Origin of the sequence: Frateuria sp. GZRR35, from assembly GCF_051900415.1 — a bacterium.
Lineage (GTDB): Bacteria > Pseudomonadota > Gammaproteobacteria > Xanthomonadales > Rhodanobacteraceae > Frateuria_A.
Genome location: NZ_JBHZGL010000005.1, coordinates 222873 through 265645, shown reverse-complemented (window position 1 = coordinate 265645; position 42773 = coordinate 222873). Strand labels below are relative to the sequence as shown.

28 protein-coding genes and 1 rRNA gene (1 of these 29 only partly in view) are annotated in these 42773 nt (G+C 68.1%); 17 read left to right on the top strand and 12 right to left on the bottom strand.

From position 1 onward, the window contains the following. The 3 genes from rrf to ACFWZ3_RS08660 all read left to right on the top strand — a co-directional run. Positions 1-102, top strand: a 5S ribosomal RNA gene (gene rrf, locus ACFWZ3_RS08670); the annotation flags it as partial. A gap of 506 nt (positions 103-608) precedes the next feature. Continuing rightward, positions 609-1292, top strand: coding sequence for a rhomboid family intramembrane serine protease (locus ACFWZ3_RS08665; RefSeq protein WP_439707334.1), 684 nt, complete (start codon positions 609-611; stop codon positions 1290-1292). Between the two features lie 10 nt (positions 1293-1302). Continuing rightward, entirely contained in the window at positions 1303-1626 is a 324-nt protein-coding gene (locus ACFWZ3_RS08660; protein ID WP_439707333.1) for a DUF1820 family protein, read from the top strand. A gap of 51 nt (positions 1627-1677) precedes the next feature. On the opposite strand, the gene ACFWZ3_RS08655 is transcribed toward ACFWZ3_RS08660, so the two are convergent. Next, on the bottom strand, positions 1678-2400 hold the full coding sequence (locus ACFWZ3_RS08655) for a glutamine amidotransferase (RefSeq protein WP_439707332.1): 723 nt from the start codon (positions 2398-2400) through the stop codon (positions 1678-1680). Next, positions 2397-4241, bottom strand: a complete 1845-nt coding sequence (locus tag ACFWZ3_RS08650; protein ID WP_439707331.1) for a GspE/PulE family protein — start codon at positions 4239-4241, stop codon at positions 2397-2399. The genes ACFWZ3_RS08655 and ACFWZ3_RS08650 overlap by 4 nt, the downstream gene beginning before the upstream one ends. 98 nt (positions 4242-4339) lie before the next feature. Between ACFWZ3_RS08650 and glyQ the strand changes: the two genes are divergently transcribed. Next, a complete protein-coding gene (gene glyQ / locus ACFWZ3_RS08645; RefSeq protein ID WP_439707330.1) occupies positions 4340-5251 on the top strand; it encodes a glycine--tRNA ligase subunit alpha in 912 nt (303 codons plus the stop codon). Further along, a complete protein-coding gene (gene glyS / locus ACFWZ3_RS08640; protein ID WP_439707329.1) occupies positions 5248-7392 on the top strand; it encodes a glycine--tRNA ligase subunit beta in 2145 nt (714 codons plus the stop codon). The genes glyQ and glyS overlap by 4 nt, the downstream gene beginning before the upstream one ends. A 91-nt stretch (positions 7393-7483) precedes the next feature. On the opposite strand, the gene ACFWZ3_RS08635 is transcribed toward glyS, so the two are convergent. Next, positions 7484-8047 carry a helix-turn-helix domain-containing protein gene (locus tag ACFWZ3_RS08635; protein WP_439707328.1) on the bottom strand — a complete coding sequence of 188 codons (564 nt, stop codon included), beginning with the start codon at positions 8045-8047 and terminating at the stop codon, positions 7484-7486. A gap of 292 nt (positions 8048-8339) precedes the next feature. Between ACFWZ3_RS08635 and ACFWZ3_RS08630 the strand changes: the two genes are divergently transcribed. Then, on the top strand, positions 8340-9194 hold the full coding sequence (locus ACFWZ3_RS08630; RefSeq protein ID WP_439707327.1) for a DUF1481 domain-containing protein: 855 nt from the start codon (positions 8340-8342) through the stop codon (positions 9192-9194). Positions 9195-9283: 89 nt separating this feature from the next. Here the strand turns inward: ACFWZ3_RS08630 and ACFWZ3_RS08625 are convergent, their stop codons facing one another. The 5 genes from ACFWZ3_RS08625 to mnmG all read right to left on the bottom strand — a co-directional run bounded on the left by ACFWZ3_RS08625 (position 9284) and on the right by mnmG (position 17711). Next, positions 9284-11347, bottom strand: a complete 2064-nt coding sequence (locus ACFWZ3_RS08625; protein WP_439707326.1) for an autotransporter domain-containing protein — start codon at positions 11345-11347, stop codon at positions 9284-9286. Between the two features lie 39 nt (positions 11348-11386). Beyond that, entirely contained in the window at positions 11387-12412 is a 1026-nt protein-coding gene (locus tag ACFWZ3_RS08620) for an acyltransferase family protein (RefSeq protein ID WP_439707325.1), read from the bottom strand. 39 nt (positions 12413-12451) lie between these two features. After that, positions 12452-14767 (bottom strand): Tex family protein, encoded by a 2316-nt coding sequence (locus ACFWZ3_RS08615; RefSeq protein ID WP_439707324.1) that lies wholly within the window; start codon positions 14765-14767, stop codon positions 12452-12454. Between the two features lie 121 nt (positions 14768-14888). Next, the gene (locus ACFWZ3_RS08610) at positions 14889-15641 is read right to left on the bottom strand and encodes an RDD family protein (protein ID WP_439707323.1); all 753 of its coding nucleotides are present in this window, start codon (positions 15639-15641) and stop codon (positions 14889-14891) included. 198 nt (positions 15642-15839) lie between these two features. After that, positions 15840-17711: a tRNA uridine-5-carboxymethylaminomethyl(34) synthesis enzyme MnmG gene (gene mnmG, locus ACFWZ3_RS08605; protein WP_439707322.1), complete on the bottom strand. Its 1872-nt coding sequence runs from the start codon at positions 17709-17711 to the stop codon at positions 15840-15842. Between the two features lie 574 nt (positions 17712-18285). Here mnmG and ACFWZ3_RS08600 point away from each other — a divergent pair. Then, positions 18286-18471, top strand: a complete 186-nt coding sequence (locus ACFWZ3_RS08600; protein ID WP_209615088.1) for a hypothetical protein — start codon at positions 18286-18288, stop codon at positions 18469-18471. A gap of 92 nt (positions 18472-18563) precedes the next feature. On the opposite strand, the gene pepN is transcribed toward ACFWZ3_RS08600, so the two are convergent. Further along, entirely contained in the window at positions 18564-21194 is a 2631-nt protein-coding gene (gene pepN / locus ACFWZ3_RS08595; RefSeq protein ID WP_439707321.1) for an aminopeptidase N, read from the bottom strand. Positions 21195-21257: 63 nt separating this feature from the next. Between pepN and ACFWZ3_RS08590 the strand changes: the two genes are divergently transcribed. Beyond that, entirely contained in the window at positions 21258-22253 is a 996-nt protein-coding gene (locus ACFWZ3_RS08590) for an aldose 1-epimerase (RefSeq protein WP_439707320.1), read from the top strand. Beyond that, positions 22250-23197: a pyridoxal-phosphate dependent enzyme gene (locus ACFWZ3_RS08585; RefSeq protein ID WP_439707319.1), complete on the top strand. Its 948-nt coding sequence runs from the start codon at positions 22250-22252 to the stop codon at positions 23195-23197. Before ACFWZ3_RS08590 ends, ACFWZ3_RS08585 begins: the two co-directional genes overlap by 4 nt. Positions 23198-23285: 88 nt before the next feature. Here ACFWZ3_RS08585 and ACFWZ3_RS08580 read toward each other — a convergent pair whose 3' ends face one another. Continuing rightward, positions 23286-24179 carry a DMT family transporter gene (locus ACFWZ3_RS08580; protein WP_439707318.1) on the bottom strand — a complete coding sequence of 298 codons (894 nt, stop codon included), beginning with the start codon at positions 24177-24179 and terminating at the stop codon, positions 23286-23288. Positions 24180-24259: 80 nt separating this feature from the next. Here ACFWZ3_RS08580 and ACFWZ3_RS08575 point away from each other — a divergent pair, with 80 nt between their 5' ends. Continuing rightward, positions 24260-24814, top strand: a complete 555-nt coding sequence (locus tag ACFWZ3_RS08575) for a DNA-3-methyladenine glycosylase I (RefSeq protein ID WP_439707317.1) — start codon at positions 24260-24262, stop codon at positions 24812-24814. A 52-nt stretch (positions 24815-24866) separates the two neighbouring features. Then, on the top strand, positions 24867-25385 hold the full coding sequence (locus ACFWZ3_RS08570) for a GNAT family N-acetyltransferase (protein WP_439707316.1): 519 nt from the start codon (positions 24867-24869) through the stop codon (positions 25383-25385). Positions 25386-25415: 30 nt separating this feature from the next. On the opposite strand, the gene ACFWZ3_RS08565 is transcribed toward ACFWZ3_RS08570, so the two are convergent. Next, complete coding sequence (locus ACFWZ3_RS08565) at positions 25416-25736, bottom strand: DUF6916 family protein (RefSeq protein ID WP_439707315.1); 321 nt, start codon at positions 25734-25736, stop codon at positions 25416-25418. 58 nt (positions 25737-25794) lie between these two features. Next, entirely contained in the window at positions 25795-26361 is a 567-nt protein-coding gene (locus ACFWZ3_RS08560) for a phage tail protein (RefSeq protein WP_439707314.1), read from the bottom strand. A gap of 393 nt (positions 26362-26754) precedes the next feature. Here ACFWZ3_RS08560 and ACFWZ3_RS08555 point away from each other — a divergent pair, with 393 nt between their 5' ends. The 6 genes in view from ACFWZ3_RS08555 to ACFWZ3_RS08530 are tightly spaced (at most 59 nt apart) and all read left to right on the top strand, a layout consistent with a single transcriptional unit that may run on beyond the window. Continuing rightward, a complete protein-coding gene (locus tag ACFWZ3_RS08555) occupies positions 26755-27612 on the top strand; it encodes a sulfotransferase family protein (protein ID WP_439707313.1) in 858 nt (285 codons plus the stop codon). 34 nt (positions 27613-27646) lie between these two features. After that, complete coding sequence (locus ACFWZ3_RS08550; RefSeq protein ID WP_439707312.1) at positions 27647-37108, top strand: Ig-like domain-containing protein; 9462 nt, start codon at positions 27647-27649, stop codon at positions 37106-37108. A gap of 53 nt (positions 37109-37161) precedes the next feature. After that, positions 37162-38661: a TolC family protein gene (locus ACFWZ3_RS08545; protein ID WP_439707311.1), complete on the top strand. Its 1500-nt coding sequence runs from the start codon at positions 37162-37164 to the stop codon at positions 38659-38661. A 59-nt stretch (positions 38662-38720) separates the two neighbouring features. Next, the gene (locus ACFWZ3_RS08540; RefSeq protein ID WP_439707310.1) at positions 38721-39494 is read left to right on the top strand and encodes an efflux RND transporter periplasmic adaptor subunit; all 774 of its coding nucleotides are present in this window, start codon (positions 38721-38723) and stop codon (positions 39492-39494) included. 54 nt (positions 39495-39548) lie between these two features. Then, positions 39549-40880 (top strand): efflux RND transporter periplasmic adaptor subunit, encoded by a 1332-nt coding sequence (locus ACFWZ3_RS08535; RefSeq protein WP_439707309.1) that lies wholly within the window; start codon positions 39549-39551, stop codon positions 40878-40880. A gap of 5 nt (positions 40881-40885) precedes the next feature. Beyond that, positions 40886-42773, top strand: the 5' portion of a protein-coding gene (locus tag ACFWZ3_RS08530; RefSeq protein WP_439707308.1) for an HlyD family efflux transporter periplasmic adaptor subunit. 236 nt of this gene lie beyond the right edge of the window; 1888 of the gene's 2124 nt are visible here — the first part of the coding sequence; its start codon is at positions 40886-40888; its stop codon lies beyond the right edge, outside the window.

Below are 42773 nucleotides of genomic sequence, written 5' to 3'. Positions count from 1 at the left end.
AGCGCTGTGGTCCCACCCGATCCCATCCCGAACTCGGAAGTGAAACGCAGCCGCGCCGATGGTAGTGTGGCTTGTCCATGCAAGAGTAGGTCACCGCCAGGGGCTTTATCCAAAAACCCTCACCGATGTCGGTGGGGGTTTTTCTTTGCGCGTGCGTCGCAGCCTGGGGTACGCCCGTGCTGGCGGTCCGGCGCCGCGATCCCGCGTGGGACGTAACCGCGCTTCCGGCGGCCGCGCGCATGAGCCGATCCACGCTTCGCTGGACCGAATCGATCCCGATGCCATGGCCGTGCGCCCGCGCTTAGGGCACGAAGCGAGCTCGCATATCACGCGGGTCACACCACGCGCGTTACCGTCTCGAAAGCGGCAGGGTGAGGGTTTTGCCTTGCTCCCCGCAGCGCTGCCATGGCGGTCGCGCACAGGTGCGCTCCTACAGGGAACTTTGACCGCGCCTCGTTGCGACACGTGATCGGTGGGGCGCGGGACCTGATCTCCCAATTGCACATGCGTGCACCCATCACGCTTCTTCGGAATAAACGGGCCCAGTATTCCCGCTGTGCCTCTATGATGCGTGGAAGACACGACGCCGCGCCGAGGGAGACGCCGCCTTGTTCGTCCATGTGGAAACCCGACGGCGCTCAGCCACGCAGTGGGCGACGCTGTTGCTCGTGCTTGTGTGCGTGGCCAGCTTCGTGGCTTTGGCGTTGATGCCGCCACAGCAGCGGATCTCGTTTCTCCTCGAATGGGGCACCATTCCCGCCAACATCTTCGATGCTCACGAGGCGCTCTGGCGGCAGTTGGGCGACACCGCGCTGTTGCGCCTCTTCACGGCGCTCTTCATCCACGTGGCCTGGATCCATCTGCTGAGCAACCTGCTCTTCCTGGTGATCTTCGGCCTGCCGGCGGAGCGGACGCTGGGCTCGGCGCGTTTTCTGTCGCTGTTCGTTGCCGGTGGCATCGTGGCGAACCTGGTTGGTGCCCTGACACTCGCCGGCGTCCGGCTGCCGATCATCGGTTGCAGCGGAGCCGTGTCGGCGGTGTTGGGCGCGTATGCGGCACTGTTCCCGCGGGCCCGGCTCGGCCTGGTGTTGCCGCTGGGCCTGTTCCTCGAATTCGTGCGCGTACCGGCGTACCTGCTGATCGGCATCTGGGTGCTGCTGCAGTTGCTCTTCAGCTACGCCGGGCCGAGCTATGGCGCGGTGGTGTGGTGGACGCACATCGCCGGCTTCCTGTTCGGCATGTTGTTCGCGCTGTTCTCGCGCGATGCGATCGCACGCCGCCTGCGCGGATAAACTGCGGGCCATGCGCGCGAAGAAGCTCTACAAAGTCACCTTCCTGCACCTGGGCAAGTGCTACGAGCTGTACGCACGGCACGTGGATACCAGTCCGCTATGGGGCTTCACCGAAATCGGCGAGCTCGTGTTCGAACCAGCCGGTTCGGGGCTGCTGGTCGATCCCACCGAGGAGCGTCTTCGCGAAGAGTTTGCCGACACCCGCGTGCTTCATCTGCCGATGCAGTCGGTTGTCCGCATCGAGGAAGTCGAGCGCAAAGGTGCGCTGGTGATCCGCGAGGCCAGCGACGGGCAGAAGGTCACGCCCTTTCCGCTGCCGCCCAAACCCCGCTAACCCTTTCACAGCCGGCGCGTACGTTACAGCGGATGCCGGCCCCCGGCCTGATTACGCTGCGCTCAGCCCATGACGCAAGCCGAACCCTCGCATGAGGCTACGCGCGATCGGCGTGGCGGCTACTTCGCGCCAGACCTGACGGGGATCGCTGCCTTCGCGCTGCATCGCAGCGTGCTTGCGCCGGATATAGGCACGCATCACATCCGCATTGAACTCGGGGTGGAACTGGGTGCTGACCGCGTTGGGGCCGTAGCGGAGCAGGTGGTGCGGATCACGCGCCGAGCGGGCAAGCACGGTCGCTCCCGATGGTGGCTCCAGCACGCTTTGCTCGTGCGTGGTGTGAGCGCGGAAGCTTGCGGGCAGCCGCTCCGTGAGCGGATCGCGGCCGGCGGCTGGCGTCAGCTCGATCGGCAAGGTGCCGATTTCCCGCCCGCCGGGCAGGTAGTCCACGCGGCCGCCAAGCGCATGCGCCATCAACTGATGGCCGTAACAGACGCCGAACAATGGCAGATGGGCATCCATGGCATCGCGGATCCAGCCCGCGGTGCGCTCGCTCCACGCGGCACGTTCGGTGACCATCGTCGCGGAACCGGTGATCAGTGCGCCAGCGACATCCTTCGCCGAAGGCAGGTTCTCGCCGGCGGCGACGTCCACGACCTGTACGCGTACCGGCGACAGCGCCGCGCACAGGCGAAACCAGTGGGGAAAGTCGCCGTGGCGCGCACGGATGGGATCCGGCGCGCGGCCGGTACGGATGATCAGGATGGGCTTCATGCGGACGTCTGGGTGGCCAAAGGCTGGGACGGGTTCTCGTTTTCGATGGGCGGCAGGACGGTAAGCACTTCCTGCACCGTGGTCACGCCCTTGGCCACCTGTGCGGCGGCCGAAATGCGCAGGGGCTGCATGCCTTCGGCCAGTGCGGCTTCGCCCAGCCTGGCCAGATCAAGCTGGGCCGAGACCAGACCGCGCAGGCGCGGACTGATCCTGAGCATCTCGTAGACGCCCGTGCGGCCCATGAACCCGGTATTGCGGCACTCCAGGCAGCCGACCGGCTCGAACACCTTCTCCGGCAACGGCAGCGACCAGCCATGGGTCAGCGCCGTCCACGCGTGCGGATCCTGCGGCGCCTCGCGCTTGCAGTGCGGGCACAGCGTGCGCACCAGGCGCTGGGCGACCACGCCGGTGAGCGTGGACTGGATCAGGTAATGCGGCACGCCCAGGTCGAGCAGGCGGGTCACCGCGCTGGGCGCGTCATTGGTGTGCAGGGTGGAGAGCACCAAGTGACCGGTCAGCGAGGCCTGCACCGCCATCTGCGCGGTTTCCAGATCGCGGATCTCGCCGATCATGATGATGTCCGGGTCCTGGCGCAGCAGCGTGCGCACGCCGGCGGCGAAGTCCAGCTCGATCGAGGCCTGCACCTGCATCTGGTTGAGCTCGGGGCTGACCATCTCGATCGGGTCTTCCACCGTGCAGACGTTGAGCTCCGGCCGCGCCAGGTGCTTGAGCGTCGAGTACAGCGTGGTGGTCTTGCCCGAGCCGGTCGGACCGGTCACCAGCACGATGCCGTGCGGTCGCTCGACCAGCGAGCGCCAGATGGCGTCTTCCTCCGGCGAGAAGCCCAGCTGCGAGAAATCCTTGGCCACGATGTCCGGGTCGAAGATACGCATGACCACCTTCTCGCCGAAGGCGGTGGGCATGGTCGAGATACGCAGTTCCACCTCGCGTCCGGCGGAGGAGCGGGTCTTGATGCGGCCGTCCTGCGGGCGGCGCTTCTCGGCGACATCCATCCGCGCGAGGATCTTGATGCGCGCGGTCACCGCGGTCATCACCGGCGGCGGCAGTTCGAACACCTTGTGCATGATGCCGTCGATGCGAAAGCGCATCTGGCCCGCGTCGCGGCGCGGTTCGAGGTGAATGTCCGAGGCGCGCTGCTCGAACGCGTACTGCAGCAGCCAGTCGACGATGTGCACGACGTGGCGGTCGTCCGCTCCGACCTCGCCGGTCTTGCCCAGCTCCACCAACTGCTCGAAGTTGAGGATGGCCGCTGCGCTGTCGTAGCCCGATCCCTTGGCGTCCTGCGCCATCTGGATCGAGCGTTGTACGCCATAGAGCTCGGCCAGGTAGCGATTGATGTCCAGCGGGCTGGCCACCACCCGGCGCACGTCCCGGCGCAGCATCTGTGCCAGGTCACCCGCCCAGGCCGCGTCGAACGGCTCGCTGGTGGCAAAGGTCACTTCCGCCGGTGTAGCTGCCACCGGCAGGATGCGATGGCGTGTGGCGTAGGCATGGCTGACCACCTGGGTCACCGCTGCCACGTTGATCTTCATCGGGTCGATCTTGAGGTAAGGCAGCGCCGCCTGGCCGGCCAGCCATTCGGTCAGGCTCTCGAGCCCCAGGGGACGACCGGGATCACGCTGGTTGGGCAGCTTGGCGTTGGCGATCAGCACCAGCGGGTGCAACTCGACCGTGGCGCGGCCGGCACGCGCCCCCATGCGTACGTTCTTGGCGTCCTCGGCGGCCACGAAACCGTCGACCACCAGGGCGGCCAGCACGTCGTCCAGCCCGAGCCGGCCACGGCGGCCGAGCAGGGATGCGATTTGCGGTGATGCGGCCATCGAGGACGGGCCTCCCCCGTGTGCGTTCGAGCGGCGCCGGGCCAGTGCGGGCGCGGGCTTTGGCTATACTAACGCGCTTTGTTGCAAGGCCGACCGCCATGCCCGCGCGCACTTTCCAGGACGTGATCCAGACCCTCAACCGCTATTGGGGGGCGCAGGGTTGCGTACTCCTGCAGCCGCTGGACACCGAGGTCGGCGCGGGTACCTTCCACCCGGCGACGTTCCTTCGCTCGCTCGGCCCCGAACCCTGGGCCGCCGCCTATGTACAGCCCTCGCGCCGTCCCACCGACGGCCGGTATGGCGAGAACCCCAACCGCCTGCAGCATTACTACCAGTACCAGGTGGTGATGAAACCCAATCCCGAGAATATCCTCGAGCTCTACATCGGCTCGCTGAAGGAGTTGGGGCTGGATCCGCTGGTGCATGACCTGCGCTTTGTCGAGGACAACTGGGAATCGCCCACGCTGGGCGCCTGGGGCCTGGGCTGGGAGGTCTGGCTCAACGGCATGGAGGTGACCCAGTTCACCTACTTCCAGCAGGCCGGCGGCCTGGAGTGCAGGCCGGTGACCGGCGAGATCACCTACGGCCTCGAGCGCCTGGCGATGTACCTGCAGAATGTGGACAACGTCTACGACCTCATCTGGACTGAGGGTCCCCACGGTACGGTCACCTACGGCGACGTGTTCCATCAGAACGAGGTCGAGCAGAGCACGTACAACTTCGAGCACGCCAACGTGCCGGAGCTGCTGCGCTGGTTCGACGTCTGCGAGGCGACCGCCAACCAGCTGATCGCCGCCGGGCTGCCGCTGCCGGCCTACGAGCAGGTGATGAAGGCCAGCCACACCTTCAACTTGCTCGACGCGCGCCGTGCGATCAGCGTGACCGAGCGACAGCGCTACATCCTGCGCGTGCGCACGCTTTCCCGTGCCGTCGCCGAGGCCTACGTGGCGCAGCGCGAGAAGCTCGGCTTCCCCGGCCTGAAGAACTTCAAGAAGGAGCCGGCCGCATGAGCGCCGCCAAATCGCTGCTGATCGAACTGGGCACCGAGGAACTGCCGCCCAAGGCGCTCGACGAGCTGTCGCAGGCGTTCCTGGATGGCATCGTGCAGGGCCTTTCCCGGCGCGGCATCGAGGGCGCGCTGGATACGGCGCGCGCCTACTGCACGCCACGCCGCTTGGCCGTGTACGTGCCCGCGGTCGCGGCCACGCAGCCGGAGCAACACATCGAACGCCGCGGCCCGGCGCTCAACGCCGCACTTGATGCGCAAGGCCAGCCGTCCAGGGCGCTGACCGGCTTTGCGCAATCCTGCGGCGTGGAGGTTTCGCAACTGGAGAAGCTGGAAACCGACAAGGGCGCCTGGTTCGTGTTCCGCGCGGTCAAGGCCGGCCAGCCGCTGGCCTCGCTGCTGCCGGAGATCGTCGAGGAGGCGCTCAAGGGCCTGCCGATCCCGCGCCCGATGCGCTGGTCCGGCCGCGACTACACCTTTGTGCGCCCGGTCCACTGGCTGGTCATGCTGCATGGTGCCGACATCATCGACGGCGGCGTGCTGGGCCTGAAGAGCGGGCGCAAGTCGCGCGGTCACCGCTTCATGCACCCGAACCCGGTACACGTGACCGACGCCGACGGCTGGCTCGACGCGCTACGCGCGGCCAAGGTACTGGCCGATCCGCTGGAGCGCCGCGACCGCATCCGAGATGAGATCGCCCGGACCGCGGCGCAGACCGGCGGCGAGCCGCGCCTGGATGATGCCCTGCTCAACGAAATCGCCAACCTCACCGAATGGCCGGCGGCGATCGCCTGCACCTTCGAGCGCGAGTTCCTGGCGGTGCCGCCCGAGGCGCTGGTCACCACCATGGAGACCAACCAGAAGTTCGTGCCGGTGTTCGACGCGACGGGCAAGCTCACCGAGCATTTCATCGGTATCGCCAACATCGAGTCCAAGGACCCGGCGGAGATCCGCAAGGGCTACGAGCGGGTCATCCGTCCGCGCTTCGCCGACGCCAAGTTCTTCTGGGACGAGGACCTCAAGACCCCGCTGGCAAGCTACCAGGAGTCGCTAAAGAACGTCACCTACCAGCAGGCCCTGGGCAGTCTGTGGGACAAGAGCGTGCGCGTGGCCGAACTCTCGCGCGTCATCGCCAGCCGCGTGGGCGTCGACGCCGGCGCCGCCACCCGTGCCGCCTCGCTGGCCAAGTGCGACCTCCTGACCCGCATGGTCGGCGAATTCCCGGAGCTGCAAGGCGTGATGGGCCGCTATTACGCACAGCGCCAGGACGAAGGCACGGCGGTGGCGCAGGCACTGGACAGCTACTACCAGCCGCGCTTCGCCGGCGACGCCATCGCCGCTGACGCGGTCGGCCAGGTTCTGGCCGTGGCCGAGCGGCTCGATACGCTCGCCGGCATCTTCGCCGTCGGCATGAAGCCCAGCGGCAACAAAGACCCCTTTGCGCTGCGTCGCGCCGCGCTTGGCCTGGCGCGTACGCTGGTCGAGGCCGGCCTGGAACTGGACCTGCGCGCGAGCTTCGCCGAGGCGTTGGAATTGCTGCCCGATGCCGCGCTCGCCGCCGGCCTCAAGCCCGGCAAGGACGGCAAGCTGCCTGTGCTCGACGCCGGCGCGCGCCGTGCCGCGCTGCTGGGCGAACTGACCGAGTTCGTGTTCGACCGCCTGCGCGGCTACTACGCGGAGCTGGGCTTCACCACCGAGCAGTTCGAATCGGTGCTGGCGGTGTCGCCGGTGACGCTGCCCGACTTCGATCGCCGCCTGCGCGCGGTGGCCGAATTCGGTCGTCGGCCGGAAGCGGCAAGCCTGGCGGCGGCCAACAAGCGTGTGGCCAACATCCTGCGCAAGGCCGAGGAAGAGACGGGCATCGCACCCGGCGGTGCGGTCGATCCGGCGTGTTTCGAATCGCCGGCCGAGCACGATCTGGCCGGCGCGCTGGATGCCGCCCTCGCCGATACCGCCGGGCCGCGTGCCGACGGCGACTACACCGCCGTACTGACGCGCCTTGCCCGGCTACAGGCGCCGGTGGATGCGTTCTTCGAGGGTGTGCTGGTCAACGCCGAGGATGCCCGCGTGCGCGCCAACCGCTTGGCCCTGCTGGCCAGCCTGAAGGCACAGTTCTCGACCGTTGCCGACATCGCACGCCTGTAATCTCAGGCGACGGCACCACTGCATGCCGCCCGGATGGCCGTGAAGCCGGCACCGGGCGGCAGACGTAACCAGGCCAGCCGGCGTTGCCCTCTCAGGTGCCTGCGCGACCGATCCGCTCGGCCAGTTGCCGGTTGAAGGTCAGCATGGCATCGGTATCCACACGCATGCCGCCCGGACCCACCGCCTCGTAAAGCTTTGCCAGCAGGTCGCTGTGGTCGGCCAGCGAAAGCCGCTGACCGGTCAATTCCAGCTCCGACTGCAGGATGCGCATCGCGGCATTCAGGCGTTGTGTGTCCACCCCGACGCTCTGGACCTCTAGGACATGGCCGCCTGAGCCGTCCAGGCGCGCGCGGGGCCGCAGGGTGGTGTCGCTGGTGGTTTGTTCGTCGATGCCGGACTGGTCCACGTCCGGCAGGATCGCGCCTTCGCCGGCGACCAGCCAGACCAGCGAGATGCCCAGGGTGCGCGCCAGCGTCACACAGCGTGCGCGTGAAGGGTCGGTGATGCCGTCGCGCCAGCTGCGCACCACGCCCTCGGAGAAGCCGCACATGCGGGCGATTTCGGTGGCGCTGCCGACGCGCTGGATCAACAGCTTGATGCGGTCGGCAAAAGTGCCGGTGCTTTCGGAGGTGAGCGGGGGCGGAGCGAGATTCATGGGCTTTTTCCTGGCATCAGGAAGCGACACAGGCCACCGCCGGCCGGCGGTTGGCCTGGCGCCATCCTAGCGCGCGGTGCTTACCGCGAGCTTTGGCTTGCCCCGGCTGCGGCCCACCGGGCGGGTGGCGAGAACAGCCACCGGGGCTGCCATCAGTCTGGCTTGACTTTTGCCCGGGGGTGTTTTTTTCCGCTATGCTTGGAACTTCCCCCGCGGAAAACGTACGCGAGATGCCGTGCGATTTCCGTGTATTCCCCAAAGCAATTGCTTTCAATCGAGTAGAGGTTTTCCCATGCGCAGGATGGTCTGGTCGCTGATGTCGGTAGCTGCGCTGGCACTGGCTGGCTGCAATGGCTCCAACGCGCCCGAGCAGGGCAATGGCGATACTGCCGCCACCGCGGCGAAGGCGAACTCGGTCAGCGGCACGATCACCGTGCGTGGCGACAGCGCCGTCTCGCCGGAGGCCAAGCTGGTGGTCAACCTGGTCGACGTGTCCTCCACCGACCAGGCCGGCGCCGCGCCGCTGGCCAGCAAGACCATCGCGCCGGTGCAGTTCCCGCAGTCGTTCGAGCTCACCTTCAACCCTGCCGATGTCAATCCGGCCGACCTGTACGTGGTCAAGGCCGACCTGACCGACGGCGAGCGCCACTACAAGATGGCGCTGCAGGCGCCGGTGCTGACCAAGGGCGCACCCAGCCAGGTGTCGATCGAACTGGTTCCCGAGCAGACCCCGGGCGAGAAGGAACTGGCCGACTTCCAGGCCGTGCAGAAGCAGATCGGCGGCATGAAGATCAGCAACGGCACCAAGCTTGAGAAGGACGTCTCGCGTGCCTGGCAGGTGTTCCGCCAGAACGGGCAGGTGCAGTTCATCCGCGCCCGCGCCGATTACGGCGACAAGGGCTTCACCAGCACCGACTACGCCTACCGCGACGGCAAGCCGTGGGTCGTAGTGCAGCAGAAGAAGGCGAGCCAGGACGCCAAGCCCAGCTCGACCGAGCGCGCCGGTTGGGACAAGGACGGCAACCTGGTGCTCAAGCAGACCGTCTCGGGCAGCAAGACCGAGTCGCTGAGCGACGACGAAGCGGCCAGCCTGAAGAACCAGGCCGAGAACATCCTGAACCTGGCCACCGGCGGCAAGGGCAAGTAAGCCCGCACCCTGCGGGACGTCCAGCCATCCGGACGTCCGGCCAAAGAAAAAGCCGCCCTCGGGCGGCTTTTTCGTGGGCGTGACCGCCGTCAGAAGCCGACCTTGACGCCCAGGTTTAGGCTGTCGTCCTTCTGGGTGTCGTCGCTGAAGCGGCCGTGATAGCCGAACCAGCCAGTGACGTTCGGGCTGAACTGCGCGGACAGACCCACGTCGGCACTCGCCCAGGTCTTGTCCGGCACGTAACCGGTCAGGGCGAAGCTGCCTGGCATGCTCACCAGCCCGGCCCGGACCTCGCGCGGGTCGGCCTTGTCGTCGTGGTTCCAGGCCAGCTCCACGTACGGCATCAGCGTGGCGCCGCCGGCCTGCCACTGGCCCTGCAGGCGCCAGCCCAGCGACTCGATCAACGCATCGCGCTGCTGCGCGCCGAACCACATCGCCGTGCTGTCGGCACCGGATTCGGTGTAGCTGTCGATCTTCACCGTCTGCCATTCCACGTGGGCGAACGGGCCAGTCTTCAGGCTGCCGGTGCCAAACCACCAGCCGCCTTCCAGGCCGCCACCGAGGTGCGAACCGTCGGCCTTGCCGCCCTCGGTGCGCAATGCCTGGCCCAGCAGGATGCGTCGGTTGACGTCGCTGAAGTTCGACTGGCCGAAACTGCCGAAGCCGCCCACGTAGCCGCCGCCGTTGTGATACAGCGCGTAACCGAGGCCGGAGATGTCCTGCATCTTGTAGCCGCCGGCGTTACCGGCAAAGTCGGCGTTGTGCTGGCCCAGCGAGAGCGCCACGCCGATCGAGACATTGTCGTTCACGCGCGCGTCGGTACCGAGCATCAGACTGACGTTGTCGCTGTCGGTATGCGGCGAGCCACTCGTCGCGTCGAATCGCTGGTGGCCCACGTCCACGCTGGCGAAGAAGCGTGTGTCACTGCCATGGCCATCAGCCAGCAACTGGTTGCGGATGGTGCGGTACTGCGCGCCGGTCGCGGCGAGCGGCGCCTCACCCAGTAGCGAGACCTGGCCGGGGGCCGCTAGCACCGACACAACATAGCTGCCGAGCATCGCATGCGCTGCCGTAGTCGGGTGAACGCCATCAGCAAACAGATAAGTCTGGTCGGCGCCATCGGGGTAAGAATACGGCAGGCCCGAACCTTGAGGGCCGCACTGGACCGCTTTGACCTCTACGCCGCAGGCAGCATCCGTAACATTTGTGAAACCATAAGCCGCAGGGTTAGCGACTACCTCGTTTAACAGTGCGTACGCGTTGATGGGAATGATCCCGACGTCCATCTGCGACAGGCCAGTCTGCAGCACGCCGTTATAGATGAGGCCGAGCCCAGCTAATTGGTTGGCAGCGTCCGGACCTTGCGCCCGCGCCGATGGAGTGAGCCCAATATTCGGCAGGTTGAATACCAGAAGGTTCCTTACTCCTGCGCCTTGCAGTTTGCCAATAAGCGTTACTTCCTGCTGCGCAGTCGCGGCAATGGCAGCCTGCGCTTGTCCCGGAGTCTCGAACGCGGACGCGGGCACGCCAGCTTGCGCTGCTACCCCAGCGTTGATCTGCGCAGTGATTACCGGTGTGATCTGTGCGGTGAAGTTTGCTACCTGACTGTCTGGCAGGCCCTGTGCACGCGCCTGTGCCACCGCTGCTGCGATGTTCGAGGCGATCAATTGTTGTGCGGTAGAGCTAGCCGCAACCGCCGTAGCGTGGAAAAAAATGTCGTTCGCACCGCCCCATATGGCGTACAGCGCCTTTGGATCAATGGACACATCTGCAAGGTAGCTGTTGACCTGGGCAGTTACCGTTTGCGCTGTCAGGGGCGTGTTGGGCGCGTTGTTGAGAACGCCTGCGCCGCCCCACGCGTAGTCGGTGCCGCCAGCTACGGAAGGGGACACTGGAAGGCCTAGACGCGCTCCCGCGATTTCGATGGCAACCATCCCGGGATTCGTCGTAAAGCGAAGTGGAATCGGCGAGCCTTGGGATAACGACAGGTTCCCGTTGTCGTTCAGGCTGTCACCGAAAACCACGACCTTAGAGAAGTCGGTGGCAGCAGCAACGGAAGAGAACGCCAAAGTAACGAGGATGGCGCTGGCAAGACAAGTGCGGTGCATATCTTTTGCTCCTGACGCGGCCGGACGGCTCAGTTCGAGAGCCACGATACCGCATTGCCTGCCGGGGCGCATGTTGCGCGTTAGTTATTTAACGACGACGTGGGATCGATTATCGCGAGGCGTGGAATTCGCCCCCCACGCGCGCCATACCCAGCTGTAATCCATAATGGGGCGGAATAGTGGTGCGCACAAAGCGAGAAAGCACACCAGCAAAAACGCGGCTACCGCAGCGACGGCTAGGCCCACGGCAGGGTCCATCTTGCGGACGGGAATCCATAGTCCATAAAGCATGGACAGCTTTATGAGCAACCCATGAAGTAGGTAAATTGGGAGGCTTTGGCGACCGAGAAAGGCCAAAGGGCCGGACTTATGCCAAGCTAAGCGCAACACCGCCCAGACACCTGCCGCAGAGCAAGCCAAAAGCCCGAGCTGAATAAGGCCTCCCCAGCGGTTCGTATATGGAGTGACTCCGTAGAGCCATTGTGCATTTAGGTGGCGTATCGACCACGCGAAGATGGCAAGCAAAAGTAAGGTAAACCAAGCCGCCGGGCGCGCCCCTTTATTCGGAAGGCCAAGTAGATGGCCGGCAACAAAGAAGGGGAAAAATACGAGCGTTCTTGAAAGGCTAAAGGCGTAATCAACGTCATTGGAATAGCCGGATATGATAGCTATGATGCACGCCAGAAAAATCGGTTGCCGGAGCGTGAGAATGGGGACCAGCATTATCCTCCAGCACGCCAGGCTAGCGAGATACCACAATCCCCAGTAGGGCTGGATAACCTGGTACGAAAATGGCTTGTGCAGCATCCATGCGTCGAGCGCGAGGTAGATGGCTTGAAATACAAGCAAGGGAAGGATCAGCGTTGCTAGCCACCGGGCACCCTGCTTGGCTCCAAACTCTGCACGCGAGAGCATGCCGGAGAGATAGATGAATGCGGGCATGTGAAACAAGTAGATGAACTGATACAGGGCTTCCAGGAAAGCAGCCTGATATCGGATCTGCTCGAGGCAGTGGCCGAACACCACGAAAAATATAAGCAGGAACTTTGCATTGTCTATTCTGGTGTCACGGCCAATTAGTGCGCCAGGTGTATTTTGATCAATCGTCATGAATCGGTCCCTTTGCAGCCTGTCGTTAGTGCCGGAGAACTATCGCTTGCCCTGCTTGGCGCGCAGCAATGCGTCGGCGAAGGCGTTGTTGGCCGGCGGCACCGAGGGTTTCGGTGCCGGTGCGCCGCGTGACGGGCGGGCGTTGCGATGATCGCCGCCGTCCGGACGCGCGCCGCGCGCCTGGCCGGGTTCGTCGTCCAGGCGCATCGACAGGCCGATGCGCTGGCGCGGCAGGTCCACCTCCATCACCTTGACCTTGACGATGTCGCCGGCCTTGACCGCGTCGCGCGGATCCTTGACGAAGGTGTGCGACAGCGCCGAGACGTGGACCAGGCCGTCCTGGTGCACGCCGATGTCGACGAAGGCACCGAACGCGGCGACGTTGGTCACGCGGCCCTCGAGGATCATGCCCGGGCGCAGGTCCTTGAGATCTTCCACGCCCTCGGCAAAGCTCGGCGCGACGAACTCCGGGCGCGGATCGCGGCCGGGTTTCTCCAGTTCCTTCAGGATGTCGCGCACGGTCGGCACGCCGAATTTCTCGTCGGTGAACTGGTCGGGTCTGAGACCGCGCAGGAAGCTGGTGTCGCCGATGATGTTGCGCACCTCGCGCCCGCACTGGGCGATGATCCGCTCGACTACCGGATAGGCTTCCGGGTGCACCGCGCTGGCATCCAGCGGGTTGTCGCCATTGGGCACGCGCAGGAAGCCCGCGCACTGCTCGAACGCCTTGTCGCCCAGCCGCGGCACCTTGAGCAGCGCCTTGCGGTTGGCGAACGGGCCATTGGCGTCGCGGTGCTTGACCACGTTCTCGGCCACGCTCGTCGAAAGACCGGCCACGCGCGAGAGCAACGCGGCCGAGGCCGTGTTGACGTCCACGCCGACGGCGTTGACGCAATCCTCGACGCGGGCGTCCAGCGCGCGTGCGAGCTTCACCTGGTTGACGTCGTGCTGGTACTGGCCCACGCCGATCGCCTTGGGTTCGATCTTCACCAGTTCGGCCAGCGGGTCCTGCAGGCGGCGTGCGATGGAGACGGCGCCGCGCAGGCTCACGTCCAGATCGGGGAATTCCTTGGCGGCCGTTTCCGAGGCCGAGTAGACCGACGCACCGGCCTCGCTCACCACGATCTTGGAAAGCTTCGTGTCCGGCAGCTTCTTGATCAGCTCGCCCGCCAGCTTGTCGGTCTCGCGCGAGGCGGTGCCGTTGCCGATCGCGATCAGGTCCACGCCGTGCTGCTTGCACAGCTTTGCCAGGGTGACCAGCGATTCGTTCCATTGGCGCCTGGGCTCGTGCGGGTAGATCGTGTCGGTCGCCAGCAGCTTGCCGGTGGGATCGACCACCGCGACCTTGACGCCGGTACGGATGCCCGGGTCCAGGCCCATCACTGTCTTGGCGCCGGCCGGAGCAGCCAGCATCAGGTCCTTGAGGTTCTCGCCGAACACGCGGATTGCTTCGTCCTCGGCGCCCTCCCGCACGCGGCCGAACAGGTCCAGTGTCAGGTGCAGGTGCAGTTTCACGCGCCAGGTCAGGCGCACGGTCTCGCGCAGCCAGGTGTCGGCCGGACGGCCACGGTCGTGGATGCCGGCATGGGCGGCCACACGGCCCTCGCCTTCCAGGTGACCCTGCTCGGCATCCAGCGCCGGTTGCAGTTCCAGTTCGATCACGCCCTCGTTGCGCGCGCGCATCAGCGCCAGCAGGCGGTGCGAAGGAATCTTGCCGACCGGTTCGATGTGGTCGAAGTAATCGCGGAACTTGGCGCCTTCGTTTTCCTTGCCTGCGACGACCTTCGCGCGGATCTGGCCCTTGTCCCAGAGCCAGTCGCGCAGCTCGCCGACCAGGTGTGCGTCTTCGGCGATCGACTCCATCAGGATCGCGCGCGCACCCTCGAGTGCCGCGCGAACGTCGGCCACGCCCTTGTCGACGTCGACGAACTGCTCGGCGAAAGTCTCGGGGGCCAGCGTGGGATCTTCGCGCAGGCCGGTCGCCAGTGGCTCCAGGCCGGCCTCACGGGCGATCTGCGCCTTGGTGCGACGCTTGGGCTTGTAGGGCAGGTAAAGGTCTTCCAGCCGCGCCTTGGTGTCGGCGGCGAGGATGTCGCTCTTCAGCGCATCGGAGAGCTTGCCCTGTTCCTCGACGCTGGCGAGGATCGCGCCGCGGCGCTCCTCCAGCTCGCGCAGGTAGCGCAGGCGCTCTTCGAGCAGACGCAGCTGCGTGTCATCCAGGCCGCCGGTGGCCTCCTTGCGGTAGCGGGCGATGAAGGGCACGGTCGCGCCTTCGTCGAGCAGGCCCACCGCCGCGCGCACCTGGTCGGGCTTGGCGGCGATGTCCTGGGCAATGCGGTGTTCGATGCTGAGCATGTGATCAACGACTTCGAGTGGTGCAGGAAGCCGTCGATCATAGCAACCGGATCATGGTCCGTAGGGTGGGCTTGAATCCACCTTCGCCGTTTCGCAGGGTGGGCCCAAGCCCACCCGCGGGTCAGGCGTGGAACGAGCGATCGTCGCGTGGCGCCGCGTTACGGAACGCACCGGCGCGGCCGTTGAGTACCAGCGTATTGGCGATCATGTCGTGCAGGCCCTGCTTGCGGCGCGTCCAGCCGATCATCAGGAAGCCGATACCCAGGATCATCCAGCTGAGCAGCTTGGCTGCGTAGCGGCCGAGCGCGCGCCAGAAGCTGATGCGACCGCCGTCCAGGTCGGCCACGCGGATGCCCATCGCCAGCTTGCCCACGGTGGCCTGCCAGGCCGAACTCTCGCAGAAGGCGAAGTACAGCCAGACCAGGATGGCGGTCAGCGCCACGCCCGCGCGCATGGCGTCGTAATACTGGCCGTAGGCTGCGAGCATCACGTTGGCGTCCGTGCCCGCTGCGAGCAGGGCCTGCTGCAGCTTCGCCTGGGCGGCTCCGTTGCCGAACGCGTCCATGATCAGCATCTGCGGGATGTACAGCACGATCGCGTCGATGATGTAGGCAACCAGGCGCTTCCAGAAGCCGGCGTAGTCTTCCAGCGTGGCGGTAGTGGTCGGCGGTGGCACCGCGGCAGCGGGGGCGAACGGTGGCGGCGTGGCGGCCAGCGCGTCGGGAAACAGCACCGACAGCGGTTGCCAGTCGGCCAGGCCCTCGTACCAACCCAGGTCCTCGGCGGCCAGTTGCCCGCTGCGCAGCCACTGGCGCACGTCGTCCTCTTTGTAGGGACCATGGCGCTGGCCGTCGCGGCCGATCCAGATTTCCATCCGCTAGCTCCGAAAGACATCGATTCGACCGATGATGCCACGGGCCATCGCACATCGCTCCCTCTCCCCTCCGGAAGAGGGTTGGGGTGAGGGGTTGCTCTTGCGGGGAGGCGGCTTTTGCCGCTTGAAATGAAAAATTCCCGCGAGCCCCGACCCCTCACCTCGGTCCTCTCCCCGGAGGGGAGAGGAAGCAGAGCATCAAGCGCGGCGTTTCAGGTGCACCAGCAGCAGTGAGATCGCCGCGGGCGTCACCCCGCTGATACGCGCGGCCTGGCCGAGCGTCGCCGGTTGCGTGCGCTTGAGCTTGAGCAGTACCTCGGACGACAGCCCGCGCACCTTGTCGTAGTCGAAGCCGGTGGGGATGCCGGTGTGTTCGTGGCGCCGCTGGCGTTCGATGTCCTCGCGCTGGCGCTCGAGGTAGCCGGCGTACTTGGCCTGCACCTCGACCTGCGCGGCGACGTCCTCGCGCTCCACGGCGGGGCCCAGTTCGCTGACGGCGGTGAGCTTGCCGTAGTCGAGCTCGGGGCGGCGCAGCAGGTCCAGCGCGTTGGTCTCGCGGCTCACGGTGATGCCAAGTTGACGCTCGATCGCCGCGCCCAGCGCGTTGGTCGGCGCAGCCCACTGCGAGGCCAGCCGCTGCGTCTCGCGCTCGACCGCCTCGCGCTTGGCGCGCAGTGCATCGAAGCGTGCCTGCGGCACCACGCCGAGCGCGAAGCCCTGCTCGGTCAGGCGCAGATCGGCGTTGTCCTCGCGCAGGTGCAGCCGGTACTCGGCGCGCGAGGTGAACATGCGATAAGGCTCGAGCGTGCCGTTGCTGGTCAGGTCGTCGATCAGCACGCCGACGTAGGCCTCGTCGCGGCGCGGATACCAGGGTGCTTCGCCACGGACCATGCGCGCGGCGTTAAGGCCGGCGAGGAGGCCCTGTGCGGCAGCTTCCTCGTAGCCGGTGGTGCCGTTGATCTGGCCGGCGAAGTACAGGCCGCCGATGCCTTTGGTCTCCAGCCACGGCTGCAGTCCGCGCGGATCGAAGTAGTCGTACTCGATGGCGTAACCGGGGCGCGTGATGTGCGCATGCTCGAAGCCGGCAATCGAATGCACGACATCCAGCTGCACGTCGAAAGGCAGCGAAGTGGAGATGCCGTTGGGGTAGATCTCGACGCTGTCCAGCCCTTCGGGCTCGATGAAGATCTGGTGCGAGCCCTTGTCGGCGAAGCGCACCACCTTGTCCTCGATCGAAGGGCAGTAGCGCGGCCCGACGCCCTCGATCTGGCCACTGAAGAGCGGCGAGCGGTCGAGTGCACCGCGGATGATCTCGTGCGTGCGTTCGCTGGTGTGGGTGATCCAGCAACTGACCTGGCGCGGGTGTTCCTCGCGCGCGCCCAGGTAGGAGAACACCGGCGCGGGGTCGTCGCCGGGCTGTTCCTGCAGGCCGCTGAAGTCGATGCTGCGCACGTCGATGCGCGGCGGCGTACCGGTCTTCAGGCGGTCGGCCGCCACCGGCAGCTCGCGCAGGCGCCGGGCCAGCGTCGTGGCGGGTGGATCACCCGCGCGTCCGCCAGCGTACTGCGCCGGGCCGATGTGGATCTTGCCAGCCAGGAAAGTCCCGGCAGTGAGCACCACCGCGCCGGCACGGAAGGTCAGGCCCATCTGCGTGACCACGCCGGCGACGCGCCCGCCCTCGATCACCAGGTCGTCGACCGCTTGCTGGAACAGGTCCAGGTTGGGCTGCGACTCGACGATGCGCCGGATCGCCGCGCGGTACAGCGTGCGATCGGCCTGGCAGCGCGTCGCTCGCACGGCCGGGCCCTTGGAGGCATTGAGCGTGCGCCACTGGATGCCGGCCCGGTCGGCGGCGTGCGCCATGGCGCCGCCCAGGGCATCGATCTCCTTGACCAGGTGGCCCTTGCCGATGCCGCCGATCGCCGGGTTGCAGCTCATCGCACCCACGGTTTCCAGGTTGTGGGTCAGCAGCAGGGTGCGCGCGCCGCAGCGGGCCGCCGCCAGCGCCGCTTCGGTGCCGGCATGGCCGCCGCCGACCACGATCACGTCGTAGCGGGTGGGATGGATCATCGGTAGGACGCCTGGCGCATGCGAGGGACGAAAACGTGCTTATGTTAGCGCTTCGGGCTGCGCGCCCGAACATAATCAAGAGCTTGGCACGATTGCTGCTTCACCTCTCGTGCACTTTCCATGGGCAGACGCTGCGCGAACCGCGCGCCGAGGCTGGGCAGACAGGGGCCCGACCGCGTACCAGGAGAGGAAGCATGACGGCGCCGCTGGGGATTCCCACGGCGCCGTCGCCTTTTCCGGCCCCGGAAAAACCAAGCCCCGCCAGTGGCGGGGCTTGGCCGTGCTTAGATCTGGCGCCCGGCGGTCTCAGGAACAGGGGGAATCCAGGATGACCGTGTTGCCGGGCGCCAGAAACCGAAAGGTCGCGGGCGCCGTCGCGACGTGTCGCGACTGCGGGAGCGATATTCCCAGTACCCCCGTGAATAAAAAGTGACTAATTCCGGCTTTTTTTTGTAAGGGCGGTGACGCTGAGCGTCAGCCCGGCGATCCGGTCCCAAGCCGATTGTGATGGCGATCACGCTCTGGCATGGCCATTGCAGAGTCCGCTTCACCCATCCCATCCCTCGCGTTCGCCATGAACACCACTTTCGACTTCCAGCCTGTCTATCCGCGCCACGATCTGATGATCGAGATCGGCAAGGTGCAGATGGCGATCGAACACCTGGCCGCGCGCACCGAGCAGGAACGCCAGAACCTGGCGCCGCGCCTGGAATCGCACATGGTTCGCCTGCGCAATGCGCTGAACCAGCTCGCCGCTTGACCGCATGCGCCTGGAGCCCGCTTGCGGGCGATGCCCTGATTCATCGAGCCGGAGAGCATCGCCCGCAAGCGGGCTCCTACAAAAGCAGTGGCTCAGCCCTTGAGCATGTTGCCGACGATCTCGGCCAGGTTGCGCGAGAGGCTTTGCTCGGCCAGCCCTGCCACCGCCGCCCGCGCCTGTTCGCGCCGCGTCGGCTCCAGCCGCTGCCAGCCGTTGAACGCCGTCGCCAGCCGCGCTGCGACCTGCGGGTTGAGCGCATCCAGTTCCGCCAGCCGCGCGGCCAGGAAACGGTAGCCCTCGCCATCGACGCGGTGGAAACCGCTCGGGTTGCCGCGCGCCCAGGTGCCCAGCAGCGCCTGCACGCGGTTGGGGTTCTTCAGGGTGAACTTCGAGTCGGCCTCCAGCGCGCGCACGCGTGCCAGTGCCGGCTCGCCCGGGATCTGCGCCTGCACCGCGAACCACTTGTCCAGCGCCAGCGCGTTGTCCGCGTGGCGCGTGCGGTAACGGGCCAGGGCCTCGGTCGCTTGCGGCGCGCCGCTGCGGACCAGCACGGCGAGGCTGGCGAGGCGATCGGTCATCGTCGCGGCGCGGTCGAACTGCGCCGCGGCAAAGGCCTGAGCCGTGGGCGCATCGAGCAGCACCAGCAGTTCCAGTACGCGACGCTTGAGCCGGCGCTGTGCCTGGCTGGCGGCATCCAGCGCGTCGCTCGCCTGCGCGGTGAGCGCGCGGTAGCGTTCGGCCAGCGCGGCTGCGCCGACGCGCGAGGCCAATTCGCGCTGCAGGGTCTGGCGCAGCGCATGGATACGCGCGGGGTCGACGTCGGTCTCGCGCTCGGCCAGTTCCACCTCGCTTGGCGGCGTGAGCAGGTCGGCCAGCAGCGCCGGGTCCAGCGTGGCCTGGTCGAACAGCCGGGCGAGCGTGTCGCCCCAAACCGTCAGCGCCTCGTGGCCGCGGCCGTCGCGCAATTCCATGTAGGCACGCCAGGCCAGTTGCTGCGCGGCCTCCCAGCGGTTGAAGCCATCGGTGTCGTGGGTCAGTAGCAGCGCCAGCTCGACTGGCGCGTACGCGTAGTCGAGGACCACCGGCGCGGAGAAGCCACGCAGCAGCGAGGGCACCGGCGCACGCTCGACCCCGGGGAAGACGAACGACTGCTCTTGCGTATCGAGCACCACCACCTGCTCCGTGGCGCCCTCGTGCAGCGGCAGCATGCGCCCATCCGGATCGAACAGCGCGAGCTTGACCGGGATCGGCAGCGGCTGCTTGTCCGGCTGGCCGGGCGTGGGCGGCGTGTGCTGGCGCAGGGTCAGCGTGTAGGAACGCGCAGCGGCATCGTAGTGCCCCTCGCCTGACAGCCGCGGCGTGCCAGCCTGGCCGTACCAGGCGAGATACGGCGCCAGGTCAATGCCGTTGGCCAGGCCCAGCGCAGCGAGGAAATCCTCCAGCGTGGCGGCGCGCCCGTCGTTGCGCTCGAAATACAGGTCCATGCCGCGTCGGAAGCCTTCCGGCCCCAGTCGTCCGGCCAGCATGCGCACCAGTTCCGAGCCCTTCTCGTACACCGTGGCGGTATAGAAGTTGTTGATCTCGCTGTACTGCGAGGGGCGCACCGGGTGCGCCAGGGGGCCGGCGTCTTCGGGGAACTGCGCGCGGCGCAGCAGCGCGACGTCGTCGATGCGCTTGAGCGAGGGCGAATTCATGTCCGCCGAGAACTGCTGCTCGCGGAACACGGTGAGGCCCTCCTTCAGCGAGAGCTGGAACCAGTCGCGGCAGGTGACGCGGTTGCCGCTCCAGTTGTGGAAGTACTCATGGCCGATCACTGCCTCGACCGCGCGGTACTCGTCGTCAGTGGTGGTGTCCGGATCGGCCAGCAGGTACTTGGCGTTGAAGATGTTTAGGCCCTTGTTCTCCATCGCGCCCATGTTGAAGTCGTGCGTGGCGACCACGTGGAACACGTCCAGATCGAAATTGCGCCCGTAGGCCCGCTCGTCCCAGCGCATGGCGCGTTCGAGCGCGTCCATGGCGTAGTGGCAGCACTCGATCACGTCCGGTTCGGCCCAGATCACCAGAGCCACGTGGCGGCCGTCCGCGGTGACGTAGTCGCGCTCGAGCTTTTCCAGTCGCCCGGCCACCAGCGCGAACAGGTAACAAGGCTTCGGGTACGGATCGACGAAACGCGCCCAGTGGCGTCCGTCCGGCAACGCGCCGGCGCCGTCCGGATTGCCGCCGGCGAGCAGCACCGGGAAGCGCTCGCGGTCGGCGCGCAGCGTGACGGTGTAGCGCGTCAGCACGTCCGGGCGGTCGGGGAAGAAAGTGATGTGACGGAAGCCCTCGGCCTCGCACTGGGTCAGCAGGAAACCGCGCTCGCGCGAGCCGGACAGGTACAGCCCTTCCAGCGCGGTGTTGGCCGCCGGGCGTATGCGCACGCGGGTCTCCAGCACGCTGCCGTCGGCGACCCGGTCGATCTCCAGCACGTTGTCGCGATAGCGGTAGCCACTTGCGTCGAGCGGCTGGCCATCCAGCGCGATGGCCAGCAGTTCCAGCCCCTCGCCATCCAGCCGCAGCGGCGCGTCCTGCGCCGGGTCGCGCCGCAGGTGCAGGCGCGAGTGCACCTCGCTCGTATCGATGCCGAGATCGAATTCCAGTTCGATCCGCTCGACCGCCCAGGCGGGTGGGCGATAGTCGGCAAGGCGGATGGGCGAGGGGGTTTGTTCGTCGCGCGCAGTCATGGAGAAAAAGCCGCTGGGGGAAGGCTCAGGCTAACATGCGGCGTTTTCGCGACCGGACGGAACATGGGCGCTTTCAACGTCGCCATCGAAGGATTGGATACACAGCCGATCGTGGTATTGGACGACAGCGCGCGTGGTCGCCGCGTGCGCATGGCGCGGCACGGTGCCTGCGTGCTCGGCATCGAGGCGACGGTCCGCGGCCGGCGCGTGGAACTGGCCGATGGCCATCGCGACGCGGCCGAACTGGCCGCCCGGCCCGGCTCGCGTTTCGCGCTCCTGGCGCCCTTCGCCAACCGCGTGGCCGACGCGCGCTACCGCTTCGACGGCACCGACCACGACCTCATGCCGGGCGTGACGGGCGCCGCGCGCGCCAGCCGCCATGGCTTCGTGCGCGATGCCGAGTTCGCGATTGCCGCGCTGGACGCGGACGAGCGCGCGGCCAGCGTGCTGCTGGCCACCGCCATCCCGCCGCAGCCGGGCTACCCGTTCGCGCTCGACCTCGCCGTGCGCTACACGCTTGCGGCCGACGGACTCACGCTGGAGGCCACGCTGCGCAATGTCGGCAACCTCGCCGCGCCGGCCTTTGTCGGTTGGCATCCGTATTTCCGCCTGGGCGACGACGCGCTCGCTTCGTGGGAGCTCGCCATCCCCGCGGCCTGCGTGATCCGCACCGACGCGGACTACATTCCGCTGCCGGGCGAGGCGGCCTACCAACCGCTCGCGCAGGCATCGGCGCTCGACTTTCGCCAACCGCGCGCGGTCGGTGCGCTCGAACTCAACCACACCTATGCCCGACTGCACGCCGACGCCGACGGCCGCATGCGCACGCGGTTGCGCGATACGGTCAACGGCGTCGGCATCGCAGTGTGGCAGGAGCGCGGCGTGCTGCTCGCCTACACCGGCGACACGCTGGAACGCGGCGCACGTGCATCGCTCGCACTCGAACCGATGGAAAGCCTGCCCGACGCCTTCAACCGTCCCGACTGCGCCGACGCCATCCGACTTGAACCCGGTGCCGCACGGACGTTCCGCTGCGGCGTGGAGATCGAAACGCCATGACCGCCTTGCCCACCTTCGCCCAGATCCAGGACGCCGCCGCCCGCATCGCGCCGCATGCGCGAGCCACGCCGGTGATGCGCAGCGATGCGCTCGACGCGCTGGCCGGCGCGCAGCTGCATTTCAAGTGCGAGAACCTGCAGCGCGGCGGTGCCTTCAAGTTCCGCGGCGCCTGCAACGCGGTGTGGGCGCTGGACGAGGCGGCTGCCGCGCGCGGCGTGGTCACGCATTCCTCCGGCAACCACGGCAACGCACTGGCGCTGGCGGCGGCGACCCGCGGCATCCGTGCGCACGTGGTGGTGCCCGAGGGCGCGGTGCGCGCCAAGCTCGAGGCGATCGAACGCGCTGGCGCGATCTTGCACCGCTGCGCGCCGACCCAGGCCGCGCGCGAGGCGGCCACCGCACAACTGGTGCAGGACACCGGCGCGGTACTGGTGCATCCGTATGCCGACACGCAGGTGATGGCCGGGCAGGGCACCATCGCGCTGGAGCTGCTGGCGCAGGTGGCCGATCTCGATGCAATCGTCACGCCGGTCGGCGGCGGCGGACTGGCCTCGGGCGTGGCGATCGCCGCGCATGCGCTGCGGCCGGAGCTTGCCCTTCATGCCGGCGAACCGGCCGGCGCAGACGACGCCGCGCGCTCGCTCGCTCGCGGCGAGCGCGTCACCGACGTGGTGCCGGAGACCGTCTGCGATGGCCTGCGTGCACTGGTCGGCGAGCCGAACCTCGAGGCGTTGCGTCAGCATCGGATCGATATCGTCACGGTGACCGACCAGGAAACCGTCGCGGCCATGCGGCTGCTGTGGCAGGAGCTCAAGCAGGTGGTGGAAGTGTCCAGTGCGACCGCCTTCGCCGCGGTGCTCAAAGCTCGCGAGCGCTTCGCCGGCCGCCGCGTCGGCATCGTGCTCACCGGCGGCAACGTCGATCTCGACGCGCTGCCGTGGTGACTGTGCAGGAGCGCACCTGTGCGCGACCCGCCATCGCCGGGAGCCCGCCGTCGCCGGGAGCCCGCGGTCGCGCACAGGTGCGCTCCTACTAAAGCGGTCTTTCGCGCTTGCCCAGGCGCACGCCCACCACGGCCGCCAGCCCCGCCAGCACCAGCGCGATGCCCAGCCATTCCATCGCATCGGGCCGCTCGTCGAGGATCAGCCAGGCCAGCAACACGCTGACTACCGGCACGCCGAGGCTGGACAGGCTCGCCACCGTGGTCGGCAGGCGCTTGAGCACCACCAGCCACAGGCCCCAGGCGACGCTGGAGGCCATCACCGCGCTGTAGACCAGCGCGCCGGCGAAAGCCCAGTTCCAGGCGATCGGCCGCGAGGGCACCAGCAGCGCAACCAGCCCCAGCGCCAATGCGCCGACCAGCATCTGCCAGCTGGTCAGCGACAGGGCCGACACCGCGTGGCGCTGGAACAGCCGTTTGCTGAGCACCGTCCCGGCCGCCCACGCGGCGCCGCCAGCGAGCGCCAGCACCGTGCTCAGCGGACTGCCCAAGCCCTGCCACGGTTCGAGGATGCACAGCAGCCCGGCGGCGGCGAGCGCCAGGCCCAGCCAGTGCCGCGCCGAGGGCGTCTCGCCCAGCAGCGGCCAGGCCAGCAGCACCGACCAGAACGGCATGCTGTAGGCGAGCAGTGCCACGTGCCCGGCACCGCCGCCGACCAGCGCCCATTGTTCGAGGCCCTGGAACGCGGCGGTCTGACACAGGCCGATCAGTACCGTGGACACCAGCGGCGGCGGGCGCAGCGACTGCCGGCTCACCGCCAGGGCGACGAACAGCACCACCGCGCCGAACAGGTAACGCAACGCGGCGAAATCGAACGGCCCCGCCCAGTTCAGCGCCTGCTTCATCACCACCCAGCTGTAGGCCCAGATCAGGATGGTGCCGGCCAGGGCGCCCAGCGCGCCGCGCTGCGGGGAGGTTTTCGACATGGGAAGCAACGCGCGGGAAAGTGCGCCAGTGTACGCCGCGCACTGCGCTACATTGGCTCCCCTGCCATCAGGGGATCTCCATGCACCGCTGCGCCTGGGCCACCGACGAGCTGCTTTGCGCCTACCACGACACCGAGTGGGGCGTGCCGCTTCACGAGGACCGCCTATTGTTCGAATTCCTCTGCCTCGAAGGTGCGCAAGCCGGCCTGTCCTGGCGCACGGTGCTGGCCAAACGTGAGCGCTACCGCGAGGTGTTCCACGCTTTCGATATCGTTCGCGTGGCGCGCATGACCGATCGCGAGCTGGAGAAGGCGCTTACCGATCCGGGCATCATCCGCAATCGCCTGAAAGTGACCGCCACGCGCGACAACGCCCGTGCCGCGCTGAAGGCAATCGAGGCGCACGGCAGCCTGGACGTCTACCTGTGGTCGTTCGTCGAGGGCAAGCCGTTACGGAACCGCTGGAAGACCAGCGCCGAGGTGCCCGCCACGACGCCGGTCTCCGACCGCATGAGCAAGGCACTGAAGAAGGATGGCTTCCGCTTCGTCGGCAGCACCATCTGCTACGCGCTGATGCAGGCCACCGGCATGGTCAACGACCACCTGGTCGGTTGCTTCCGCCACCGGCAGGTCTGAACAACAGCGTTGTGTCACGATCGCCGTCCTCACGACCGACACGGAAGTCTGCATGCAAGGCAACATGACCCTGGAAAGTACCTCGCTGGGCCTGCGCCCGGCGACGTCGGCGGACGCGCCCTTCCTGGAGCAGCTGTACCGGTCCACACGCCCGGAATTGCAGGCACTGGACGCCGCGAGCGGGGAGGCGCCCTCGGTGGCGGCGCAGCAGTACGCGGTGCTGCAGTCCGGCATCGCCGCCAGTTTTCCCGACGCCATGCATTTTGTCGTCGAACAGGCATCCGGTCGCATCGGAAGCCTGGTCGTCGATTTCGGCGCAAACGAGGTGCGCCTGATTCATCTGTCGCTGTTGCCAGCCGTGCGCGGTCGTGGCTACGGGCGTCAGTTGCTGCAGGGCCTGCAGCAGGCCGCGGCACGCTCGCACGCGCCCCTGGCCGTCACCGTCTGGCGCAGCAATCCCCGTGCACGGGCGTTGTACCTGAGCCTGGGTTTCGTGGTCGAGGAGGCCCATCCGGTGGCCGAGCGGATGGTGTGGTACCCGCCCTCCAGACCGATGGTCGCTGTGCCCTGAGCCGGAACTTCGTGCGGTGCGCCGATCCGCTCAGTTGAACACGACCTGGAAATAAGCGCCGCCGTGGTCGCGCCCCATCGCGGCCAGGCGTTCGACCCAGATCCCCTGCACCAGGCCGCATTCGGGCAGTTCCATCGTGCAGGGGCCACCGGCGAAACCGGTGGGTTCCAATGCCGTCAACGTCACCGTGAACGGCATGCGCCGATCCGCCGGTGCGTGCGGCATGCGTGCCTGCGGGCACGCCTGGACCGAATCCACGCGGGTGGCCAGCGCGCTGCCATCGGGCAGCCCCAGTCGCAAGGTCTGGTGCAGGAGCGGCGTGAAGTGGTCGGCGGCGAGTCGGTCGAGCATGGAGGTGACGCCTGGAAAGGTCGCGGCGGCTCGTGCCGCCGCGACGTGGGCTTCAAGGTCAGGGACGCGGCGGGAAGATGCCCTGCAGCGCGACACAGAAGTTGAGTGCCAGGAACGGGTTCATCTGGGTGAACGGCTGGCTGCCGCCGGCCGCGCCGATCTGCACCGTGCCGTTGACGCCGCCCATGGCCACCGGGTTGGTCATCGCGTCCGACCAGACGGTAGCGCTGCCCGTGCCGCCACCGCTGGCGCCCAGGTAGCTGTTGGTGGCGCTGGGGGCGTTGGCAGGCTGGCTCGCGGTGCCGGCGACCTGCACGCTCACCGGCGTGGCCGTGTGGGTATGCGCCGGCATGTTGGCGGTGGTCAGCGTCATCGCTTCGGTGCCACCGATTTGACCGATTGGACGCGGCGAGAGACCGGCGCCGTTGCCCATGCCCATCGGCATGCGGCCCTGCAGATTCGGCAGCGCGAAGGTCTGCACGCCGTCACCGCCGTAGGTCGTGCCCAGCAGCGCGAACAGCGCGTTGTTCTGCGCAATGGACAGGACCTGGCCGGCGCAGGTCATCCAGCCCGCCGGTGCGAAGTTGAAGCCGAACGGCAGGATCGTCCCGAGAAAAACTTCCATGATTGAATCCCCTGTTGCGTGAGTGGCCGACGGGCGGCCGTTGCGGTGCCCCTTCGACCCGCAGTCCGAGGACCCGAGCAGGTGCATCCCTTCCTGCGTCTCGCGTCCCTGGCATGCGAGCGCAACGGCAAGGTGTTTAACGCATGCGTCGACAAATGGAAAGCGCGGCATCCTTCCGCCACATGTGCGCCGAATGCGGCACGCACGGCCCGGGCTCGCCAAAAAAAGCGAACACGGTCACACTTGCAGGCGATACCACCATCCACATCGTTGCCCTACAGAAATCCACTGGGGTTGCCTGCATGATGGCGGGAAAGACGGGGCGTTCTTCGGACGTTTCCGGGAGGCGGGGTTCAACAGGGCGCGCCACGCGCGGTCAGGGGCGGCAGGGACGTGGGCAAGGTGCATTTCATTTCGGGGTTGCCGCGGTCCGGCTCGACCCTGCTGGCGGCATTGCTGTTGCAGAACCCGCGCTTCCATGCGGGCATGACCAGCCCGGTCGGCACGCTGTTCACCTCCATGCTCGACCAGTTCGGTGCCGGCAGCGAGTTCGGCCCGGTTGTCGATCGCCAGACCCGCCGCCGCCTGCTGCGCGGACTGTTCGAGAACTACTACGCCGACCAGGCCGACAAGGCGGTGGTGTTCGACACCAACCGGCTCTGGAGCGCCCGCCTGCCGGCGTTGGTCGACCTGTTCCCCGAGGCCAGGGTGATCGCCTGCGTGCGCAACGTGGCGTGGGTGATGGACAGCCTGGAGCGCCTCTACCGCGCCAACCCCTATGAGCAGACCAAGCTGTACGGCAACGACGCCGAGCGCAATACGGTCTACAGCCGGCTGGACACGCTGGCGCAGTACAACCGCCTGGTCGGCTTTGCGTGGTCGGCGTTGAAGGAGGCCTACTACGGCGCCCAGGCCGGCTCGTTGCTGGTGGTCGAGTACGAGCTGCTGGCGCAGGCGCCCGAGCGCGTGCTGCGGCTGATCTACGATTTTCTCGGCGAACCCTGGTTCGAGCACGATTTTTGCAACGTGACCTACGACGCGCCGGCGTTCGACGACGCGTTGGGGGTGTCGGGCCTGCATCGGGTGCGGCCGCGGGTGCAGGTCGAACCGCGCCGCACGGTGCTGCCGCCGGACCTTTTCGAGAAGTACGCCCAGCTGTCGTTCTGGCGCAACCAGGAAGGCAGCAGCGCGCACGTGATACGCGTTGCCTCGGACCGGCGGGACGCCGGTGACGCAAACGGACTTACCTAAACGGTCGCTTTCGGACGCGACAGGGGAAAAACACATGGCATGGTTCAAACGCGGCAAGGCCCAGACTCCGGCTGCCGGTACCCCCGTTTTGCCGCCGCGCCGGCCACTGGTGATGGCGCTGGAGCCGCGCGTGATGTTCGACGGCGCGGCCGTCGCCACGGTGGCCGCGTTCCAACCGGAAGCCGCCGCCCATGCGCCGCCCGCCGCGCACGCCGATGCCGACCACGCCCCGGCAATGCATCGCCCGGCCGCCATGTGGGCCGATGACATGGCCCCGCGCGCGTTCCGGTTTGCCGACCACGACGGCGCGGCTCCGTCCGCCCCCCGCAACGTGTTGTTCGTCGACGCACGCATCCAGGACGCCGCCTCCCTCCTCGCCCACGTCCGTCCCGGCACCGAGGTGGTGTACCTGCAGCAGGGCCGCGACGGCCTGGCGCAGATGCGCGACTACCTCGACGCCCATCCGGGGGCCGATTCGGTGCAGATCCTCGCCCACGGCAATGACGGCGACCTGTGGCTGGGCAACACCTACCTGTCGGCCGACAACATCGGCCAGCACGCAAGCGACCTGCAGCAGATCGGCGCCGACATCAAGGCCGGCGGCGACATCCTGATCTATGCCTGCGACACCGCGGCCGGCGACAAGGGCGCATCGTTCGTCACCTCGCTGGCGCAGCTCACCCGCCGCGATATCGCCGCGTCCGACAACCGCACCGGTGCCGGTGCCGACTGGAATCTCGAGATCACCACGGGCCACATCGAGTCGCTACCGGTACTTTCGGCGACCGACCAGGCCCTGTACTCGCACGATCTGTCGACGCTTACCGTCACCACCGCCGCCGACAGCGGCGCCGGTTCGTTGCGGGCCACGATCGCGGCCGCGACCAGCGGCGACACGATCACGTTCGCCAGCAGCATGACGATCAGCCTGTCCACGCATGCGTCGGGCGACTCGCTGCTGGTCATCAACAAGAACCTCACCATCGAGGGTGACATCGACGGCAACGGCACTGCCGACGTGACCCTGGATGGCCAGTACAACGGACGCGTGCTGGACATTACCGCGGGCAGTACGGTCGCTCTGGACGGACTGGTGATCGAGCACGGTCTGCTTTCGGGCGACGGCGCCAGCGCCGCCGCGCTGGATGGCGGCGACGCCTTGGGCGCCGGCATTCGCAACGCAGGCACCCTGACCTTGAAGGACGTGACCATCACCGGCAACCGGGCCGCCGGCGGCGGCGGTGCGTCCTTTACGCCCAGCAACAACGCCAACCACTCGACCGGTGGGGCGACCTATGGCTTCGGCGGTGGCGGTGGTGGCGGCTATGCCGGCATCGGCGGCGGCGATGGCGGTGCGGCGAGCATCACCGGCCCTGGTGGTGCGGCGGCCGCGCTGGGAACCGGGGGAGTGGGCGGTACCGGCGGCCAGTCCTTCGACTACGGCGGCAACGGATACGGCGGCGGCGGCGGATCGACCTCCGGCGGCCTGGGCGCCTACCAGGCCTCGACGCTCGGCGGCGGTAGCGGCGGCACCGCCGGTGGCATCGGCGGCGGCGGCGGCGGCTGGGGCAATACCGGCGGCGCCTCGGGACGCGGCGGCGACGCGGCGGGCGGCATCTTCAACACCGGCACGCTGACCATCCGTCATTCGAACATCAGCAACAACGCCGCAGCGGGCGGCGGCGGCGCCGGTCCGTCCTATAGCACGGGACTCACCTACGCGGCCGGCCGCGGAGGCGTGGCCGCGGGCGGTATCCTCAATCGCGGCAACCTGCAGATCGACACAGCCACGATCGCCTCGTTCAGCGCCAACGCCGCTGCGGGCGGCGAGCGAGGCCAGCTGGGCGGTGCGGATCCTTCGCACCCGGCGGCAACCAGCCAGTCCGACTCGTTCAATGATGCCGGCGGCACCAGTACCACGTTGCCTTCCGCGAGCATCACCAGCGCCACCTACGACGCTGCCACCGGCACCCTGACCGTCACCGGCACCGACATGGCCGCCGGCGACACCATCAGCGCCGGCAAGTTCACGCTCACCGGCCAGGGTGGCAGTACCTATACCCTGACGTCCGGCAACGTAACGGCCGGCAGCGCGACGTCCTTCTCGATCACGCTGAACGCGGCCGACAAGCTGGCCATCAACGGACTGCTCAACAAGAACGGCACCAGCGCGGTCGACGCGACCACGTTCAACCTCTCCGCCGCGGCCAATTGGGATGCCACGGCGAGCGCCTCGGCCGACCTCACCGGCAACGGCGTCACCGTCAGCAACGTCAGCGCGCCGACCGTCACCTCCGCCACCTACGACGCGGCCACCCACGTGCTCACCGTCACCGGCACCCACCTGGTCGCCACGGTCGGCGCGAACAACGACATCGCGGTGTCCAAGCTGACGTTCACCGGCGAAGGCGGCGCGACCTACACGCTGACCTCCTCGAATGTCGAGGTCACCAGCGCCACCTCGTTCGCCGTGACGCTCAACACCGCCGACCGGACAGCGCTCGGGCAGATCCTGAACAAGATCGGCACCAGCTCGACCGGCGGCACCACCTACAACCTGTCGGCGGCAGACGATTGGGACAGCGTCATCGGCAACACCGATACGTCCGACGCCACCGGCAACCCTGTAACGGTCAGCAACGTACCCACGCCGACCATCACCAGTGCCACCTATAACGCGAGCACCGGGTCGCTCGTGGTCACCGGCAGCGGATTCCTCTCGCTGAGCGGCGCGACCAACGACATCGTCGCCAACAAGCTCACCTTCACCGGTGAGGGTGGCCAGACCTATACGCTCACCGACACCGCCGATGTCGACATCACCTCCGCTACCAGCTTTACGCTCTTCCTGAGCGCGACCGACAAGGCCGGCATCAACCTGATCGTCAACAAGATCGGCACCAGCTCCACCGGCGGGACGACCTACAACCTGGCGGCCGCGGAGGATTGGGCTGCCGGCGCCGACGCGGCGGTGCCGGTGGCCGACACCACCGGCAACGGCATCACCGTCAGCAACGTCGCCACGCCAGCGATCACCAGCGCCACCTACGATGCGGCCACCGGCACGGTCGTGGTGACCGGCACCGGCTTCCTGTCGGCGGGCGGCGCGAACAACGACATCATCGCCAACAAGTTCACCTTCGCCGCTCAGGGCCAGACCTACACGCTGACCGACACGGCCAATGTCGACATCACCTCCGGCACCGGCTTCACCCTGGTGTTGAGCGCCACCGACAAGGCGGCCGTGGACGGGATCATCGACAAGAACGGCGCCACTTCGACCGACGGCACGATCTACAACCTGGCCGCCGCGGAGGACTGGGCCGCCGGCGCCGACGCGGCGGTGTCGGTGTCCGATACCACCGGCAACCCCTTCACCGCCAGCAACGTGGACGCTTCGGCCGTGGCCACGACCAGCGGCGGTACCACCGTCTTCGTCGAGGGCACCCCGGTGGCGGTCGACGCCGGCCTGACCCTCAGCGACGTGGACAACGCCACACTGGCCAGCGCCACGGTGACGATCAGCGGCGGCTTCCACGCGGGCCAGGACGTGCTGTCGTTCACCAACGTCGCCGCCACCATGGGCAACATCACGGCCAGTTACAACGCCGGCACCGGCGTGATGACGCTGGCCTCGGCCGGCGGCACCGCCACGCTGGCGCAATGGCAGGCCGCGCTGCGCTCGATTACCTACATCGACACCGCGCAGGATCCGGATGCGGCCACCCGCACGGTCAGCTTCACCGTCAACGACGGTACCCGTGACAGCGCCGCGGCCAGCAAGGCGGTGAGCGTCACCGGCGTCAACGACGCGCCCATGCTGACGACGACCGTCGATGCCTCGCCGCAGTTCACCGAGGGCGGTGCGGCGGTGACGCTGTTCAGCGGCACCACTATCGGCACCGTGGAAGCCGGCCAGAACATCCACGCGCTGACCGTGACCGTGGGCGGCCTCGCCGATGGCGGCTCGGAGATCCTCAACGTCGACGGGACCGCCGTCGCGCTGACCGACGGCAACATCGTCACCACGGCAACCAACGGCTATGCCGTATCCGTGACGCTGTCCGGCGGCACCGCTACCGTCACCATCACCCGGGTCGGCGATTACAGCGCCAGTGCCGCGCAGGCGCTGGTCAACGGCCTGAGCTACCGCAACAACAGCGACAACCCGACGGTCGCCGGGGGCCGCACCATCACCTTGGCCGGCATCCAGGACACCGGCGGCACCGCCAACGGCGGCGTGGACACCGCCTCGCCCGGCATCGGCGGCACCGTGCTCATCCAGGCCATCAACGACGCGCCGGTGGCGACGGCCAGCGGCGGCTCCGCCAGCTTCGTGGCCGGCGACAACGTCAGCGGCACCCCGGTCGTGGTCGATGCCGGCATGACCGTGACCGACGCGGACAACACTTCGCTGGCCGCGGCGACCATCGCCATCACGGGAGGCTTCCACGCGGGCGAGGACGTGCTTGCATTCGTCAACGACGGCGCGACGATGGGCAACATCGCCGCCAGCTACGACGCGTCCACCGGCGTGTTGACGCTGACGTCCTCCGGCGGCACGGCCACGCTGGCGCAGTGGCAGGCGGCGCTGCGTTCGGTGACCTACACCGACACCGCGACCACGCCCGACACGGCCACGCGCACGGTCAGCTTCGCGCTCAGCGACGGCATCGACAGCAGCGCCACCGTCACGCGCGCGGTCACCGTCACCGCCGTCGACCAGACGCCGATCGTCACGACCACCGGCGGCACTACCAACTACGTGGGCGGCACGTCGGCAGTCACGATCGACGGTGGCATTACCGTGTCCGACCTGGACAACGTCACCCAGTCCTCGGCCACGGTCATGATCGGCGCGGGCTTCGCCAGCGGGGACGTGCTCGGGTTCGTCAACAACGGTTTGAGCATGGGCAACATCGCTGGCTCGTACAACGCGGCCACCGGCGTGCTGACGCTGACTTCCTCGGGCGCGACCGCCACCAACGCCCAGTGGGCCGATGCGCTGTCCTCGGTGACCTTCTCCAGCACCAGCACCAGCTACGGCAACCGCACGATCGACTTCGCCACCAGCGACGGCAGCAAGACCAGCGTGGCGGCCATCGACACGGTGGACGTGCTGGGCCCGCCGCAGATCACCACCGACGCAGGTTCGACCGCATTCGTTGCCGGCGACAACACCGCCTCGACGCCGGTGGCGATCGATGCCGGGCTGAGCGTGACCGACGGCGTCAGCACGACGCTGGCCTCGGCCACCATCGCCATCACCGGCAACTTCCACAGCGGCGAGGACGTGCTGTTGTTCACCAACAACGGCTCGACCATGGGCAACATCGTGGCCAGCTACAACGCGGCCACCGGCGTACTCACCATGACCTCGGCCGGCGCCACCGCCACGCTGGCGCAATGGCAGAGCGCACTGGAATCGGTGCGTTACACCGACACCGCGGTCACGCCCAACACCGCCACGCGCACCGTCAGCTTCACCGCGGTCGATGGCGGCGGCATCACCAGCAACACCGCCACACGCACGATCACGGTGACCGCGGTCGACCAGACACCGATCGTCACCACCACCGGTGGCACGACGGATTACGTCTACAGTGCCGCGCCGGTCACGATCGACAGCGGCATCGCCGTGTCGGACCTGGACAACGCCACCCAGTCCTCGGCCACGGTCACGATCGGCGCGGGCTTCGCCAGCGGGGACGTGCTCGGGTTCGTCAACAACGGTTCGAGCATGGGCAACATCGCCGGCTCATACAACGCGGCCACCGGCGTGCTGACGCTCACTTCGTCGGGCGCGACCGCCACCAACGCCCAGTGGGCCAATGCGCTGTCCTCGGTGACCTTCTCCAGCAGCAGCACCAGTTACGGCAATCGCACGATCGACTTCATGGCCAGCGACGGCAGCAAGACGAGCGCGCTGGCCACCGACACGGTCAACCTCATCGGCATACCGAAGGTCACCAACGTCAGCAGCACCGCTCCTGATGGCAGCTACAAGATCGGCGATACCGTCTATCTCACCGTCACCTTCGACCAGGCCGTCGTCGTGGATGGCACGGGCGGCACGCCGACCCTGCAGATGGAGACCGGCGGCATCGACCACGACGCGATCTATGTTTCCGGCTCGGGTAGCAACACCCTGACCTTCGCCTACACCGTGCAGGCCGGCGACGCCAGCGCCGATCTGGACTACGCCTCGAGTGCAGCGCTCGCGCTCGCCGGCGGCACCATCCGCAGCAGCGCGGGCGTGGATGCGGAGCTGACCCTGCCGGCCACGGGCAGCGCCAGTTCGATTGCAGGCCAGCACGCCATCGTGGTGGACGGCATCGCCCCGACCGTGGTTTCGGTGGATGCGCCGGCCAACGGCACCTACGTTGCCGGCCAGAATCTCGACTTCACGGTCAACTACAGCGACGCGGTGACGGTGGATACCAGCGCCGGCACGCCGCGCATTGCCATCACCCTGGACACCGGTGGTACGGTCTACGCCCACTACGTGTCCGGCAGCGGCACCACCGCACTGGTGTTCCGCTACACCGTGCAGGCCGGACAGAACGACGCCGACGGCATCACCCTGGCGAGTGCCGTCGACGACAACGGCGGCACCCTGCGGGACGCTGTCGGCAACGCCGCGTCCGATGCACTAAACAGTGTTGCATCGACGGTGGCCGTGCACGTCGACGCCCTGCCGCCGACGGCCAACATTGCCTTGTCCGACACCGCGCTGGCAGCGGGCGAAACATCGACCGTCACCATCACCTTCAGCGAGGCGGTCAACGGTCTGACCACCGCCGATTTCACCGTGGCGAACGGTGCATTGAGCGGCCTGGCCAGCAGCGACGGCGGCGTGACCTGGACAGCCACCTTCACGCCCGGCGCCAACATCAGCGTCGCCGGCAACTTGATCGTGCTGGACAACACCGGCGTGCAGGACGCGGCTGGTAATGCCGGCCTGGGCACCACGGCTTCTGCCACCTACGCCATCGACACCGCCCGCCCGACGGCGAGTATCTTGGTAGCGGACACGGCGTTGAAGACGGGCGAGACCAGCCAGGTCACGATCACCTTCAGCGAGGCGGTAAGTGGACTGACGACCGCCGATTTCACTGTGTCAAACGGCGCGCTGAGCGGCCTGGCCAGCAGCGACGGCGGCCTCACCTGGACCGCCACGCTGACGCCGACGATCGACGTCGCGAACGCCAGCAACACGATCGTGCTTGACGTCACCGGCCTCATCGACTCGGCAGGCAACACCGGTGCGGGCTCGGTTGCGTCGAACGTCTACGCCATCGATACCGCCCGTCCGACGGCAAGCATCGTGGTGGCCGACACCGCATTGAAGGCAGGGGAGACCAGCCAGGTCACGATCACCTTCAGCGAAGCGGTGAGCGGCTTGACCACGGCCGACTTCACGGTTGCCAACGGCAGCCTGTCCGGCCTGGCCAGCAGCGATGGCGGCGTCACCTGGACTGCCACGCTGACACCCACGGCCGACGTCACGGACGCGAGCAACACGATCACCCTCGCCACTGCCGGTGTCACCGATGCGGCCGGCAACGCCGGTATCGGTTCGGTCGCGTCGAACGTCTACGCCATCGATACCGCCCGTCCGGCGGTGAGCATCGTGGTGGCCGACACCGCGCTGAAGGCGGGCGAAACCAGCCAGGTCACGATCGCTTTCAGCGAGGCAGTGAGCGGGTTGACCACCGCAGACCTCACGGTCGCCAACGGCAGCCTTTCCGGTCTTGCGAGCAGCGATGGCGGCGTCACCTGGACGGCAACGCTTACGCCGACGATCGACACCACGAACGCGAGCAACACGATCACGCTCGATGCGACTGGCGTCATCGATCTAGCCGGCAACACAGGCGCGGGTTCCATTGTCTCGAACAGCTACGCCATCGACACCGCCCGCCCGACGGCGAGTATCTTGGTAGCGGACACGGCGTTGAAGACCGGCGAGACCAGTCAGGTCACGATCACTTTCAGCGAGGCGGTAAGTGGACTGACGACCGCCGATTTCACTGTGGCAAACGGCGCGCTGAGCGGCCTGGCCAGCAGCGACGGCGGCCTCACCTGGACCGCCACGCTGACGCCGACGATCGACGTCGCGAACGCCAGCAACACGATCGTGCTTGACGCCACCGGCCTCATCGATGCGGCAGGCAACACCGGTGTGGGCTCGGTTGCGTCGAACGTCTACGCCATCGATACCGCCCGTCCGACGGCAAGCATCGTGGTGGCCGACACCGCATTGAAGGCAGGCGAGACCAGCCAGGTCACGATCACCTTCAGCGAGGCAGTGAGCGGCTTGACCACGGCCGACTTCACGGTTGCCAACGGCAGCCTGTCCGGCCTGGCCAGCAGCGATGGCGGCGTCACCTGGACTGCCACGCTGACACCCACGGCCGACGTCACGGACGCGAGCAACACGATCACCCTCGCCACCGCCGGTGTGACCGATGCGGCCGGCAACACAGGCGCCCTGTCCGTGGCGTCGAATACCTACGCCGTCGATACGCATGCGCCACAACTGGTGGCCATCGACCGCGCCGATGCCAGCCCCAACAGCGGCCAGCAGGGTCTCGATTACACGGTGACCTTCGACGAGGACGTCAGTGGCCTCGACGTGGCGGATTTCGCGCTGGTCCTGACCGGCAACGCGCGCGCCACCATCGGCTCGGTCACCCGCGTGGACGGCCATACCTACACGGTGCACCTGGTCGACGTGGGCGGCTCCGGCAGCGTCCAGCTCGGGCTGGCCGCGGGCGCCAGCGGCATCGCCGACCTGGCCGGCAATACGCTCGCTGCCGGCGGGCAGGGCGAGGCCTACGTGGTCGGCGGCGTGGCACCGGTGGTGCTGCCCACGACGGCTCCCTCGCCGGCGTTGCCGACCGCCGGCTACAGCCCGGTCGTTTCGTCGCTGGCGCCGATCACGCGCTCCGACCTCTCGACGATCTATTTTGCCGAGGCCGCGCCACCGCGCACCTTCGACCTGCCGTTCGAGACCGGCGGGGTGCTCGATGCACTGGCCACGCTGGTGGCCGGTCACGAAACCGCCCAGGGCGACGCCGCCTGGGCGGACGCGTGGTCCAGTCCGCCGCCGATCGTGGCCGGCAGCGCGTTCCGCGTGCCGCTGCCGGCGGGCGACGTACTGCAGGCGAGCATGGCCGATGGCCGACCGTTGCCGCCGTGGCTGGTGTTCGACCCGGTGGCGGGCACGCTCTCGGGCACGGCGCCGCGCGATTTCATCGGCACCCTGTCGTTGCTGCTGACCGTCCGCGACGGTCAGGGTGATATCCGCGAAGTGCCGGTGCAGCTGTCCGCCGGCAAGGCCGCGCCCGCGCACGCCGAAGGCCGGCCCACCGTATCCCGGCCGGCGCTTGCGGCGCAGTTCGGCCAGCAGCGCCAGGGCGCCGACCATGCGGCGCTGCTGCGCCAGCTGGCGGTCGCCCAGCGCCACGTCCACGCACCGGTACGTCCATGAGCCCGACCCGGCCGCCCCTCAACGTCATTCCTTCCGCTAAGGAGAGCCCCACCTTGTCCTCGACCCTGGTGTTTCCCAAGAAAGCGCTTGCCGCCGCGCTCGGCACCCTGATCCTTGCCGGCTGCGCCATCCATCCGCGTCCACTGACCATGGAGCAGCGCCAGGCCACGCTGGCTGCCGACAGCCAGGCGATGTTCGCCTCGCAGGAGCCGGTGACTGGCCCGATCACCCTGGACGAGGCGATGGCGCGCGCGCTCAAGTACAACCTCGACCATCGCGTGAAAATGATGGAAGAGGCGCTGGCGCAGCGGCAGCTGGACCTGTCCAGCTTCGACCTGCTGCCGCAGCTGACCGCCTCGGCCGGCTACACCACGCGCGACAACGTGCTGGCCTCTTCCTCGCAGGACATCACCACCGGCCAGCAGTCGCTGGTGCCGTCGACCTCCAGCGAGCAGAACGCGCGGCGCGCCGACCTGGGCCTGTCGTGGAACGTGCTGGATTTCGGCGTCAGCTACTACGGCGCACGCCAACAGGCCGACCGCGTGCTGGCCGCACAGCAGCGCCGGCGCAAGGTGGTACAGCTGCTGATGCAGCAGACCCGCGAAGCCTATTGGCAGGCCGCCGGCGCGCAGAAACTCCAGGCACAGATCGAACCCCTGCTGGCGCAGGCGCAGCAGGCGCTGGGCGATTCCCAGGCGATCGAGCAGCAGGGCCTGAAAGACCCGCTGCAGGCGTTGGGCTACCAGCGCGAGCTGCTCAGCCTGGTATTGCAACTGGAAACGATCCGCGACGAACTGGCTCAGGCCAAGCCCAAGCTCGCCTCGATCATGAACCTGGAACCGGGCCGGGCCTTCGAGCTGGCCCCCCCGGCTGATATGACCTCGCCGCAGTTGGCGATCGCGCCGGAAACGATGGAGCAGATGGCTCTGCTCAACCGACCCGAACTGATCGAAGCGAGCTATAACGAACGCATCGGCCTGAACGAGACGCACAAGGCGATGGCCAAGCTGTTGCCGGGCATCGAGCTGTCGGTCGGCGCGCATTACGACAGCAACGACTTCCTGGTCAACAACACCTGGCGCGACGCCGGCCTGCAGGTGAGCTGGAACCTGCTCAACCTGCTCAACGCCAAGCACATCAAGGCGGCCGCCAAGGCGCAGTACGACCTGGCGCGCGAGCAGCGGCTGGCACTGAACATGGCGGTGCTCACCCAGGTGCATGTGGCGTACATCGACTACACCAGCCGCCGGCAGCAGTTCGAATGGACGCAGCAACTGAGCGGCGTGGAGCAGCGCATCCTGGAGCACACCCGCAACGCCACCGCCGCCACCGCGCAGGGCAAGCTGGCCGAGATCCGCGCGGCCACCAGCGCGCTGATGGCGGAGCTGCGCCTGTACCAGAGTTACGCTGCCTGCCAGGGCGCCTACGGCCAGATGCTCGCCACGCTGGGCCTGGACCCGCTGCCTGCCATCGTGTCAGGGCACGACCTGCCGACGCTGGAAAAAGCCATCGAAGCCACCGACCGCCGGTGGAGCGAGGGCGGGGCGCCGTGAAGCTGCATGCACGAACCCACCCGCGGGCCCTGTCCCGCGGTGGGCGGCAGGAGAACGGTTTGGCCCGCAGGCATGCCCCGGCCATCGTCGCCGTGGTCGGGCTGATCGTGCTGGGCTGCGGACTGTCCGGATCGACCTACGCGCAGGACGCCGGCCCGGCCGATGCCACCGGGCGCATCCGCACCCAGCTGGCGGCGCAGCACGACGTGGAAATTTCCAGCGAAGTGGCGGCCAAGATCGCCCGGCTGCCGTTGAACGAGGGCGATGCCTTCGCCAAGGGCGACCTGCTGGTCGCCTTCGACTGCGGCCTGTACCAGGCCCAGCTGGCCAAGGCCCAGGCCACCGCCGCCGCCGCCCAGCGCGAGCAGGAGGTCACCGGCAAGCTCGCCGCGCTGCATTCGGCCGGTGCGCTGGACGTGGCACAGGCGCAGGCGCGCGCGAAGGAAGCGGCGGCCGATGCCGCCTACATGCGCACCACCGTGGGCAAGTGTTCCATCCGCGCGCCGTTCGCCGGCCGCGTCGCCAAGCGCGAGGCGGCCCCGTTCGAGTTCGTCACGCCCGGCAAGCCGCTGCTGGAGATCCTCGATGCCGGCCCGCTGGACGTGAAGCTGATCGTGCCCTCGACCTGGCTCGCCTGGCTCAAGCCCGGGGCGAAGTTCACCGTGCACGTGGACGAACTGGACGCCGACTACCCCGCGCAGGTCGTGCGCCTGGGTGCCAGCATCGACCCGGTCAGCCAGACTGTGGGTGTAAGCGGCCGCATCCTCGGCACGCACCTCGAGCTGTTGCCGGGCATGAGCGGGTGGGCTGCGTTCCCGGGCCATGCGCGTTGATCGCGCCAGCAGCGTTGGCATCAGCCTCATCGCCTTTCCATCACGACTGATCGCATGACCACCGTCAACGCCTCCATCCAGGGCCTGCTCGGCCTGCTCCAGCTGGGCCAGCGCGTGCGCGCGGCGGCCAACGCGGAGGAGCTGGGCTTCATCGCGGTCAACGAGACGCGCGCCGTGCTGGCGTATCGCCAGGCGGCGCTGTGGCTCGATGGCGATGCGCGGCGGGTGGGTGCGCTCTCCGGCGTGCCGCAGGTCGATCCGGGCGCGCCCTATGTGCAGTGGCTGGCGCGGCTGTTCCGGGAACTGGTGCCGCTGCCGGCACCGCGAGTGGTGGATGTCGCCGCGCTGGCGCCGCTGGTGGCCGACGAATGGGGCAGTTGGCTGCCGGCCCATGCGTTGGCCCTGCCACTGGCGCATCCGGGCAGCGGGCCGCAAGGCGTGCTGTTGCTGGCGCGCGAACAGCCCTGGCGCGAGGAGGAGCTGGAGCTGGCCGGCGAACTGGGCGCCGTGCTCGGCCACGGCCTGTTCGCGCTGCGTCCGCGCGAACGCGGGTGGCGGGCGCTGCGCGCGCGGCTGCGCACGCGCCGGCTGTGGTGGAAGATTGCGTTGGGCGTGCTGCTGGTCGGGCTTATCCCCGTGCGCCTCTCGGCGCTGGCGTCGGCCGAGGTCACGCCGGTCGACCCGTTCGTGGTGCGCGCGCCGCTCGATGGCGTGATCGACCGCCTGGCCGTCGCGCCCAATCAGCCGGTGGCGGAGGGCGCGTTGCTGTTCGACCTGGACGCGACCACGCTGCGCGGCCGCTATGCCAGCGCGCGCAAGGCCTACGAGACGGCGCTGGAGGAATACCGCCAGAGTGCCCAGCAGGCGGTCACCGACGACAAGAGCAAGTTGCAGATGGCCGAGCGCCTGGGCGACCTGAAGCAGAAGCAGGTCGACCTGGACTACACCTCCGACCAGCTCGCGCGCGTGCAGGTGAAGGCCGACCGCGCCGGCGTGGCGGTGTTCGCCGACGTCAACGACTGGACCGGAAAGGCGGTCGCGGTGGGCGAGAAGGTCCTGGTGCTGGCCGACCCGGCAAAAGTCGAACTGACCGGCTACCTGCCGGTGGGCGACCAGCTCGCGCTCGCCCCCGGGGCGGACGTGACCTTCTATCCGAAGGCCTCGCCGTTCAGCGCCTACCACGCCATCGTCGACAGCGTGGCCTACAAGGCCGCACCGACCGACGAGGGCATCCTCGCCTATCGAGTCAAGGCGCATTTCACTGACGACGCGACGCCACCGCGATTGGGCCTGATGGGTACGGCGCGGCTGTATGCCGGCCGCGTGCCGCTGGCCTACCTGCTGTTGCGCCGGCCGTTGGCGACGCTGCGCCAGTGGATCGGCTGAGCCCCATGTCGACCGATCGTCCGGGCACGCCATTGCCGCCGCTGCGGCAGGAACTGGCGCTCAACCCGGCGCCGCCCGCGCCGGATGGCTCGCCCTGCTGGACGTTGCACGACCCGGCCACCCATCGCTTCTACCAGTTGGGCTGGGCGGCGTTCGAGATCCTCTCGCACTGGTCGCTGGGTACGGCCGAGGCGGTGGTCGCGGCGGTCAACACGCACACCACCGCGATCGTCACCGTCGAGGACGTGGCCGGGGTGGTGCTGTTCCTGCAGGGCCACCACCTGACCCAGGCCACCGGCGCGCAGGACACCGCGCGCCTGGCCGCCAGCGCCGCGGCGCACCGGCCGGGGCTGGCGATGTGGCTGCTCAAGAACTACCTGTTTCTGCGCGTGCCGCTGGTTCAGCCGATGGCTTTCCTGCGCCGCGCCTATCCGTGGGTGGCCTTCGTCTACCGCCGCGGTTTCTGGTGGCTCACGCTGGCGGCGCTGTTGCTGGGCCTGTACCTGGTGTCGCGCCAGTGGGACAGCTTCGTGCATACCTTCCACGCCTACACCAGTTGGCAGGGATGGTTGGGACTGGCGCTGGCGCTGTCCTTCGCCAAGGTGCTGCACGAGTTTGGCCACGCCTTCACCGCGTATCGCCACGGCTGCCGCGTGCCGACCATGGGTATCGCACTGCTGGTGATGTGGCCGGTGCTGTTCACCGACACCAACGAGGCATGGAAGCTCAGGTCGCGCCGCGCCCGCCTGCAGATCGGCGCCGCCGGCGTGCTGGCCGAACTGATGCTGGCGGCGTGGGCCACGCTGCTGTGGAGCTTCCTGCCGGAGGGGCCGCTACGCGCGGGCGTGTTCATGCTGGCCACCAGTACCTGGGTGGTCACCCTGGCGATCAACGCCAGCCCGTTCACACGCTTCGACGGCTACTACCTGCTCGGCGACTGGCTCAATGTCCCCAACCTGCATGAGCGCACTTTTGCGCTGGGTCGCTGGTGGCTGCGCGAGCGCCTGTTCGGCTACGGTGACCCGCCGCCGGAATCGCTGCCGCGGCGCCTGCATCGGTTCCTGATCGGCTTTGCGTGGATCACCTGGATCTACCGCTTCGTGCTGTTCCTGTCGATCGCGCTGCTGGTGTTCCATGTGTTCTTCCGTGCGCTGGGCATCGTACTGATGGCCGTGGAACTGGGCTTCTTCCTGGCCTGGCCGATGGCCCGCGAGCTGGCGGTATGGTGGCGCCGCCGCGCCGAGCTGCGCTGGAACCGGCAGACGCTGCGCACGGCCATCGCCGGCAGCGTGCTGGTGCTGGCGCTGCTGCTGCCCTGGCAGCGTACCGTGCGTGCGCCGGCGGTACTGGGGCAGGCGCAGGCGCAGGTCGTCTACACGCCGCGCGCGGCGCAACTGCTGACGCTCAAGGTGCGCGACGGTGAGCACGTCCAGGCGGGCGACGTACTCGCGCAGCTGGCCTCGCCGGAGCTGGACTACCAGTTGCGCAGCGCCAGCCAGCAGGCCGCACAACTGGCCTGGCAGGTGCGCCAGCAGCCGTTCGACGCCGACCTGCGGGCGCTTGGGCCGGCATTGCACAAGCGCTGGGATGCGGCCCGCCAGACGGTGGCCGGCTACGAGGCCGAGCGCGCCCGGCTGGTGCTGCGCGCACCGTTCGACGGGCGCGTGGTGGACGTGGCCGCGGGCCTGCAACCGGGCGAGTGGCTCAAGGGCGGCGAAGCGTTGCTGGGCGTGATCGGCGGCAGCGGCGCCAAGGGCGATGCCTTCGTCGGCGAGGAGGCGCTCTCGCGGCTCGCGCCGGGCCAGGCGGCACGGTTCGTCGCCGCGCTGCCGGAACAGCCGGCGGTGCACTGCCGCGTGGCCGGCATCGACCGGCTCAACCTGGCTGCACTGG

Bases quoted from the DNA above. Each gene is read 5' to 3' on its own strand.
- ACFWZ3_RS08660 (WP_439707333.1), top strand. From the start codon at position 1,303: ATGCGCGCGAAGAAGCTCTACAAAGTCACCTTCCTGCACCTGGGCAAG.
- ACFWZ3_RS08655 (WP_439707332.1), bottom strand. From the start codon at position 2,400: ATGAAGCCCATCCTGATCATCCGTACCGGCCGCGCGCCGGATCCCATC.
- ACFWZ3_RS08650 (WP_439707331.1), bottom strand. From the start codon at position 4,241: ATGGCCGCATCACCGCAAATCGCATCCCTGCTCGGCCGCCGTGGCCGG.
- glyQ (WP_439707330.1), top strand. From the start codon at position 4,340: ATGCCCGCGCGCACTTTCCAGGACGTGATCCAGACCCTCAACCGCTAT.
- glyS (WP_439707329.1), top strand. From the start codon at position 5,248: ATGAGCGCCGCCAAATCGCTGCTGATCGAACTGGGCACCGAGGAACTG.
- ACFWZ3_RS08635 (WP_439707328.1), bottom strand. From the start codon at position 8,047: ATGAATCTCGCTCCGCCCCCGCTCACCTCCGAAAGCACCGGCACTTTT.
- ACFWZ3_RS08630 (WP_439707327.1), top strand. From the start codon at position 8,340: ATGCGCAGGATGGTCTGGTCGCTGATGTCGGTAGCTGCGCTGGCACTG.
- ACFWZ3_RS08620 (WP_439707325.1), bottom strand. From the start codon at position 12,412: ATGACGATTGATCAAAATACACCTGGCGCACTAATTGGCCGTGACACC.
- ACFWZ3_RS08615 (WP_439707324.1), bottom strand. From the start codon at position 14,767: ATGCTCAGCATCGAACACCGCATTGCCCAGGACATCGCCGCCAAGCCC.
- ACFWZ3_RS08610 (WP_439707323.1), bottom strand. From the start codon at position 15,641: ATGGAAATCTGGATCGGCCGCGACGGCCAGCGCCATGGTCCCTACAAA.
- mnmG (WP_439707322.1), bottom strand. From the start codon at position 17,711: ATGATCCATCCCACCCGCTACGACGTGATCGTGGTCGGCGGCGGCCAT.
- ACFWZ3_RS08600 (WP_209615088.1), top strand. From the start codon at position 18,286: ATGAACACCACTTTCGACTTCCAGCCTGTCTATCCGCGCCACGATCTG.
- pepN (WP_439707321.1), bottom strand. From the start codon at position 21,194: ATGACTGCGCGCGACGAACAAACCCCCTCGCCCATCCGCCTTGCCGAC.
- ACFWZ3_RS08590 (WP_439707320.1), top strand. From the start codon at position 21,258: ATGGGCGCTTTCAACGTCGCCATCGAAGGATTGGATACACAGCCGATC.
- ACFWZ3_RS08585 (WP_439707319.1), top strand. From the start codon at position 22,250: ATGACCGCCTTGCCCACCTTCGCCCAGATCCAGGACGCCGCCGCCCGC.
- ACFWZ3_RS08580 (WP_439707318.1), bottom strand. From the start codon at position 24,179: ATGTCGAAAACCTCCCCGCAGCGCGGCGCGCTGGGCGCCCTGGCCGGC.
- ACFWZ3_RS08575 (WP_439707317.1), top strand. From the start codon at position 24,260: ATGCACCGCTGCGCCTGGGCCACCGACGAGCTGCTTTGCGCCTACCAC.
- ACFWZ3_RS08570 (WP_439707316.1), top strand. From the start codon at position 24,867: ATGCAAGGCAACATGACCCTGGAAAGTACCTCGCTGGGCCTGCGCCCG.
- ACFWZ3_RS08565 (WP_439707315.1), bottom strand. From the start codon at position 25,736: ATGCTCGACCGACTCGCCGCCGACCACTTCACGCCGCTCCTGCACCAG.
- ACFWZ3_RS08560 (WP_439707314.1), bottom strand. From the start codon at position 26,361: ATGGAAGTTTTTCTCGGGACGATCCTGCCGTTCGGCTTCAACTTCGCA.
- ACFWZ3_RS08550 (WP_439707312.1), top strand. From the start codon at position 27,647: ATGGCATGGTTCAAACGCGGCAAGGCCCAGACTCCGGCTGCCGGTACC.
- ACFWZ3_RS08535 (WP_439707309.1), top strand. From the start codon at position 39,549: ATGACCACCGTCAACGCCTCCATCCAGGGCCTGCTCGGCCTGCTCCAG.